The sequence below is a fragment of the Methylobacterium sp. D48H genome (genome assembly GCF_053345715.1).
On the sequence record NZ_JBKFAP010000011.1, the window covers coordinates 1 to 55,193 of the forward strand.

52 protein-coding genes and 1 pseudogene (1 of these 53 running past the window's edge) are annotated in these 55,193 nt (G+C 73.5%); 18 read left to right on the forward strand and 35 right to left on the reverse strand.

Annotation, left to right across the window (positions count from 1 at the left end; all coding sequences use genetic code 11):
* Positions 1–228: pseudogene (locus tag ACLBX8_RS18235) on the forward strand (hypothetical protein); the annotation flags it as partial.
* 42 nt (positions 229–270) lie between these two features.
* Here the strand turns inward: ACLBX8_RS18235 and ACLBX8_RS18240 are convergent.
* Both ACLBX8_RS18240 and ACLBX8_RS18245 read right to left on the reverse strand, forming a co-directional pair.
* Positions 271–519: a hypothetical protein gene (locus ACLBX8_RS18240; protein WP_447682114.1), complete on the reverse strand. Its 249-nt coding sequence runs from the start codon at positions 517–519 to the stop codon at positions 271–273.
* An 89-nt stretch (positions 520–608) separates the two neighbouring features.
* Positions 609–1,082, reverse strand: a complete 474-nt coding sequence (locus ACLBX8_RS18245; RefSeq protein WP_056533583.1) for a CYTH domain-containing protein — start codon at positions 1,080–1,082, stop codon at positions 609–611.
* Positions 1,083–1,327: 245 nt separating this feature from the next.
* Here ACLBX8_RS18245 and ACLBX8_RS18250 point away from each other — a divergent pair, with 245 nt between their 5' ends.
* The 6 genes from ACLBX8_RS18250 to paoC all read left to right on the forward strand — a co-directional run bounded on the left by ACLBX8_RS18250 (position 1,328) and on the right by paoC (position 8,837).
* The gene (locus ACLBX8_RS18250) at positions 1,328–1,798 is read left to right on the forward strand and encodes an NUDIX hydrolase (protein WP_020094084.1); all 471 of its coding nucleotides are present in this window, start codon (positions 1,328–1,330) and stop codon (positions 1,796–1,798) included.
* Between the two features lie 216 nt (positions 1,799–2,014).
* Positions 2,015–4,474: a bifunctional diguanylate cyclase/phosphodiesterase gene (locus ACLBX8_RS18255; RefSeq protein ID WP_056533585.1), complete on the forward strand. Its 2,460-nt coding sequence runs from the start codon at positions 2,015–2,017 to the stop codon at positions 4,472–4,474.
* Between the two features lie 138 nt (positions 4,475–4,612).
* A complete protein-coding gene (locus ACLBX8_RS18260; protein WP_012321181.1) occupies positions 4,613–4,810 on the forward strand; it encodes a hypothetical protein in 198 nt (65 codons plus the stop codon).
* 281 nt (positions 4,811–5,091) lie between these two features.
* Positions 5,092–5,667 carry an aldehyde dehydrogenase iron-sulfur subunit PaoA gene (paoA, locus tag ACLBX8_RS18265; protein WP_020094082.1) on the forward strand — a complete coding sequence of 192 codons (576 nt, stop codon included), beginning with the start codon at positions 5,092–5,094 and terminating at the stop codon, positions 5,665–5,667.
* On the forward strand, positions 5,664–6,614 hold the full coding sequence (locus tag ACLBX8_RS18270; protein WP_447699702.1) for an FAD binding domain-containing protein: 951 nt from the start codon (positions 5,664–5,666) through the stop codon (positions 6,612–6,614). The genes paoA and ACLBX8_RS18270 overlap by 4 nt, the downstream gene beginning before the upstream one ends.
* 3 nt (positions 6,615–6,617) lie before the next feature.
* The gene (paoC, locus tag ACLBX8_RS18275; RefSeq protein ID WP_447699703.1) at positions 6,618–8,837 is read left to right on the forward strand and encodes an aldehyde oxidoreductase molybdenum-binding subunit PaoC; all 2,220 of its coding nucleotides are present in this window, start codon (positions 6,618–6,620) and stop codon (positions 8,835–8,837) included.
* A 32-nt stretch (positions 8,838–8,869) separates the two neighbouring features.
* On the opposite strand, the gene ACLBX8_RS18280 is transcribed toward paoC, so the two are convergent.
* The 8 genes from ACLBX8_RS18280 to ACLBX8_RS18315 form a co-directional block, all read right to left on the reverse strand.
* Positions 8,870–9,100, reverse strand: a complete 231-nt coding sequence (locus ACLBX8_RS18280; RefSeq protein WP_447699704.1) for a DUF6894 family protein — start codon at positions 9,098–9,100, stop codon at positions 8,870–8,872.
* Between the two features lie 206 nt (positions 9,101–9,306).
* Complete coding sequence (locus ACLBX8_RS18285; protein WP_447715597.1) at positions 9,307–11,913, reverse strand: TonB-dependent receptor; 2,607 nt, start codon at positions 11,911–11,913, stop codon at positions 9,307–9,309.
* Positions 11,914–12,204: 291 nt separating this feature from the next.
* Positions 12,205–12,822, reverse strand: a complete 618-nt coding sequence (locus ACLBX8_RS18290) for an SOUL family heme-binding protein (protein ID WP_447682118.1) — start codon at positions 12,820–12,822, stop codon at positions 12,205–12,207.
* Positions 12,823–12,960: 138 nt separating this feature from the next.
* On the reverse strand, positions 12,961–16,200 hold the full coding sequence (locus tag ACLBX8_RS18295; protein ID WP_447699705.1) for a PAS domain-containing protein: 3,240 nt from the start codon (positions 16,198–16,200) through the stop codon (positions 12,961–12,963).
* A 220-nt stretch (positions 16,201–16,420) separates the two neighbouring features.
* A complete protein-coding gene (locus ACLBX8_RS18300; protein WP_447699706.1) occupies positions 16,421–18,148 on the reverse strand; it encodes a response regulator in 1,728 nt (575 codons plus the stop codon).
* Positions 18,145–18,606 carry a response regulator gene (locus ACLBX8_RS18305; RefSeq protein WP_020094074.1) on the reverse strand — a complete coding sequence of 154 codons (462 nt, stop codon included), beginning with the start codon at positions 18,604–18,606 and terminating at the stop codon, positions 18,145–18,147. The genes ACLBX8_RS18300 and ACLBX8_RS18305 overlap by 4 nt, the downstream gene beginning before the upstream one ends.
* A complete protein-coding gene (locus ACLBX8_RS18310) occupies positions 18,606–20,861 on the reverse strand; it encodes an ATP-binding protein (protein WP_447699707.1) in 2,256 nt (751 codons plus the stop codon). Before ACLBX8_RS18310 ends, ACLBX8_RS18305 begins: the two co-directional genes overlap by 1 nt.
* A gap of 294 nt (positions 20,862–21,155) precedes the next feature.
* Complete coding sequence (locus ACLBX8_RS18315) at positions 21,156–21,734, reverse strand: peroxidase-related enzyme (RefSeq protein WP_056533601.1); 579 nt, start codon at positions 21,732–21,734, stop codon at positions 21,156–21,158.
* A 486-nt stretch (positions 21,735–22,220) separates the two neighbouring features.
* Between ACLBX8_RS18315 and ACLBX8_RS18320 the strand changes: the two genes are divergently transcribed.
* A complete protein-coding gene (locus ACLBX8_RS18320; RefSeq protein WP_427508947.1) occupies positions 22,221–23,291 on the forward strand; it encodes a DUF4424 domain-containing protein in 1,071 nt (356 codons plus the stop codon).
* Between the two features lie 100 nt (positions 23,292–23,391).
* Positions 23,392–24,228 (forward strand): lysozyme inhibitor LprI family protein, encoded by an 837-nt coding sequence (locus ACLBX8_RS18325; RefSeq protein ID WP_447715598.1) that lies wholly within the window; start codon positions 23,392–23,394, stop codon positions 24,226–24,228.
* A 31-nt stretch (positions 24,229–24,259) separates the two neighbouring features.
* Here the strand turns inward: ACLBX8_RS18325 and ACLBX8_RS18330 are convergent, their stop codons facing one another.
* Positions 24,260–25,225, reverse strand: a complete 966-nt coding sequence (locus ACLBX8_RS18330; RefSeq protein WP_056533607.1) for a YiiG family protein — start codon at positions 25,223–25,225, stop codon at positions 24,260–24,262.
* Positions 25,226–25,514: 289 nt separating this feature from the next.
* Here ACLBX8_RS18330 and ACLBX8_RS18335 point away from each other — a divergent pair, with 289 nt between their 5' ends.
* A complete protein-coding gene (locus ACLBX8_RS18335) occupies positions 25,515–26,111 on the forward strand; it encodes an HD domain-containing protein (protein WP_447715599.1) in 597 nt (198 codons plus the stop codon).
* Positions 26,112–26,133: 22 nt separating this feature from the next.
* On the opposite strand, the gene ACLBX8_RS18340 is transcribed toward ACLBX8_RS18335, so the two are convergent.
* The 12 genes from ACLBX8_RS18340 to rho form a co-directional block, all read right to left on the reverse strand.
* Positions 26,134–27,294, reverse strand: a complete 1,161-nt coding sequence (locus tag ACLBX8_RS18340) for a glutathionylspermidine synthase family protein (protein WP_447682126.1) — start codon at positions 27,292–27,294, stop codon at positions 26,134–26,136.
* Positions 27,294–28,016, reverse strand: coding sequence for a DUF1190 domain-containing protein (locus tag ACLBX8_RS18345; RefSeq protein ID WP_447715600.1), 723 nt, complete (start codon positions 28,014–28,016; stop codon positions 27,294–27,296). The genes ACLBX8_RS18340 and ACLBX8_RS18345 overlap by 1 nt, the downstream gene beginning before the upstream one ends.
* Before the next feature lie 7 nt (positions 28,017–28,023).
* Positions 28,024–28,422 (reverse strand): DUF350 domain-containing protein, encoded by a 399-nt coding sequence (locus tag ACLBX8_RS18350; protein WP_020094066.1) that lies wholly within the window; start codon positions 28,420–28,422, stop codon positions 28,024–28,026.
* Between the two features lie 230 nt (positions 28,423–28,652).
* Positions 28,653–29,558: a TIGR01459 family HAD-type hydrolase gene (locus ACLBX8_RS18355; protein WP_447715601.1), complete on the reverse strand. Its 906-nt coding sequence runs from the start codon at positions 29,556–29,558 to the stop codon at positions 28,653–28,655.
* A gap of 115 nt (positions 29,559–29,673) precedes the next feature.
* Positions 29,674–30,906 (reverse strand): extracellular catalytic domain type 1 short-chain-length polyhydroxyalkanoate depolymerase, encoded by a 1,233-nt coding sequence (locus ACLBX8_RS18360; protein WP_056533617.1) that lies wholly within the window; start codon positions 30,904–30,906, stop codon positions 29,674–29,676.
* Positions 30,907–31,129: 223 nt separating this feature from the next.
* Entirely contained in the window at positions 31,130–31,855 is a 726-nt protein-coding gene (gene dnaQ, locus ACLBX8_RS18365) for a DNA polymerase III subunit epsilon (RefSeq protein WP_447682129.1), read from the reverse strand.
* A 74-nt stretch (positions 31,856–31,929) separates the two neighbouring features.
* The gene (locus tag ACLBX8_RS18370) at positions 31,930–32,154 is read right to left on the reverse strand and encodes a hypothetical protein (RefSeq protein ID WP_447715602.1); all 225 of its coding nucleotides are present in this window, start codon (positions 32,152–32,154) and stop codon (positions 31,930–31,932) included.
* Positions 32,155–32,211: 57 nt separating this feature from the next.
* Positions 32,212–32,850: a dephospho-CoA kinase gene (gene coaE, locus ACLBX8_RS18375; protein ID WP_447715603.1), complete on the reverse strand. Its 639-nt coding sequence runs from the start codon at positions 32,848–32,850 to the stop codon at positions 32,212–32,214.
* Positions 32,847–33,695 (reverse strand): shikimate dehydrogenase, encoded by an 849-nt coding sequence (locus ACLBX8_RS18380; protein WP_091926951.1) that lies wholly within the window; start codon positions 33,693–33,695, stop codon positions 32,847–32,849. Before ACLBX8_RS18380 ends, coaE begins: the two co-directional genes overlap by 4 nt.
* The gene (locus tag ACLBX8_RS18385; protein ID WP_447715604.1) at positions 33,692–34,687 is read right to left on the reverse strand and encodes a cation diffusion facilitator family transporter; all 996 of its coding nucleotides are present in this window, start codon (positions 34,685–34,687) and stop codon (positions 33,692–33,694) included. The genes ACLBX8_RS18380 and ACLBX8_RS18385 overlap by 4 nt, the downstream gene beginning before the upstream one ends.
* 12 nt (positions 34,688–34,699) lie before the next feature.
* Entirely contained in the window at positions 34,700–35,311 is a 612-nt protein-coding gene (locus ACLBX8_RS18390) for a Maf family protein (RefSeq protein ID WP_100252486.1), read from the reverse strand.
* Positions 35,312–35,658: 347 nt separating this feature from the next.
* On the reverse strand, positions 35,659–37,011 hold the full coding sequence (rho, locus tag ACLBX8_RS18395; protein WP_443192837.1) for a transcription termination factor Rho: 1,353 nt from the start codon (positions 37,009–37,011) through the stop codon (positions 35,659–35,661).
* Between the two features lie 436 nt (positions 37,012–37,447).
* Here rho and ACLBX8_RS18400 point away from each other — a divergent pair, with 436 nt between their 5' ends.
* The 7 genes from ACLBX8_RS18400 to ACLBX8_RS18430 all read left to right on the forward strand — a co-directional run bounded on the left by ACLBX8_RS18400 (position 37,448) and on the right by ACLBX8_RS18430 (position 44,237).
* A complete protein-coding gene (locus ACLBX8_RS18400) occupies positions 37,448–37,951 on the forward strand; it encodes a DUF3429 domain-containing protein (RefSeq protein ID WP_012321210.1) in 504 nt (167 codons plus the stop codon).
* 397 nt (positions 37,952–38,348) lie between these two features.
* Positions 38,349–39,896 carry a histidine--tRNA ligase gene (gene hisS, locus ACLBX8_RS18405; RefSeq protein WP_056533631.1) on the forward strand — a complete coding sequence of 516 codons (1,548 nt, stop codon included), beginning with the start codon at positions 38,349–38,351 and terminating at the stop codon, positions 39,894–39,896.
* 92 nt (positions 39,897–39,988) lie between these two features.
* A complete protein-coding gene (locus tag ACLBX8_RS18410) occupies positions 39,989–40,231 on the forward strand; it encodes a hypothetical protein (protein ID WP_447699719.1) in 243 nt (80 codons plus the stop codon).
* A gap of 174 nt (positions 40,232–40,405) precedes the next feature.
* The gene (locus ACLBX8_RS18415; protein ID WP_020094053.1) at positions 40,406–41,548 is read left to right on the forward strand and encodes an ATP phosphoribosyltransferase regulatory subunit; all 1,143 of its coding nucleotides are present in this window, start codon (positions 40,406–40,408) and stop codon (positions 41,546–41,548) included.
* Positions 41,545–42,537, forward strand: a complete 993-nt coding sequence (hisG, locus tag ACLBX8_RS18420) for an ATP phosphoribosyltransferase (protein ID WP_091680945.1) — start codon at positions 41,545–41,547, stop codon at positions 42,535–42,537. Before ACLBX8_RS18415 ends, hisG begins: the two co-directional genes overlap by 4 nt.
* A gap of 23 nt (positions 42,538–42,560) precedes the next feature.
* Positions 42,561–43,412, forward strand: a complete 852-nt coding sequence (locus tag ACLBX8_RS18425) for a LysR family transcriptional regulator (RefSeq protein ID WP_447699721.1) — start codon at positions 42,561–42,563, stop codon at positions 43,410–43,412.
* Positions 43,413–43,508: 96 nt separating this feature from the next.
* Entirely contained in the window at positions 43,509–44,237 is a 729-nt protein-coding gene (locus ACLBX8_RS18430) for an aspartate/glutamate racemase family protein (RefSeq protein ID WP_447699722.1), read from the forward strand.
* Positions 44,238–44,247: 10 nt separating this feature from the next.
* On the opposite strand, the gene ACLBX8_RS18435 is transcribed toward ACLBX8_RS18430, so the two are convergent.
* The 3 genes from ACLBX8_RS18435 to ACLBX8_RS18445 all read right to left on the reverse strand — a co-directional run bounded on the left by ACLBX8_RS18435 (position 44,248) and on the right by ACLBX8_RS18445 (position 46,297).
* Positions 44,248–44,613 (reverse strand): lysozyme inhibitor LprI family protein, encoded by a 366-nt coding sequence (locus ACLBX8_RS18435; RefSeq protein WP_020094049.1) that lies wholly within the window; start codon positions 44,611–44,613, stop codon positions 44,248–44,250.
* A gap of 65 nt (positions 44,614–44,678) precedes the next feature.
* Complete coding sequence (gene hemJ / locus ACLBX8_RS18440) at positions 44,679–45,110, reverse strand: protoporphyrinogen oxidase HemJ (RefSeq protein ID WP_020094048.1); 432 nt, start codon at positions 45,108–45,110, stop codon at positions 44,679–44,681.
* Between the two features lie 8 nt (positions 45,111–45,118).
* Positions 45,119–46,297 carry a uroporphyrinogen decarboxylase gene (locus ACLBX8_RS18445; protein ID WP_447715605.1) on the reverse strand — a complete coding sequence of 393 codons (1,179 nt, stop codon included), beginning with the start codon at positions 46,295–46,297 and terminating at the stop codon, positions 45,119–45,121.
* Positions 46,298–46,796: 499 nt separating this feature from the next.
* On the opposite strand from ACLBX8_RS18445, the gene ACLBX8_RS18450 reads away from it, so the two are divergent.
* Positions 46,797–47,627 (forward strand): pyruvate, water dikinase regulatory protein, encoded by an 831-nt coding sequence (locus ACLBX8_RS18450; RefSeq protein WP_020094046.1) that lies wholly within the window; start codon positions 46,797–46,799, stop codon positions 47,625–47,627.
* Between the two features lie 113 nt (positions 47,628–47,740).
* On the opposite strand, the gene ACLBX8_RS18455 is transcribed toward ACLBX8_RS18450, so the two are convergent.
* The 9 genes from ACLBX8_RS18455 to ACLBX8_RS18495 form a co-directional block, all read right to left on the reverse strand.
* The gene (locus ACLBX8_RS18455; RefSeq protein ID WP_042672382.1) at positions 47,741–48,250 is read right to left on the reverse strand and encodes a hypothetical protein; all 510 of its coding nucleotides are present in this window, start codon (positions 48,248–48,250) and stop codon (positions 47,741–47,743) included.
* A gap of 179 nt (positions 48,251–48,429) precedes the next feature.
* Positions 48,430–48,900: an EF-hand domain-containing protein gene (locus ACLBX8_RS18460; RefSeq protein WP_447715606.1), complete on the reverse strand. Its 471-nt coding sequence runs from the start codon at positions 48,898–48,900 to the stop codon at positions 48,430–48,432.
* Positions 48,901–48,996: 96 nt separating this feature from the next.
* Positions 48,997–50,298 carry a hypothetical protein gene (locus ACLBX8_RS18465; protein WP_447715607.1) on the reverse strand — a complete coding sequence of 434 codons (1,302 nt, stop codon included), beginning with the start codon at positions 50,296–50,298 and terminating at the stop codon, positions 48,997–48,999.
* Positions 50,292–51,212: a tetratricopeptide repeat protein gene (locus ACLBX8_RS18470; RefSeq protein ID WP_447682141.1), complete on the reverse strand. Its 921-nt coding sequence runs from the start codon at positions 51,210–51,212 to the stop codon at positions 50,292–50,294. The genes ACLBX8_RS18465 and ACLBX8_RS18470 overlap by 7 nt, the downstream gene beginning before the upstream one ends.
* Complete coding sequence (locus tag ACLBX8_RS18475; protein WP_447699725.1) at positions 51,212–52,141, reverse strand: VWA domain-containing protein; 930 nt, start codon at positions 52,139–52,141, stop codon at positions 51,212–51,214. The genes ACLBX8_RS18470 and ACLBX8_RS18475 overlap by 1 nt, the downstream gene beginning before the upstream one ends.
* A 100-nt stretch (positions 52,142–52,241) precedes the next feature.
* Positions 52,242–53,276: a VWA domain-containing protein gene (locus ACLBX8_RS18480; protein ID WP_020094040.1), complete on the reverse strand. Its 1,035-nt coding sequence runs from the start codon at positions 53,274–53,276 to the stop codon at positions 52,242–52,244.
* Positions 53,273–53,770: a DUF4381 family protein gene (locus tag ACLBX8_RS18485; protein WP_447699727.1), complete on the reverse strand. Its 498-nt coding sequence runs from the start codon at positions 53,768–53,770 to the stop codon at positions 53,273–53,275. Before ACLBX8_RS18485 ends, ACLBX8_RS18480 begins: the two co-directional genes overlap by 4 nt.
* A gap of 36 nt (positions 53,771–53,806) precedes the next feature.
* Entirely contained in the window at positions 53,807–54,676 is an 870-nt protein-coding gene (locus ACLBX8_RS18490; protein ID WP_447715608.1) for a DUF58 domain-containing protein, read from the reverse strand.
* 146 nt (positions 54,677–54,822) lie between these two features.
* Positions 54,823–55,193 carry the end of an AAA family ATPase gene (locus ACLBX8_RS18495; RefSeq protein WP_447715609.1) on the reverse strand. Its footprint extends 679 nt past the window's final position, so 371 of the gene's 1,050 nt are visible here — the last part of the coding sequence; its start codon lies off the right edge, out of view; the stop codon is at positions 54,823–54,825.

Below are 55,193 nucleotides of genomic sequence, written 5' to 3' on the forward strand. Positions count from 1 at the left end.
CCGCAGGTGCAGACGGTGCCGCCGCGCCCGGCCGCGCCGACCGCCCCGCCGCCGGCCCCGCCCGTCGACGCGGCGCCCGCCCGCGTCCCGCCGCCGGCCGCGTCCGGTCCCGCGTCGGGTCCCACGTCGGGTCAGGGCCCGGCGCCCCGGTCGACGGCAGGGCGGCGGACGAACGAGCTGCGGCTCGGCGAGCGCTGGAAGCGGCGCCTGCCGCACTTCATGCGCTGATCCAGCGTCGACGGCCCGGCCGCGCCCTCGCGGCCGGCCGCGTCAGGTGAAGAACGGCCTGAAGTTCTCGAGCCATCCGCGCAGCCAGGCCTCGCAGCCCTGCCGGGCGCCCTCGGCGTCCTGGCCGTGCCCCCAGATGTCCTCGGCCAGCGGGCTCCACCAGGTCCAGAACCGGCTCGATCCGTCGTAGGCACAGATCCCCACGACGACCGTCCCGACCCGGCCGACGAAGCGCGGGAGCGGCACGCCGGCGGTCTCGTTCTGCGTCCAGGTGATCAGGGTCCGGGGCATGCCGTGAGAACGGTGGCCGCCCCGGGATGTTCACGGGCCCGGATGTTCGAGATGTTCGACCGGACGGATCCGCCCGGCGCGTCGGGGACCTAGGCCGCCCACCGCTCCGGCACCGGTCCCGCGGCCAGCCGCGAGTTGCGGTAGCGCGCGTCGTCGGTGACCTCGCGCTCGACCCAGGGAGGGAGCACCACCGGCTGGTCCTCGCGCTCCAGTTCGATCTCGGCCAGGATCAGGCCCGCGAGGTTCCCGCCGAACACGTCGACGTCCCAGACCGCCCCGGCATGCGCGACCCGGTAGCGGGTCTTCTCGAGCCGCCGGCCGGGCGGCACGGTGGCGAGGAGCGCCGCGCCGTCCTCCGGCGCGATGGCGAACTCGATCTCGTCCCGGCTGGCGCCGCGGCGCGGGCTCTTCCACGTGATCAGCGCGCGCTCACCGGCCCGGCGGATCCGGATCGTGTTGGCCGCGTCGGTGAAGAGGTATCCCTGAACCAGGGGCGTCCCCGCCCGGCACAGCGCCAGAACCGACGGGTTCGCGATGAACTTGCGCTCGATCTCGACAGCCATGCCGCGCCTCGTGGACGTTTGACGCGTCAGCCTTCGCCGACAAGCCGGCCCGCGACAAGCCGCCTGGAGGGGATGAGCACAGCGTTACAGGCATGGCTCGGTGCCAATGCGCGCGGGCTGCAATGGGATCGTGTTAAACTTATGTAAAAGCGTGAGGAGGCCGTCGATTGCAGAAGCATCATCAGAAATCCCGCCCTTCTCCGTCCGCGAGGTCAGCGCTGAAGACGGCATCCAAGCGGCCGAACTTGAAGAAGCTGCTCCGCAAGGCGCAGGTCAAACCGCTCAAGCAGGTGGCGGCCCTGCCGTTCCGTGTCGGCGCCGACGGCCGGATCGAGGTTCTGCTGATCACCTCGCGCGATACCGGGCGCTGGATCATCCCGAAGGGCTGGCCGATGACCGGCCGCAAGGCCCATCAGGCCGCCGCGCGGGAGGCCTACGAGGAGGCGGGGCTCGAAGGGCAGATCGCCGCGAACCCGGTCGGACGGTACCATTACCAGAAGCGCTTCGACCACGGCCGCGCCTTCCCCTGCATGGTCCGCGTCTACCCGCTGCGGGTCGAGGCCCAGCACGAGCGCTGGCCGGAACAGGCCCAGCGCACCCTGCAATGGTTCGCGCCCGAGGAGGCGGCGCGCCTCGTCCACGAGGACGAGCTCCAGGAACTCCTGACGGATTTCGCGGCGCGGCCGATCGAGATCCGCGGCGACGGGCGTGGCTGACGGGCGTGGCTGACGGGCGCCGCGACGGGCACGGGCGGGCGGACCGCCGCCGCGCCCGAACATACAACTCCTGATCTGCGGCCTGACCGGCGCGCGGCGGCGCCCGGAAGAGTCTCGTCCGCATGGCGGATCGGACCCGTGTCCGGGCGGAATGCAACTTCTGATTAGTACCCGCGGGTTAAGGTTCCCGCCGTCGCAGATGGGCGGGGCACCTCGATGTATCGCGCGTTCGCTTGCCTGACCGAGGAACATACCGGCTGGGTGGTCGCCCTGGCCGCCTGCGTGTGCTGGATCTCCTGTGCGGTCGCCCTCAAGCTGGAGCAGCGCGTCCAGGTCCGCGCCGACGGGCACGGGCCGGTCTGGCTCCTGGCCTCGGGCTTCTCGATCGGGGCCGGGATCTGGAGCACCCACTTCATCGGCATGCTGGGCTACGATCCCGGCGTGGTGCTGGGCTACGAGCCGCGCACGACCCTGCTCTCGCTGATCGTCGCGATCGCGGCCGCCACCGTGGCCTTCCTGTTCGCCCGGGCCACGCCGTCGCGCTGGGCCGGGGCGGGGGCGGGCCTCGTGCTCGGGATCGGCATCGCCTGCATGCACTTCCTCGGCATCGCCGGCGTGCGGCTGCCGGGACACTTCACCTGGGACCCCGCCATGGCCGCCACGGCGATCGCGGCGGGCTGCGGGCTCGCGGCCGCCGGCATGGCCATCCATGTCGGCAGCGCGGGCGCGCGGGCCCGGCTCGCGGCCGCGACCGTCCTGACCCTCGCCATCGCGATCCTGCACTTCCTCGCCATGGCGGCCGCCCGGGTGGTGCCGGACCCGGCCCTGGCGGTCCCGCAACTCGGCCTCGCCCGGGGCGTCCTGGCCGGCGGCATCGCCGGCGTGATGGCGGTGATCCTGGCCTTCGCGGCGCTGACGCTGATGCTGGACCACCTGCGCCGGATCAACGTCGCCCTGGCCCGGCAGGGCCGCATGCTGCGGGAGAAGACCCTGCTGCTCGACGCCACCCTCGACAGCATGGACCAGGGCCTCATCATGGTCGACGCCGGCGGCGTGGTCCGGGTCTGCAACGAGCGGGCTCTGGCGCTCCTCGACCTGCCCCGGGCGATGATGCAGGCGCGGCCGAGCTACCGGGCGGTGCTGCGCCACGAGGCGAGCCGCCGCGAGCGCCGGCGCCCGGACCGCTCGATCCGGACCTGGATCGAGCGCGGCGAGGCCGGGCAGACGCAGGTTCACGAGCGGGCGCGGCCCAACGGCCTCGTGCTCGAGATCCGCACCGTGCCCCTGGCAGATGGCGGCTTCGTGCGGACCTTCACCGACATCACCAAGCGGAAGGCCGCGGAGGCCGAGGTGGCGCGCCTCGCCCGCCACGACGTCCTCACCGGCCTGCCGAACCGGGCGCTGTTCCACGAGACCCTCGCGCGCAGCCTCGTCGACATCGTCCAGCGCGGCGGCGCCTGCGCGGTCCTGTACCTCGACCTCGACGGCTTCAAGAGCGTGAACGACAGCCTCGGCCACCAGGCCGGGGACGAGCTCCTCCGGCGCGTGTCGGCCGGCCTGCGGGGCATCGCGGGGGACGGGGCGGTGGCCCGGCTCGGGGGCGACGAGTTCGCCGTGCTCTCGGCCGGCGGCGCGGCCGAGGCCGAGGTCCTGGCCGAGCGCCTCATCGCGCTGTTCCACAGCCCGTTCAGCGTGGGCGGGCACCGGGTCGGCGTCGGCCTGAGTGTCGGCATCGCGCTGGCCCCCGAGCACGGGACGGATGCCGAGCCGCTGTACCGCCGCGCCGACCTCGCCCTCTACCGGGCCAAGGCCGAGGGCCGCGGCACGTACCGGATCTTCACCCCCGCCATGGACGAGGAGGCCGAGGAGCGGCGGGTGCTCGAGCGCGACCTGCGCCAGGCCCTCGACGACAACACCCTGAGCCTGCACTACCAGCCGCAGGTCGAGGGCCACACGGGGGCGCTCGTCGGGTTCGAGGCGCTCCTGCGCTGGACCCACCCGGTCCGCGGCAGCGTGTCGCCCAACGTGTTCGTGCCCCTGGCCGAGGAGACCGGCCTGATCGTGGCGCTCGGCGACTGGGTGCTGCGCGAGGCCTGCCGCGAGGCGGCCCAGTGGGCGCAGCCCCTGAAGGTCGCCGTCAACCTCTCGCCCCGCCAGTTCCAGAAGCCCGGCCTGCCCGAGACCGTCCTGGCGATCCTGGCCGAGACCGGTCTCTCGCCGGACCGCCTGGAGCTGGAGGTCACCGAGAGCATCATCATCAACGACATGGCGCGGGCCGTGGGCATCCTCCGCCGCCTGAAGAGCTACGGCATCCGGATCAGCATGGACGATTTCGGGACCGGCTACGCGTCGCTCGCGACCCTCCAGGCCTTCCCGTTCGACAAGCTGAAGATCGACCGCTCCTTCGTGGCGCAGCTCGGGACCGGGCCGCAGGCCGCCGTGATCGTCCGGGCCGTGCTCAGCCTCGGCCGCAGCCTCGGCATGGGCGTCGTCGCGGAGGGCGTCGAGACCCACGCGCAGATGAAGTTCCTGACCGAGGAGGCCTGCGGCGAGATGCAGGGCTTCCTGTTCGGCAGGCCGCGCCCGATCACCGACTACGCCGCCGCGGTCGGCGGTCCCGCCGGCCCCGCCGAGGAGTCCGCCCGGGCCGAGCCGGGCCTCGCCGCGGTCGGCTGAGCGGGATCGCCGATCCGCCGCCGGGAACCCGCCCGATCGCTCCGACGTTGGCCCCGCAGATTGGATCACTTCTAAGGTCCAAGCTCTCGTCCCCCGCCGGGACGGCCCCCGGGCCGCCGGCCTCACAGGAGCCCGACCATGAACGCCAAGTGCGAGACCTGCCGGTTCTTCGACGAGCACAAGGGCAACGGCGCCGTCGCGCAGAACGATGCCGGCCTGTGCCGCTTCAACCCGCCGGTCAGCCAGCCCGCGCCCGAGTCCAAGGGCCTCTGGCCGGTGGTCGCCGCCCAGGACTGGTGCGGCCACTACACCGCCGAGATGACCGCGGCCGAGTAGGCGCGTCCGCCACGCGACGATCGGGGCCGGCCTTCGGGTCGGCCCTTTCGTTTGGACGGGTCCCGGCGCGGCCCGCCGCAACTTTCGCGTTCCCGGCCGCGCCGCCCCCCTGACCATCGCGGGAGCGGGCTCTACCTTGGAGCCGATCCAGGGTGCCGCCGCTTTGCGGGATGTCTTGCCGGGATGTCTTGCCGGGATGTTCCGCCGGGATGTTCCGCCCGCGGGCCCCGGCGACCGGGATCCCGTCCGCGCCTTCGTGATCTGAACCGGAGAGAGACTTGATGGTGAGCGCCGAAACCGTGCCCCAGGACCCGGGCGCCAGACCTGCGCGGACCGACGCACCGGTCCTCGCCGCCGTCACGTTCACGGTGAACGGCGAGCGGCGCACGCTCGAACTCGACACCCGCACCAGCCTGCTCGACGCCGCGCGCGAGCACCTGCACCTCACCGGGTCCAAGAAGGGCTGCGATCACGGCCAGTGCGGCGCCTGCACGATGATCGTCGACGGGCGGCGCATCAACGCCTGCCTGACGCTGGCGATCATGCACCAGGGCGCCGAGATCGTGACCGTCGAGGGCCTGGGGCAGCCCGACAGCCTGCACCCGATGCAGGCGGCCTTCGTCAAGCACGACGGCTACCAGTGCGGCTACTGCACGCCGGGCCAGATCTGCTCGGGCGTGGCCGTCCTGGAGGAGATCAGGGCCGGCATCCCGAGCCACGTCACGGCCGATCTCGGCGCCGCGCCGCAGGTGACCGAGACCGAGATCCGCGAGCGGATGAGCGGCAACCTCTGCCGCTGCGGCGCCTATTCCAACATCGTCGAGGCGATCACCGAAGTCGCCGGGAGCCGCGCATGAAGTCCTTCACGTACGAGCGCCCGGGCACGCCCGCCGCGGCCGCCGCCGCCGTCGCCGCCACGCCCGACGCCAAGTTCATCGCCGGCGGCACCAACCTGCTCGACCTGATGAAGCTGCAGATCGAGACCCCGCGCCACCTCGTCGACGTGAACGGGCTCGGCCTCGACGCGGTCGAGCCGACCGAGGAGGGCGGCCTGCGCATCGGCGCCCTGGTGCGCAACACCGATCTCGCGGCCCATCCGCGGGTGCGCGCGGATTACGGGGTCCTCGCCCGCGCGCTGCTCGCCGGCGCCTCCGGCCAGCTGCGCAACAAGGCGACCACCGCCGGCAACCTGCTGCAGCGGACCCGCTGCCCGTACTTCTACGACACCGCCCAGCCCTGCAATAAGCGCCAGCCGGGCTCCGGCTGTTCGGCGCTCGACGGCGTGAGCCGCCAGCTGGCGGTGATCGGCGGCAGCGAGGCCTGCATCGCCACGCATCCGGGCGACATGGCGGTGGCCATGCGCGTCCTCGACGCCACCGTGGAGACGATCGACGCCGGGGGCGCCGCGCGGACGATCCCGATCGCCGAGTTCCACCGCCTGCCGGGCGACGACCCGTCGCGCGACACGAACCTCGAGCCCGGCGAGCTCATCACCGCGGTGACGCTGCCGAAGCCCGTTCCCGGGACGCACATCTACCGCAAGGTCCGCGACCGCGCCTCCTACGCCTACGCGCTGGTCTCGGTGGCGGCGATCCTGGGCAAGGACGGCTCCGGCCACGTCGCCTTCGGCGGCGTCGCCCACAAGCCCTGGCGGGTCGAGGCGGCCGAGGCCGATCTCCCGAAGGGCGCCCGGGCCGTGACCGACCGGGTCTTCGCCGACGCCGCGCCCACCCACGAGAACGCCTACAAGCTGAAGCTCGCCGAGCGGACCCTCGGCGCCGCGCTCAACCAAGCGAGGGCCTGAGCCATGAAGTTCGACACCGCCGCGGGCCCGAACCCGATCGACCGCCTCAAGGTCGTCGGCCTGCCCACCGACCGCATCGACGGCAAGTACAAGACCACCGGCACCGCGCCCTACGCGTACGAGCGCCACGACGCGGCCCCCGACGCCGCCTACGGCTACGTGCTGGGCTCCGCCATCGCCAAGGGCCGGGTGCGCAGCATCGACACGGCCTCGGCCCGGCAGGCGCCCGGCGTCATCGGGATCGTCACCACCCTCGACACGCCGCGGATCGAGCGCGGCGTGATGAACGTCGCCTACCTGTTCGGCGGCGACGTGATCCAGCACTACCATCAGGCGATCGCCGTCGTGGTGGCCGAGACCTTCGAGCAGGCCCGGGCGGCCGCCTTCCTGGTGACGGTCGATTACGCCCCAGAGGCCGGTGCGTTCGACCTCGCCGCCGCGGCGAAGACCGCCGAGCCGGTCCCGGCCGACAGCGGCGAGGGCAGCGGCGGCAACGGCGAGGAGCGGACCGGCGACTTCGAGGGCGCCTTCGCGCAGGCCCCCGTGACGCTCGACGCGACCTACACGACGTCCGACGAGAGCCACGCCATGATGGAGCCGCACGCCACGACGGCGGCCTGGGACGGCGACCGGGTCACGCTCTGGACCGCCAACCAGATGATCGGCTGGGGCCACGGCAGCCTCGCCAAGATGCTCGGCCTGCCGAAGGACAAGGTCCGCCTCGACGCGCCCTATGTTGGCGGCGGCTTCGGCGGCAAGCTGTTCGTGCGCGCCGACGCGGTGCTGGCGGCGCTCGCCGCGAAGGCCGCCGGGCGGCCGGTCAAGGTGGCGCTGACCCGCCCGCTGATCGCCAACAACACCACGCACCGCCCGGCCACGATCCAGCGGGTCCGGATCGGCGCCCAGCGGGACGGCACCATCACGGCGATCGCGCACGAGAGCGTCTCGGGCAACCTGCCGGAGGGCGATCCCGAGACGGCCGTGAACCAGACCAAGTACCTGTACGCGGGGGCGAACCGCCTGACCGCCATGAAGCTCGCCCGGCTCGACCTGCCCGAGGGCAACGCCATGCGCGCCCCCGGCGAGGCCCCGGGCCTCGCGGTGCTGGAGGTCGCCATGGACGAGATGGCCGAGAAGCTCGGCCTCGACCCGGTGGAGTTCCGCATCCGCAACGACACGCAGGTCGTCCCGACCCAGCCGGACCTGCGCTACTCCCACCGCGACCTCGTCGGCTGCCTCAAGCTCGGCGCCGAGCGGTTCGGCTGGGCCCGGCGCAACCCGAAGCCCGGACAGGTCCGGGAGGGGCAGTGGCTCGTCGGGCACGGCATGGCGGCGGCGTTCCGCGACAACATGGTGCTGAAGTCGGGCGCCCGGGTGCGGCTCTCCGCCGACGGCACGGTCACGGTCGAGACCGACATGACCGATATCGGCACCGGCAGCTACACGATCATCGCGCAGACCGCCGCCGAGATGATGGGCGTGCCCCTCGACCGGGTCGTGGCGCGGCTCGGCGATTCGGACTTCCCGGTCTCGTCGGGTTCGGGCGGCCAGTTCGGCGCCAACTCGTCGACCGCGGGCGTCTACGCGGCCTGCGTGAAGCTGCGGGAGGCGGTCGCGCAGAAGCTCGGCTTCAACGCCACCGACGCGGTGTTCGAGGAGGGCGAGGTTCGCGCCGGCAACCGCGCCATCCCGCTCGCCCGGGCCGCCGCCGACGGCGAGCTCGTGGCCGAGGACGCGATCGAGTTCGGTGAGTTCTCGAAGACCCAGCAGGTCTCGACCTTCGGCGCCCACTTCGTCGAGGTCGCGGTGGATGCCTATACGGCGGAGGTCCGGGTGCGGCGGATGCTGGCGGTCTGCGCGGCGGGCCGCATCCTCAACCCGAAATCCGCCCGCAGCCAGGTGATCGGCGGGATGGTCATGGGCACCGGGGCGGCCCTGATGGAGGAACTGGCCGTCGACACCAAGCGCGGCTTCTTCGCCAACCACGACCTCGCCGGCTACGAGGTGCCGGTCCACGCCGACATCCCGCACCAAGAGGTGATCTTCCTCGACGAGGTCGACCCGATGTCCTCGCCCATGAAGGCCAAGGGCGTGGGCGAGCTCGGCATCTCGGGGGTCGGCGCCGCGGTCGCGAACGCGATCTACAACGCCACCGGCATCCGCGTGCGCGACTACCCGATCACCCTCGACAAGCTCCTCGACCGCATGCCGGACGCGGCCTGACCGGGGCGCGGGGACGTCCTGCCGGGCGTCCCCTACGGGTCCACGACGTGGAAGCTGGCCCGGGCCCGCATCACGAGGCGACCGTCCTCGTCGTAGGCGCTGGCGGCGAAGTCGTTCACCCCGGTCTCCTCGCCCTCGTCGTGCAGGAGCGCCGTCAGGGTCCGGCGCAGCAGGTCCCGCAGGGCGGCCCGGTCCGGGAGGACCGTGCCCTCGTCGTCCCGGACGGCGACGTGGTCGGCGGTGTCGATGAAGTAGCGCGGCATGGGTGTCTCCAGGATCGGGGTGACCGGGACGGGAGCGCCCGCAAGCCTCGCCGGCGGCCGATCAGGGATACAGATCGGGTCGACGGCCGCACTCATCTGGGTTTGAAAGACCGGGCCAATTTCTTGGCCGCCAAGGACCGATGACGCGAAACAGAACGGGGACCGCGGATCCCGCGGCCCCTCGCATCATCGTCCCGTGGACGGGATCAGTACTTCCGGATGATCGGCTCCGGCGCCATCGGGACCGGATCCGCCCCGAACCGGTAGGTGAGGCCGGCGTAGATCGAGAGCGGCTGCGCCAGGGTCGTGGTCCGCGGGTCGTTGATCGACAGGTTGCCGGCCACTGCGCCCGTCTCCGCGAAGGTGCCGAACGTGGCGTAGCGGTTGTTGGTCAGGTTGGTGATCAGCCCGAAGATCTCCAGGTTCTTGCTGACCTGATACTTCGTCGTCAGGTTCATCACGTAGTAGGCCGGCAGCTTGCGGTTGAGGTTCGATTCGTCGCCCCGGTAGTAGGACGACGAGAACGCCGAGACGTTGAGGCCGAAGCGCCAGTTCGGGGTGATGCTGTACTCGAAGCCCGCCTTGATCTGGTGATCGGGGATCAGCGGGATCTTGTCGCCCGGCCGGACGCGGATGCCGCCGTTCGGGATCACGTCGCCGCCCACGGCGCCGCCGGCCGCGCCGGTGCTCGCCAGCGGGTTGTTGGGCGACGAGAGGGTCGCGTTGAACTGGAAGGTCGCGTCGACCAGGGCGTAGTTCGCGTAGACCAGCAGGTCGGGCGTGACCGCGTACTCGGCGCCGACCTCGATGCCCTGGCGCCGGGTCGCCGGGACGTTGATGTAGTAGGCGCGGGCGGCGTTGCCCGCGACGGCGACCTGGTAGAGGTCGTTGCTCAGGTCGGTGCGGTAGACGCCGGCCTTGTAGGTGAGGGCGCCGCCCGACAGGAAGGCCGGGATCACGCCGCGGAAACCGGCCTCGTAGGTCCGGCCGGTGACCTGCTTGAGCGGCGGATCGGCCACGAGCGAGTTCGGCAGCAGGCACGGCTGGGTCGGGCTGGAGCAGGACAGCTCCAGCGGGGTCGGGGCGCGGTTCGATTCCGAGTAGCCGCCGTAGAGGTTCAGCGCCGGGTCGAACTGGTAGGTCAGGCCCGCGAGCGGGTTGACCTTGGTGTACTCGTGCACGCCGGTGACGTCCGGCGAGAACCCGGTCTGGTCCCGGGTCTGGATGCGGGCGTAGTTGAGCCGGAAGCCGCCGGTCAGCGACAGCCGGTCGGTCACGTCCAGCGTGTCGGTGGCGTAGAGGCCGAGATACAGGGTCGAGCCGCTGACGTTGCCCGGCGCGAGGCCGATCGCCCCCAGCGTGCGGATGTCCGGCGTGCCGAGGCCCGGGATCGTGCCGTAATACGGGTTGTTCGGATCGACGGTGATCGACAGGTTCGGGTTGATCACGCCCAGCTGGCTCGCCGACTTGAACGAGAAATTCGAGGCGTCGACGCTGCCGCCGACCACGAAGGCGTTGTTCAGGCCGAAGATCCGGTCGCGGTTGGCGGCCTGGAGCGAGCCGCCGTAGGATTCGGCCTCCGTCCGGGTCGTGTCGATCGTGCCGTACGGGATGTTCCGGACGAACGGGATCGTCTGGTTGTTCAGGCCGAGGATCGCGAACTGGTTGGCGTAGGCCCGGCGCGCCGCCACCTGGCTGGTGGGCGGCGCGTTCACGTTGAACGCGTCGTCCTGGTAGCAGAGCGAGCCCCGGAAGCTGCTGCGGCTGCTGCAGTTCTCGAAGTTGCCCTGGTTGCCGTCGACGTAGAACTCGCTGAAGCGCCGGTAATAGGCGTTGCCGGCGAGGTCCCAGGTCGGCGAGAGGTCGACCCGGCCGGTCAGCTGGAGCGTGCCCACCTGCGTCGTCTGGGTCTGCGGGTAGGTGAAGATCGCCCGCGGGTCGAGATGGGTGAAGTCCACCGGCGTGGCGGCGGCGGCGCCGTAGAAGCTGCGGGCGGCGAGCCCGATCAGGTGGAACTCCGAATCCTGCGAGCGGTAGCCGAGATCCGCGTAGAGGCGGCCGATCGTGCTCGGGTTCTGGTAGCGCCAGCCGCGGTCGTTCAGGCCGTCGCCGGTGAAGTAGAAGCTCCAGGGGCCGGAGATCTTGCCGTACTCGAGGTAGCCGGCGGTGCGCGCGTCCGAGCCGCCCCAGGCCGAGATCTCGGTGCCCTGCCAAGTGAAGCCGTTCTTCATCTGGATGTTGACCGCGCCGCCGATGGCGTTGAGGCCGAAGACCGGGTTGCCGGTGACCACGTCGATGCGCTGGATCGCCTGCGGCGGGATCAGGTCGAAATTGACGACGTCGCCGAAGGCCTCGTTGATCCGCACGCCGTTCTGGTAGACGGCGAGCCCCTGCGGCACGCCCTGCACCGACGAGGCCGTGAAGCCGCGGTAGCTGAGATCGACCCGGTTCGAATTGCCCTGCGAGTCGTTGAGGTTCACCCCGGGCGTGCGCCGCGCCAGCGTGGCGATCACGTTGTCGGAGCCCTGATCGACCTCGATCTGCCGGGCCGTGACGGTCTCGACGGTGCTGGGGATCTTGTTGAGCGGCTGCTCGGAGCCGCGCAGCCGCACCCCGCCGGCCGGGGCCGGCAAGGTCGGCGCGGCCTGGGCGAGCGTATCGAGATTCTGGGCGCCGCTGGAATTGCCGCCGCCCGCACCCACCGGCGACGTCGAGATGACGCTGATCTCGCCGAGGGTGACGGATTGTTGAGCCTGCGCGACACCCGGCAACAGAGCCACGGACGCGATCAAGCTGCCTCGCAGGGCCCGCATATCTTCCCCCAACCTGGATTCGAAGGCACGCGCCGCTTCGCGTCGGCTGCGTGCGCCTCACTGATCTCGGGTCGGGTCGCGACCTCAATTCACATTCTGTTTAATCCCTGCCGGGGACGACTTGCGGGCTCGAATGATCGGCCCTGTGGCGCAAAGACAACAAAAGAGGAAGATCGCGGCAAGTCTTCGGGATTATTATGAAGGACATCGCGGGATAATTGCGCAATCGGGCCGGTCCTCCGGGGCGGCGTCCGAGGCCGCGCGCCCGGCCGTCAGGACCGGTCCCGGCTCTCACGGCGGCGGCAGGCGGACGGCGACCTCGTTCCGGCGCAGGAACGGGATCGCGAAGGGCGGGTCGTAGCCCATGACGAAGGGCGCGCCCGCCGGTGCGCGGCCGGCCGCCGCCAGGACGGCGGCGAGGATGCCCGCCTGCGCGGCCCGCGCCTCCGGGGTGAGGCGGCCGGAGAAGCGCAGGGCCGCGACCCGCTCCGCCGGGACCTCGACCAGCCGGACCCCCGGCTCGGTCGGGGCCGGCGCCCCGGCCGCCGCCACCGCGCGGGGCAGGAAGAACCGCATCGTGCCGGTGCCGTCCCGCTCCACCGGGACGGTCATGGCGATGTGCTGGGCGATGCGCTGGCCGCCGCTCTCGACCGGCGCCGTCATGGCGATGCGGTCCCCGGCCCGGTTGGCGCCGGTGATGTAGCGGAACAGCCGCCCGAAGGCGTCGCCGTCGCCCTGGCCGCGCGCGTCGGTCTCGACCGCGAGGCGCGGCGCGTAGGACCGGATCTCGACCCCGCGGTCGAGGCGCTCGACGACCGCGTAGGCGGGCTGCTCGTAGAGCGCCCGCACGCCGAAGATCCCGAGCACCGCCTCCGCCAGGGTGACGAGCGCGTACATGACCCTGTCCATGGGACCTCCGGGGGCGGGCGCGGCGTCTCCCGCGCGGAACCTCCCGCGGGAACATGGCGCCGGGACCGCCCGTCGCCGCCCGGCTGCGGCGTCAGGCCTCTGTCAGGTCTCCGCTGGTCCCGGCAGCGCCCCGCCGCGTCAGGGCTGCCCGCCCTGCTGCCCGCCCCTCGGCCGCCTCCGCCGCGCGCCGACGACCTTGCGCAGCACGCGCGAGACCTGGTCGGCGGAGTAGGGCTTGGGCAGCAGCTCGAACTCGCGGATCCCCTCCTGGGCGAGGGCGTGGCTGTAGCCGGAGGCCAGAACCACCGGCAGGTGCGGCATCCGCTGCCGGAGGAGCCGGGCCAGCGCGATCCCGCCCATGCCGGGCATGACCACGTCGGAGAACACGGCGTCGAAGGCCGCGCCGTCGGCCCCGAGCTGATCCAGCGCCGCCTCGGCGTTGGTCGCCCAGGTCGTCGCGTAGCCGAGATCCTCCAGGATCTGCGTGGCGAAGCGGCCGACCTCGATGTTGTCCTCCACCACCAGAACCCGCTGCCCCGCGCCGCCGGGGTCGAGGGCGGCGGCCTCCGCGGCGGCGGCGCAGGACGCCTCGGGCTCGACCTGCGGCAGGTAGAGCGTGAAGGTGGCGCCGCGGCCGGGCGCGCTCTCGACCGCGACGTCGCCGCCGGACTGCTTGGCGAAGCCGAAGACCTGGGACAGGCCGAGTCCGGTGCCCTTGCCCACCTCCTTGGTGGTGAAGAACGGCTCGAACACCCGCGCCAGCACGTCCGGCGCGATGCCGGTGCCGGTGTCGACGAGGTCGATCGCCGCGAACGGGCCGGGCGCGCCGGCATGGCCGCGGATCGGCGGCAGCGCCGCGCCGCAGCGCAGGCGCAGGGTCAGCGTGCCGGCGCCGTCCATGGCGTCCCGGGCGTTCACCGCCATGTTGACCAGCGCGGTCTCGAACTGGCTGAGATCGACCCGGATGAAGCAGGGCTGCTCCGGCAGCTCGGTCACGACCGCGATGCGGGCGCCCGTGACCGTGTCGAGGAGGTCGGCCACGCCGCGCAGCCGCGCGCCGACGTCGAGGATCTCGGGCTTCAGCGCCTGTCGCCGCGCGAAGGCGAGGAGCTGGCCGGTGAGCTTCGCCGCGCGGTCCACCGTCTCCGAGACGGCGTTGAGGTAGCGGGACCGGCGCTCCTCCGCCAGGTCCGGCCGGCGGAGGAAGTCGACCGACGAGCGGATGATCGTCAGGAGGTTGTTGAAGTCGTGGGCGACGCCGCCGGTGAGCTGGCCCACCGCCTCCAGCTTCTGCGACTGCCGCAGCGCCTCCTCGGCGTGCCGGAGCGCCTCGGCCTGGGCCTTCTCGGCGGTGACGTCGCGGCCGTAGGCGTAGACCTGCGCGCCCTCGACGGAGGTGCGCCACGAGATCAGCCGCAGGGTGCCGTCCCTGTGCCGGTAGCGGTTCTCGAAATCGGTCAGGTCGCGTGCCGCGGCGGCCGCTTCGAGCGCCTCCTGGGTCGCGCCCGCATCCTCGGGCCAGATGAAGTCCAGGAAGCTGCGCCCCACCACCGCGGCGGGCTCGTGCCCCAGGATCGTCTGCCAGGCCGGATTGACCGCGCGGAAGATGCCGTCGGCCCCGACCACGGCCAGCAGGTCGCGCGAGTTGCGCCAGACCCGGTCGTGCTCGGCCGTGCGCTCGGCCACGCGCTGCTCCAGGGTCAGGTTGAAGCGCACGAGCTCGGCCATGAGCCGCTTCTGGTCGTCGATGTCGGTGCTGGTGCCGACCCAGCGGGTGACCGCGCCGTCGGCGCCCAGGACCGGCTGCGCCCGGGCCAGGAACCAGCGATACGCGCCGTCGGCGCGGCGCAGGCGGTACTCGGACTGGTAGTCGGCCCGCGACCGGACGGCCGTCCGCCATTCCTCGTCGACCCGGTCCTGATCGTCGGGATGGATGATCCCCCGCCAGCCCGCACCGTCGAGGGTGCCGGGCTCCCGGCCCGCGTAGGCGTAGACGCGCGCGTTGAACCAGTTCGCCGCCCCGGCCGCGTCGGTCGCCCAGACGAAGTTCGGCAGCACCTGCGACAGGACCCGGAACTGCGCCTCGCTGGCGCGCAGGGCTTCCTCGGCCTGCTTGCGGGCGGTGATGTCGATCGCCGTGCCGATCACCCGCACGCAGCGCGCGCCCTCGAAGATCCCGCGCCCCTTGGCGGCGACCCAGCGCACGACGCCGTCCTCCTTGCCGACGGTGCGGTACTCCACGTCGTAGACGGCGCGCCGCGCGGGATCGAGGGCGGAGGCGTAGGCCGCGCTCGTGGCCGCCCGGTCGTCGGGATGCAGGCCGGCGTAGTAATCGGCCATCGTGACCGGCACGTCGGCCGAGATGCCGAACATCGCCTTGACCCGCGCGGGCCAGAACAGGGTGTCGGCAACGACGTCGACGTCCCAGAGGCCGATCTCGGCCGCCTCGGTCGCGAGCCGCAGGCGCCGCTCGCTCTCCCGCAGCTGCTCCTCGGTCCGGCGGCGCACCGTGTCGTCGAGATGCAGCCCGTCCCAGACCAGCGTGTCGCCGACGCGGCGGGGGGCCGAGATGATGCGCGTCCAGACGTGGGTGCCGTCCGGCCGGCGCATGGGCGCCGCGACGTCGAAATGCGCGAGGTCGCGGATCGCGGCGGCCTCCGCCTCGGCGACCGCGGCGCGGTATTCCGGCAGGATCAGGTCGTAGGCGACCGCCGGGTCGGCGAGCACGTCCCCGGCCGCCAGGCCGGTCATGCGCTCGAAGCCCTGCGACACGTAGAGGAAGCGCCGGTCGGCGCCGTCGGGGGCCATGGCGAGCTGGTAGACGTAGCCGCCCGGGAGGTGGTCGGCGAGGGCCCGGATCCGGGCCTCCGCCTCGCGCAGGCGCGCCTCGGCCTGGACGCGGCCGGTCGTCTCCGTGCAGGCGCAGTGCAGGCCGGCGACCCGGCCCGCCTCGTCGCACACCGGCGCGTACGAGGCGGTGAACCAGGTCGGCTCGTCGTAGCCGTGCCGGTTCATGGTCAGCGGCATGTTCTCGGACCACGTCGCCGCACCGGCGAGCGCCCGGTCGATCAGGGGGCCGATCTCCGGCCAGATCTCCTTCCAGACGTCGCGGAAGCGCGCGCCGAGCGCCGCGGGATGCCTGTCGCCCAGGATCTCCGCGTAGGCGTCGTTGTAGAGGAAGACGAGGTCGGGCCCGAACGCCACGAACATCGGGAACCGCGATCCCAGGATCAGGCTCAGGGTCGCCCGCAGGCAGGGCGCCCAGCTGTCCGGCGGGCCGAGCGGCGAGCCGGACCAGTCGTGGGCGCGGATCCGGGCGCCCATCGCGCCGCCCTCCGCGAGGAAGGCCGGGGGCGCGGTCCCGACGGTCTCAGGCATCGGACCAGGCGCGTGACTCGGACATGGGGCGAGGAACCGGCGGGACAGGACAGCGCCATCGGTGCCCCAGCGGGCGGGTTCGCGCAACCGCGTCGGCGCGCACGCGCCGCCCGGGACGCCGTGCGGGGCCCGCACGCCGTGTGGAGAACGCCCGGGAGAGCCCCAGGAGACGCAAGCGGGACGCAAGCGGGACGCAAGCGGGACGCCAGCGCGACGTCCCTCAGGCGCTCCTGTCGCGGCCCGAGATCAGCCGGAGTTGCGCCGGCGGGCGCGCCGCCAGGGCGGCGGCGACCTTGCCCTCGAGTTCCCCGACGCGGAACGGCTTCAGCACGATCGCGTCGGCGCCGACGGCGCCGGCCTCGGTCAGGGCGGTGGTGTCGGCGAAGCCGGTGACGAACAGGACCGGCAGCGCCGGCCAGCGCTTCCGCACCTCCAGGGCCGTCTCGGCCCCGTTCATGCCCGGCATGGCGAAGTCCATCACGACGAGGTCGACGCCCGGATCCGCCTCCAGGGCGGCCAGGGCCTGGAGGCCCGAGGCCGCCTCGCGCACCGCGTAGCCGGCCTCGATCAGGCGGGTCGTCGTCACCTCGCGCACCTCGGCGTCGTCGTCGACCACGAGGAGCCGGGGGCCGCTCCCGGGCGGGTGCGTCCGCGCGGCCTCGGCCGCGACCGGCAGGCGGGGCACGGCGCCCTCGGGCTCGGCGGCCCGGGGCAGGTAGACCTTGATCGAGGTGCCCTCGCCCGCGACCGTGTCGATCCGGATGCCGCCGCCGGACTGCTTGACGAAGCCGTAGACCTGGGCGAGCCCGAGACCCGACCCCTTGCCGACTTCCTTGGTGGTGAAGAACGGCTCGAACACCCGGGCCAGCACGTCCGGCGTCATCCCGGTGCCGGTGTCGCTCACCGCCACCATGACGTAGGCGCCGGGCGCCGGCTGCTCGGGCCGGGTCGGCGCCCCGGTGACGCTGACATTGGCGGTCTCGATGGCGAGCCGGCCGCCCACCGCCATCGCGTCGCGGGCGTTGATGGCGAGGTTCAGGATCACCAGCTCGATCTGGGTGGCGTCGACCAGGGCGGGCCACAGGTCGGGCTGGAGGGTCGTCTCGATCCGGACCGCGCCGCCGATCGAGCTCTGCAGCAAGTCGCGCATCGAGGCGACCGTCTGGTTGAGGCTGACCGGCGTCGGCTCCAGGCGCTGGCGCCGGGAGAAGGCGAGGAGCTGCGCGGTGAGCCGGGCGCCGCGCTCGGCGGCCCCGCGCATCATGGCGAGGCGGCGCTTCGAGCGCGCGTCGGAGACGGCCTTCTCCAGGAACTCGATGTTGCCGGCGATCACCGTCAGCAGGTTGTTGAAGTCGTGCGCGACGCCGCTCGTGAGCTGGCCGACCGCGTCCAGGCGCTGGGCGAGCCGCAGGGCGTCCTCCGCCCGCTCCCGCTCGACGATCTGGGCCTGGAGGGCCTCGTTCGCCGCGGCGAGTTCGCGGGTCCGCTCGGCGATGCGCACCTCCAGCGTCTCGTTGAGCGCCTGCAGGGCGGCCTCGGCCTCGCGCTTGTCGGCGCGGGCCCGCGCCTCGGCGAGCGCCCGGACGATCGTGCGCGGCATGCGGTCGAGGCGCTGCTTGACGACGTAGTCGGTGGCGCCGTTCTTCAGGGCCTCGACCGCGACGTCCTCGCCGAGCGTGCCCGAGCAGAAGATGAACGGCGTGTCGGGGCACTGCGCCCGGGCGATGCCGAGGGCGCTCACGCCGTCGAAGGTCGGCAGGACGTAGTCCGCCAGGATCAGGTCGTGCCGGCCGGCGACCGCCGCGCGGGCGAAGGCGTCGCGGGTCATCACCCGCTCGATCGCGACCGGGTGCCCGAGGGTCTCCAGCTCGGCCTCGATCAGCTCGGCGTCGAGGTCGCTGTCCTCCAGGTGGAGGATGCGCAGCGGCCCCGCGGAAGGTCCGATCACGCGTTCGATGGCCAGCCTCCCCGGTACGGCGGCGGCTCGTTGAGGAGGGCCCAGAACACGCCGATCTCCTTGATCGCCGCGAAGAACTCCTCGAAGGCGACCGGCTTCACCACGAAGGCGTTCACCCCGAGATCGTAGGAGCGCACGAGGTCGGTCTCCTCGCGGGACGAGGTCAGCATCACCACCGGCACCTGGCGGGTGACCGGGTCGCCCTTGATCTTGGCGAGCACCTCCAGGCCGTCGACCTTCGGCAGCTTCAGGTCGAGCAGGACCACCGCGGGGTCCTGGGCCTGCCGCTTCTCGTGCGCGCCCCGCCGGTAGATGAAGTCGAGGGCCTCGGCGCCGTCGCGGCAGATGACGATCTCGTTGGCGAGCTGGCTCGATTCGAGCGCCGCCAGCGTCAGCTCGATGTCGTTCGGGTTGTCCTCGACCAGGAGGATGGGCTTCAGTCCCGCCATCAGTGGGCCTCCTCCCGGATGGGCAGGGTGAAGTAGAAGGTGGCGCCCGCGCCGAGCTTGCCCTCGGCCCAGGTCCGGCCGCCGTGGCGCTCGACGATGCGCCGGACATTGGCGAGGCCGATCCCCGTGCCCTCGAACTCCTCGACCCGGTGCAGCCGCTGGAACACGCCGAACAGCTTGTCGACGTAGGCCATGTCGAAGCCGGCGCCGTTGTCGCGCACGTAGTAGACCGCCTCGCCCTCCCGGGGCGGGAGGCTGCCCATCGCGATCACCGCCTCCGGGGTGCCGCGGGTGTACTTCACGGCGTTCGACAGCAGGTTCTCGATGACGAGCCGCAGCATCACCGGGTCGGCGTAGGCGCGGCCCAGGGGCGCGATCTCCCAGCGGATTGTCCGGTCGGGGGTGACGTCGCGCAGGACCTTCCGGCGGACCTCCTCGACCAGGGCGTTCATGTCGCCCCAGACCTTGTTGAGGGCGTGCCGGCCCATCTGCGAGAAGCTCAGCAGGCTGTCGACCAGGGTGCCGGCCGAGAAGGCCGCCTCGATGATCGTCTCCACGTAGTGCCGGCCCTTGTCGGAGAGCTGGGCGCCCTCGCGGGTCTTGAGCAGGTTCGCGTAACCGACGATGTGGCGGAACGGCGCGCGCAGGTCGTGGCTGACCGAGTACGAGAACGCCTCCAGCTCCTTATTGGAGCGCTGCAGCTCCTCGCTCATGGCGGCGAGCTCCTCGGCCCGGCGGAGCACGATGCCGAGCACCGAGGCGCGCAGGTCCTTGGCGGCCTCCACCTCCGGGTCGGACCAGGGCAGGGAGCGGCCCTGCACGGTCTCCTTCCAGATCTCGAACGACTTGCGCGGGTGCAGCCGGTCCGGGCCGCCCTCCGGGTCGGGCCGGACGGCCTTCACGGGGTTGCCGCCCCACTTCACCGTCCGCACGACCTCGGGCCTGAACCAGAGGATGTAGCTCGCGTACTTCTTCGAGACCGAGATCGCCAGGAGGCCGCTCGCCCGGTCGGCGAAGGCGGCGGCGGCCGGGAACGCCTCCGACAGGGCCTCGGAGACGAAGACCTCCTCGGCATCCTCGCGCTCGGACAGCCACCGGTAGAGGGCGCGGACCTCGCGCTCGGTCGGCGTCGCCCCGAGCAGCCGGCAGCGGTCCGCCGTGACCACCGCGGCGCCGGTCGCGTCCACCAGGGCCAGGACGTCGTCGGGGTGGTTGAGCAGGCCGTCGACGAAGCTGTCCTCCTCGGCCATGAACGCGAGGAGGCGCGCCTGCACGGCGCCCAGCGCCAGCCGCTTCTCGGACTGGGCGCCGCGCTCGCGGGCCGAGAGCTGCAGGGCGAAGATCTGGGTGAGCACGTCGCAGGCATTGCGCGCCTGGAGGGGCACGCGCCTGGGCGCGCGGTTGTGGCAGGAGATCAGGCCCCAGAGGGCGCCGTCGACGAGGATCGACACCGACATGGACGCCATCGTGCCCATGTTGCGCATGTACTCGACATGGACCGGCGAGACCGAGCGCAGCACCGACTGGCTGAGGTCCAGCGGCTTGCCGGAGGGCGTGGTGGCCGGCCGGATCGGCACGGGGACGTAGCCGGCATCCGGGATGATGCGCAACCGGTTCCGGCGGTAGAGCTCGCGCGCCTGGGCGGGGATGTCGGAGGCGGGGAAGCGCAGGTCGAGGTAGGAGGGCAGGACGCCGTTGCCGGCCTCCGCCAGCACCGTGCCGTGCCAGTCGCGGTCGAACCGGTAGACCAGGGCCCGGTCGAGGCCGGTGATCTGGCGGATGTCCTCGGCGACGAACTGGCAGAGGTCCTCGACGGTGCGGGCGGTCTGCAGGCGCTCGACGAAGGCCCGCAGGCGCGGGGTGAGCACGTCGACGCCGATCTCGGCCGCGGCCGCGTCGATCTCCTCCAGCTCCAGCACGACGAGTTCGTCGACCCGGTGGGCCGCGACCTCGTAGGCCTGGCGCCCGCCGCCGGTCTCCAGCGTCACGGTCCGGAGATAGAGGGCGCCGTCCTGGGGCTCCGCCGCCTCCAGGTGGTGGCGGACGACGGCCGCGAGGTCGGGCAGGGCCGCGTCGAGGACGGTGCCGACGGAGGCCGCCGCGGGGGCGTTGGCACTCGCCTGGACGATGGTGAGGGACCGGGCCTCGAGGCCGAGCAGGAACCCGTGCGGCTGGACGCTGCCGACGATGTGGATGGGCTCGCGATCGCACGCGGTCAGGTCGAGACGCTGGGCCGCGCCGCTTCGAAGGTTCAAGCCGGGATTCGCCCCCTCACCGGGTCGGCCACAAAAATCTAACGCCTGTTAACAGCCGGACCGGGCGGCTCCTATAGGCTTAAAGCACTGGTAAGGACGCCGCGCCCCGTCCCCGCGCGCGGTCGCGACCGGGCTCAGAGGGCCGGAGCCGTTTCATCCGCTCCCCGCGCGCGACGCCAGGTCGCACGGCGGGGCTCCGGCGGTCCCGCGGGGCGCCGAGCCCTCTGAAGGGGTGGTGGACACCCGGAAACCGCCCCGGCGGTCCGCTCGCCGGCGGCGAGGGATGCCGGGCCGTCAGCCGCGCCCCAGCGCGTAGAATTCCGGGTTGGGCCGCATGTTGCTGACGTTGGCCAGCCGGTTCGACAGGCCGAAGAAGGCCGCGATGGCGGCGATGTCCCAGGCATCCGCGTCGTCGAAACCGTGGGCCCTGAGCGCCGCGAACGCGGGCTCCCCGACCTGGTGGGCGGACTGGCTGACCAGCATGGCGAAGTCGAGCATCGCCTTCTGCCGGTCGGTGATGTCGGCCTTGCGGTAGTTGATCGCCACCTGGTCGGCGATCAGCGGATCCTTGGCGCGGATCCGGAGGATCGCCCCGTGGGCGATCACGCAGTACTGGCACTGGTTGATGGCCGAGGTCGCCACCACGATCATCTCGCGCTCGGCCTTGGTCAGGTTGCCCGGCCTGTCCATGAGCGCGTCGTGGTAGGCGAAGAACGCCCGGAACTCGTCCGGACGGTGGGCGAGCACCAGGAACACGTTCGGGATGAAGCCGGACTTCTCCTGCACCGCCTCGATCCGCGCGCGGATGTCGTCCGGCAGCGTCTCCAGGCGGGGGATCGGGAAGCGGCCGATCGGGGCGTCTTCGGCTGGCACGGGGCGCTCCTCGCAGATCGTCGCGGATCGAGCCGGCGCCCGGGGCCGCCGGCCATCCCGGGCAGCCGATAGACCGAACGGTCGCGGCGGCGCAATCGCGCGCGGCCGCCGACGGCGGTGTCTTCTCACAGCCTCGACCTGACGCCTCGACCTGGCGCCTCGACCTGACATGGCCCTCTCGGTCGGCCTCAACTCTGCCCGAAAGCTTCCATTCGGTCCGTCCGAGATTCGGTGGTGCGCGTGCGGGCGCGCCGCGGGGAGGATGGTGTGCCGCGACCGATGACGCCTTCGCCGAAGCGCTCACCGCCCTGGGGCGGCGGATCGAGGCCCGTCTCCCACCGGGACCGACGGTTGCCGAGCCCGCTCCGCGACTGAGCCGGAGGCGTGACCGGATCGTCCGAAACCCGCCCGCCGATCGCTGACCGGCGACGCGCCGGTTCTCACCCCGCCCCGCACCGACGGATCCAACCCGCGAGCCCGACAGCCGTGCGAATCCCATCCACGACCCGCATCCCGCGCCTGACCCTGCTCCTGCCGGTGATCCTGTCGGCGGCCCTGTCGACGGCTCTGTCGTCGGCCCTGCCGCGTCCGGCCAGGGCCGACGACAGCGTCGCGACCCTCGCGACCGGCGGTCTCGTCCTGGAGAAGACGGACCGGATCGCCCTCGTCTCCGAGGACCTCTTCCTGTCCGAGAAGGCGGTGCGGATCGTCTACCGCTTCCGCAACCTGACCGACCGGGACGTCGAGACGACGATCGCGTTCCCGATGCCCGACATCTCCGGGGGTCCCGACGCGATGCTGAGCATCGCCGACCCGAAGCACGACAACTTCCTCCGCTTCACCACCGAGGTCGACGGCCGGCCGGTCGACTCGCAGGTCGAGCAACGCGCCTTCGTCACGCCGGCCGGCAAGCCGGAGGTCGAGGTGACCGGGCGGCTGCGGAGCCTCGGCATCCCCCTCGTCCCGACGGTCGAGGCGACCGAGGCCGCGCTGGCCGCCCTGGGCGCCGATCAGCGCCGCGGCCTCGTGGCGGACGGCCTCCTGGAGCCCCAGGACATGGGCAAGGGCACGACGAGCCTGTTCCCGGTCTGGACCCTGCGGTCGAAGTTCTGGCGCCGGCAGGTCTTCCCGGCGGGCCGCGACGTCGTCGTCCGGCAGAGCTACGTCCCGGGCGTCGGCGGCCTCTCCAGCCTGTCGTTCGGGACCCCGACCGAGGGCGCCGACGAGAAGGCCGAGTACGCGCGGAAATACTGCACGGACGCGGCCTTCCTGAAGGCGGCCCAGGGGCTCGCCCGCAGGATCGCGGCGGCGGGCGGGCAGGGGGTGCAGGCCTTCGAGCAGTACCTGTCCTACGTGATCACCTCCGGCGGCAACTGGGCCGGACCGATCGGCACGTTCAAGCTGACCGTGGACAAGGGCGATCCGACGACGCTCGTGTCGTTCTGCGCCACCGGACTCCGCAAGACCGGCCCGACGACCTTCGAGAGCGTCGTGACGGATTACGTGCCCCGGCGCGACATCGACATCCTGATGCTCAAGACCACGACGGGCCGATGAGCGGCGGCGCGCCATCCTGCCCGGATCCGGAGGGCCCGACGGCCCGGACCGGCCGGGACCGCACGCCCGATCGCGTCCAGACCGCCACAGGAGGATATCCGTGCGTAGCCAAGCCCGTCCGGCGCGCCTGAGCCCGCGATCGTTCCCCCGATCGATCCTCCGAACAGGCCTCGTCGGCGCAGTCTGTGCGCTCGGCACCGTCGGCGCCCGGGCGGCGCCGGATTGCGCCGGGATCCGGGACAGGGTCGAGACGCTGATCTGTGCCGACCCCGCCCTGACGCGGCTGGACGAGGAACTCAGGCGCCTGTTCGACCGGATCGTGGGCGAGACGCGCGGGGTCGACGGCGAGACCGGCCAGGCGATCGACACCTTCGGCGAGGACCACGCGCGCTGGCGCGCGCGGGTCCGCGATGCCTGCCCGGACACGGCCTGCCTGACGCGGGCCTACACCGCGCGGATCGCGCAGGTCCGGCGCGACTGGGGCCGGGCGCTGCCGGACACGCCGACGCTGCGCCACGTGGTCAACGCCCGTTTCGGCTTCTCCGTCGACGTGCCCGCCGACCTCGTCGCGGAGCCGCCGCCGGACAACGGCGACGGGCAGGCCTTCCGCTCGGCCGACGGCCACCTGCACCTGACGGTGTCGGGCCTGAACGACGTGCTCGACCAGGATCTCGACGCCGTCGTGGCCGCGGACCGGAAGACCTGCCTGCGGCAGCCGCCGGAATACGCGGCGCGCAAGCCCGGCTGGATCGTGCTCTCCTGCACGACGGCGGCCGGGATCCTGTATCGGAAGACCCTGCTGGCGGGCGGCCGCGGCGGCGCCTTCGTCACCCTGCGCGTCCGCTACCCCGCGGCCGAGCAGGCGCGCTGGCAGGCGGCCGTCACCGCGGCCGCGACCTCGCTGCGGCTGACGGAACCGGGCCGGAGCGCCCGCTGACGGGGGCCCGGACACCCCAGGACACCCCCGGTCAGCGCGAGAAGGTCGTGGCCGTCTGCGCGGTCGACACCATCATGTTGTAGTCGTTCACGATCCAGGTCACGTCGCGCCCGGCGCCGCGCCGGGCGTCGCCCCTGGCCTTGGCGAGCTTGTCGTCGAACTCGCGCAGCTTGCCCAGGAGCGCGCGGGGCCGGCTCTCGAACACGTGGAAGGAGTTCGGGTTGGCGGCGCTGTACCCGTCCATGTCCTTCACGGCGACGGCGTAGCGCCCGAGCGCGGCGTCGAAGGCCGCCATGTCGACGACCGGCTTGGCGTCGGTGGGCAGCAGGTCCATGACCTTGCGGCAGGCGGTCATCACGTTCGCGACGTGCCAGCGCGCCTTGCGGCCCTCCCGCGCCTCGATGGCGGCGAGTTCCAGCGCGTCGCTCTTCTCCTTCTCGACCCGCAGCGCGGCGTCGACCTTGGCGCGCGCCGCCAGGAAGGCCGGCCCCGCGACGGCGAGCTTGGCGTGGAGCGCCTTGCCCTGCTCCATCTTGTCCGCGCGGTAATCCTGCCGCTCGTAGTAGCCCTCCGCCTCGGTGACCGTCGGGGCGAGCGCCTGATAGGCGGCGATGTAGGTCTTCACGGCGCCGTCGAGGTCCGGCATCGCGGGCGGCTGCGCCGTCGCGGCCTCCGCCTTCGCGATCTCGCCGCGCACGTCGTAGAGCCCGTAGAGGCCGTAGATGATCCGCTCGCGGCCGGTCGGACCGGTCTTCATGTTGACCCAGCTCTGATAGCGGCCGAGCGATTCCTGCGCCCGCAGGGTCCGGTTGAGGAGCCCGACATAGGCGTTGAGCTTGCGGATCGTCTCCTGAGCCGGATCGCTCTCGGGCTTGGTCGCCGGCCCCGCCGGTGCCGGGGCAGGGGCCTGCGCGGGGGCCTGCGCACGGGCCGGGGCGGCGGCGAGCAGCGCCGTCAGCATCAACCAAGTCGTCGTTCTCAGGCTCGTCGCTCTCATGGGCGCTGGGGATCCTCCAGATGGTTCTGCCCCTGTAGCCGGCGTTCCGCGCGAAGACCAGACGCGGGATCGGGTCGATCGCGCCCAATAGATCTCTCGGGATCGACAGCGGCGCGTCTATCGGGGCGTTCGACGATCACATCCCCGATCATCGTCGCGGGGACGATGATCTCGCGGGGCGTCGGAGCGCGAGGCCGGGAAGTCCATCGCGGGTGCCCGGAGCGTCTTCCCGGGCCTGCGGCGCGATCCGCCTCGTCCCGCGGCGGCGGATCGGGTAGAGGATCGGCCGATGCTCGACGGCCATCCCCGCATCCTGGCTGACCTGCGCGCCCGGCTGGCCGAGCCGCACCGGGTCTATCACGGCCAGGCGCATATCGACGCGCTGCTGGAGGCGTTCCGCGCCCGCCGCGGGACGGTCCGGGATCCCGACGCGGTGGAACTGGCGATCTGGTTCCACGACGCCGTCTACCGGCCGGGCGCCGCGGACAACGAGCGCCGCAGCGCCGCGCTCCTGCGGGCGCTGCCGGAGGGCGCGGTCCCGGCGCCCACGCTGGCGGCGGCCGAGACGATGATCCTGGCGACCGAGCGGCACGCCGTCCCGGACGGTCTCCCGGCCGCGCTCGCCGCGGACGTCGCGCTCTTCCTCGACATGGACATGGCGATCCTGGGTGCGGCGCCCGCCGCCTACGACGGCTACGCCGCCGGCGTGGCGCGGGAATTCGTCCCGGTCGTGGGCGCGGCCGCCTACCGGCAGGGGCGCGCGGCCTTCCTGCGGGGGGCCCTCGCATCCGGCCGGCCGCTGTTCGTCACCGCCCGGGCCCGGGCGGCGCTGGAGGGGCCGGCGCGGTCGAACATGCGGCGGGAGCTCGCGGCGCTGGGCCGGTGAGCCGCGGCGGCGCGGGACTGGGTCACGGGTCGATGAGGTGCGGCACGAAGCGGGCCCGGTCGGTGGTGATGAGGCCGTCCGACTCGCGCAGGCACAGGCCGGCGGGCCGGTCGCCGACCATCCAGCTGCCGACCAGCGCGCGGCGGCCCGCGAAATCGGGCAGCTCCGCCAGGGCCTGCCGCACGTAGCCCTCGCCGCCGTAGGGCCCCTCGTCGCGCGCCGCGACGGCGCCGTCGCGCACGATCAGCACGTTGGCGCCCTCGCGCCCGTAGAGGGGCTTCTTCACGAAGCTCCGGCCCAGCGCGGCCTTGGCCGGGTCCGCCTCGAAATAGGTCGGCAGCAGGTTGGGATGGCCCGGCGCCATCGCCCAGAGATGGGCCAGCAGCCCCTTGTTGGAGAGCACCGCCTTCCAGGGCGGCTCCAGGAACCGGGTCGTGGCCGCGCCGACCGCGCGGCCGAACGGGTCGGCGAACATCCACTCCCACGGGTAGAGCTTGAACAGGCAGCCGATCGGGGCGCCGGCCGCGTCCACGAAGCGCCCGTCCGCGTCGAGCCCGATCGCCTCGACCGGCAGGAAGGGGGCGGGGCGGCCGGCCTGGAGCGCGCAGTCCTGGAGATAGGCCAGCGTGCCGCGATCCTCCGGCGCGTCGGGGAAGCCCGCGAAGGCGACGCCCTCCGGGGGCGCCACGGCGGCGAGGCGCGCCACCAGCGCCTCGTGCAGGGTGTTGAACTGGTCGGCGCCGGCGGGGAGGCGCCCCCGCGCCAGCCCGTCCTCCAGCCAGAGCCACTGGAAGACCGCGCTCTCGTAGAGGGCGGTGGGCGTGTCGGCGTTGTACTCGAGGAGCTTGGCCGGCCCGTCGCCCCCGTAGCTGAAGTCGAAGCGCCCGTAGAGGCTGGGATCGCGCCGGTCCCAGCTCGCCCGGATCGCGTCCCAGGCGTGCTCGGGGATCCGCAGCGAGGCGAGGATCACCGCGTCCCGGACCGCCCGGTCCACGAAGGCGAGGCAGAGGTCGTGCAGCGCGGCGCTCGGCGCCTCGATGGCGTCCTCGATCTCCGCGAGGCTGAAGGCGTAGTAGGCGCTCTCGTCCCAGTAGGGGGCGCCGTCGAACGTGTGGAAGGTGAAGCCGGCCCGCGCGGCGTGCTGGCGCCAGTCGGGCCGCTCCGGGACCGGCACGCGGCGCATCAGCCGCCCCCGGATCCGCCCCCGAACCCGCCGGCGCGGCCGCTCGAGCCTCCGGAGAACGCCGTCGCACGCCCGGTGCCGCCGAAGCCGCCGCGGCTGATCGTGCGCGGGGTCGCGCTCGTGGTGCGGGCGACCGAGGCGGGGACGTGGACCCGCGAGGCGCCGCCCGCGTAGGCGACCCGCCCGCCCGCACCGGTGCAGTAGCCGCCGCCGTGCCCGGCCGTCGCGGCCCCGGCCTCGTCGCGCTCCTCCTCGGGCGCGTGCGGGTAGAGCGGCTGGACCGGCAGGTCCTGCGCGTCCGTGCGCCCCATCATGAAGGCGGCCATCACCGGCAGGTAGCGGCCGCGCGCGGCCTCCGTGACCTGCGCGCCCGGGGTGCAGCCGCCGGTCCCGTGGTGGCGCTGGCAATCGGCCTCGGTCTCGTAGCGCGGCGCCGTCGCCGCGTAGGTCTCCTGCGCGGTCTTGTAGGCGGCGATGCAGGCCTCGGCGCCGCGCAGCTGCTGGGCGATGCAGGCGCCGAGCGTCCCGTAGACGAGCGCCTCCTCCTCGCGCTGGGACGGGTCGAGGCCGCCGAGCGTCAGGGCGGCCGCGCCGGCGCCCGCGACCAGGACCAGCGACACGGCGGCCGAGCGCTTGGAGCGGCGGGTGGCGGCGAAGCCGGCCCCGGGCCCGCCGGCGGCGTCGCCGGAGGCTGCGTCGGGACGTGGCGCGGTCTCCGTCACCAGCGCCTCAATAGGTCATCGAGGCGGCGTTCACGACGCCGCCCGCCAGCGAGGCCGCGCCGAGGAGGATCGCGGCGGCGGCGCGGTCCTCCTCGATGCGCCGTGACAGGTCCGGCACCGCGAGGCGCACGAGCCAGTAGATCGCGATCTGGATCACCAGGGCGATCAGCCCCCAGATCAGGCAGTCGAGCAGCGACCGCGCGTTGTAGATCGCCACCGCCAGCGGCAGGGTGAAGCCGACCAGGCTCCCGCCCAGCGCGACGGCGGCCGCCGTCACGTCCCGGCGGATCAGCGCGAGCTCGTTGTGCGCGGTGGCGAGGGTGTAGATCAGCAGGTAGAGGCCGATCAGCCCGGTCGCGGTGCCGAGATAGAGCAGGAAATCGGGCAGTCCGGAGACGAGGGTCACGCAAGACCCGCCGTCTCGCCGGTTCCGATCGTCGCGAGCATCGCGGCCGGACAGGTCTCCCGGTCGAAGCGCCCGACACGCGAAGCGGATGTCGGGGCTGATTGCTGCGCGCGGGACCGATTCACACGCGCGAATCCACGCAATTTCCCGCGCGGTGTCAAGCTTGTCGCGGATTTCAGGGGGTTAGACTGGCGGCAATACGCGCAGGACCCGTCTCGGAGGACCGGCCGCTACCAGACCAGCCGCTCGATCACCGCGTCCGGATGCACCGCCTGCCGGCCGAGCCATTCCGCCACGTCGCCCAGGCGGTGATGCGCGGCCGTGACGCCGAGTTCCTCCGCGTGGATGCCGCGGGCCACCAGCAGGCTGGCGATGCCGACGCCGCGGGCGCCGGCGATATCGGTGCGGATCGCGTCGCCGATCGCCAGGACCCGCGCCGGGTCCACCGGGGCCCCGGTGAGCGCTGCCCCGGTGAGCGCTGCCCCCTTGGCGAGCGCCGCCTCGTAGACCGGGCGGTGCGGCTTGCCGGCGTAGACCACGGGGCCGCCGATCTCCGCGTAGGCCGCCGCGAGCAGGCCCGCGCAGGGGATCAGGCGGTTGCCGCTCTCCACGACGAGGTCGGGATTGGCGCAGATCATCGTCAGCCCGCGGGCGGCGAGGCGCTCCAGCTCCGGCCGGTAATCGTCGGGGGTCTCGCTGCGGTCGTCGAACAGGCCGGTGCAGACGACGAGGTCGGCCTCCGTCTCCGGGACGAGGCTGAGGTCGAGCCCCTGGAAGATGCCGAGGTCGCGCTCCGGCCCGAGATGCCGGATCCGGGCACCCGGGCGCGCGGCGATCAGGTCGTGGGTGAGGTCGCCCGAGGTCAGGATCGCGTCGTAGGCCTCCCGCGGCACGCCGAACCGGTCGAGGATGCGGCCGACGCCGTCGCCGGGCCGGGGCGCGTTCGAGACGAGGACGACCCGGCGCGGCCGCGCGCCCGGGAGGCCGCGGAAGCGGATCAGCGCCTCGCCGGCGGCCGTGTGGGCCGTCTGGCCGTCGTGCAGCACGCCCCAGACGTCGCAGAGGATCAGGTCGTACCGGTCGGCGACCTCGGCGAGGCCCTGGAGGGTCGGGATCGGTCCGGGGGTGGTGCTCATGGAGGGTCCTGGATTCAAAAGGTCCGGGACCTTTTGTGGGGGCAGGGCAGAGCCCTGCGATACATCAGGGCCGCGGCCTGACAACCCGCCGGCGCGCGGCCCCTCCGACAATTCCTCACGGGCGCCCCGCCGGTCCCAGCCGGTGCTCGGCGAAGAAGTCGAGCATCGCCCGGGACGCGTCGGGCCCCTCGGGATCCGTGTAGCTGCCGTCGGGGCGGCCCCCGGACCAGGCGTGGCCGGCGCCGCGCACCCGCCAATCCTCGACCACGACCCGGCCCGCCTCGTCCCGGTAGCGGGTGCGGGTGAAGGGGTGGCCGCGGCCCTCGAAGGTCTCCGACCGCGGCGTCAGCCCGGCGACCTTGGCCTGGGCCAGCACCTGGTCGGCGTTGCGCACGCTCACCGTGCCGTCGTCCTCGCCGTGGAAGATGATCGTCGGGACGCGGGTGGCGGGCGCCGGGGTGCCGAAGGCGGTCGGGGCGCCGAGACCCGGGGCGCCGACCTGCATGGCCATCAGCGCCGAGCCGAGGTCCCGGGCGCAGCCGGCCGCGAGGCCCGAATGCACGCCGACGGCGGCGTAGAGATCCGGGTAGGCGCGGGCGATGTTGAGGGCGGCGGCGCCGCCGGCCGACAGGCCGGCGATGTAGACCCGGGCCGGGTCGATCGGGTGCTCCGCCATGATCGCGCGGGTGAGGCCCGCGATGATCGCCGGCTCGCCCGCGCCGCGGCCCTGGTCCCGGGGCTCGTACCAGTTCCAGCAGCGCTGGGCGTGGGCCTGGCGGCTCTGGGCCGGGTAGGCCACGAACACGCCGGCGCGCTCGGCGAGGGTGTTCATGCCGGTGCCGGCGGCGAAATCGTCCGGGTTCTGCGTGCAGCCGTGCAGCATCACGATCAGCGGCGCCGCCCGGTCCGGGTGGCTCGGGATGAACAGCTTGTACTCGCGGGTGCCGGCGGGCTCGGCATGGGTCAGGGACACGAAGCGGCCCCCGGTCCCGCCCGCCCGGTCGGCGGGCGGCGGGGCCGGCGACCGGAGCGGGTTGCCCAGGCCCTTCAGCACCGGCGCGAGCCCGCGCACGACCTGCCCCACCACCTCGCGCATCCGCGTCCCGGACTCCGCCGCGGGACTGCGCGTCTCGGCGGAAGGCGCGTCGCGGCGCGCGGGAGGCTGCGGCGCGGCCGGCGGATCGGCGGGCGGAGCCTTCTGCCCCCCGAGGCTGCGCTGGATGAGGGCGGTCGCCTCCTCGAGCCGGCCGAGGCCGGTCAGGCGGGTGGCCTCGATCATGTCGGCGAAGGGTGACGGGCCGGTCTTGTCGTCGCGCTGTCCGTCGCGACTGCCGAAATCCTCGGTCATGCGTGCGCGCCTCACTGCCTCAGCATCTCCGTCACGGCCGGATCCGGCGCGCCCGTGCCTCCCCCGAGGGAGCGCACCGGCACCGCGCGGGCCAGCCTCCGTCACCCCGCGAGAGGCTCCGTCGACGGCGTTTTGTGCATTGCAATAAACGCCCCTGTGCGATGCGGCAACAGCCGGCGGCGCGCGGCAGGCGTGCGGATCGGAGAGCGGGACGGACCGGCGATCAGGCCGGATCGTCCGCCCCGATATACTCGGCCCAGATCGCGGCAGGACCGAGGCTCGCGCGGAAGCTGTCGTGCCGGGCGCGCTCTGCATCCGTGAGGCGAGACCGGTAGGGGCGGGGCGCCGCCGGAGCCGCCGACGCCAGGGCCGCCGATCCGGCCACCGGGGCGGCCGTCGCGGCCTCCAGGAGGCCGAGGCTGGTCTGCTTGCCGCCGAGCAGCTCGACGTAGACCTCGGCCAGGATCTGCGCGTCGAGGAGTGCCCCGTGCTTGGTGCGCCGGGTGTTGTCGATGCCGTAGCGGCTGCAGAGGGCGTCGAGGTTGTTGGCCGCGCCCGGGTGCTTGCGCCGGGCCATCGGCAGGGTGTCGACGACGTCCTCCAGCTGGATCGGCGGCGGGGCGTTCGCGCCGAGCCGGGCGTATTCCATGTTGAGGAAGCCGACGTCGAAGGGCGCATTGTGGATCACGAGCCGCCCGTCGGCCAGGAAGGCCAGCAACTCGCCGGCGATCTCGGCGAAGAGCGGCTTGTCGGCGAGGAACGCGTCGGACAGGCCGTGGACGTTGAAGGCGCCCTCGGAGACCGGCCGCTGCGGGTTGCAGTAGCGGTGGAAGGTCCGGCCGGTGGGGATGTGGTTGAGGAGCTCCACCGCGCCGATCTCGATCAGCCGGTCGCCTCCCTTCGCCTCCGTGCCGGTGGTCTCGGTGTCGAGGACGATCTCGCGCAGCATGGGTCTCGCGACTCGCGGGGGGGTGGGGGCGGACCCTAGCGGGATACGGCGGAGGGGTTAAGCTCCCGTGCCCCTCACCGGGACGTGTTGCGGTAGACGCAGACGGGTCCCCGGTCCTCGTAGCCGCCCGGGCAGGCGGTGACGCAGGCGCCGGCCGCGACCTTCTTCGGCGGCGGGCAGCTGGCGGCGTATTGGGCCTGCGCGGGCCCGGCCGCCAGCAGCGCGAGAAGGGTTGCGGCCCGGATGCCGCCCGACCGAATGCGATCAATCCCGCCCCAGCGCCGCGCCATCACGTTCATCCTGCCGTCCGTATTCCCCCCGGAACACAACCGCAGATATTCAATCCTCCGGGCGTTTCATCCGTCGCCGCGGTGCGGCGGCGCACGGTGCGCCGTCAGGCGCGCGACGATCCGCGCGACCGCGGCCTCGGCGGCGGCGAAACCCCGGCCCGTGTCGATGACGAAATCTGCCCGGGCGCGCTTCTCGGCGTCGGGCATCTGCTTGGCCAGGATCGCCGCGAAGGCCGCCTCGGTAATGCCGGGACGCGCGAGCACCCGGTCGCGCTGGATCTCGGGCGGGGCGCTCACCACCGCGACCGCGTCGCAGCGGCCCTCGCCGCCGGTCTCGTAGAGGAGCGGGACGTCGAGGACGACCAGCGGCGCCGCCGCGTGCCGCGCCAGGAAGTTCGTGCTGGCCGCCCGGACCAGGGGATGGACGATGGCCTCCAGCGCCGCCATCCGGTCGGGCGCGTCGAGCACCGCGGCGCGCAGCCGCGCCCGGTCGACGCCGCCGTCGTCGCCGAGCACGCCGGGAAAGGCCGCGCCGATCGCCGCGGCGGCCGCGCCGCCCGGCCCGTAGAGGGCGTGGACGGCGGCGTCGGCGTCGTGGACCGGGACGCCGCGCTCCGCGAACATCCGGGCCGTGGCCGACTTGCCCATGCCGATCGAGCCGGTGAGCCCGAGGATGACGGGTCCGGATCCGGCCTTCGGGGTCATCCGGCGAGGTCCGCCACGATCCGGTCGCGCAGCTCGGGGGTGACGGCGGGGCGCGGGCCGAACCACGCCGCGAAGCCCGGCACCGCCTGGTGCAGCAGCATGCCGAGCCCGTCCACGGCGGCGAGCCCCCGGCGCCGCGCCGCCGCCAGGAGCTCGGTCTCCAGGGGCGCGTAGACGATGTCGGCCACGGCCGCGTCCGCCGGCAGGGTCGACAGGTCGACGGCCAGCGGCGGCTGGCCCTTCATGCCCAGGGACGTGGTGTTGACGAGGAGGCCTGTCCCGGGAAGCGCCGCCGGCAGGTCGTCCCAGGCGAGCGCCGCGCCGACGCCCGGCGCGAGGGCCGCCACCGCCTCGGCCCGGGCCGCGGTGCGGTTGGCGACCCAGACGCGCCGCAGGCCGCGCTCGGCGAGCCCGACCACGATCGCCCGCGCCGCGCCGCCGGCGCCGAGCACCAGGGCGGTGCCGCCCGCCCGGTCCGGCCAGGCCGCGCCCAGGCTGTGGTCGAGATGGGCGCAGAAGCCCGGCGCGTCGGTGTTGTCGCCGCGGATCCGCCCGTCCGGCCCGACCACCAGGGTGTTGACCGCACCGATGGTTTTCGCCCGCGGCGTGAGCGTGTCCACCAGCGCGAAGGCCGCCTCCTTGTGGGGGATGGTGACGTTGCCGCCCCGGTAGCCGGACGCGGGCAGGGCGCGGATGAAGTCCGGAAAGGCCTCCGGGGCCACGTCGAGCCGCTCGTAGGAGCCCGGGATCCCGTGCACGGCGAGCCAGTGGCCGTGGATCAGCGGCGAGCGCGAGTGGGCGATCGGGTGGCCGACCACGAAGGCGCGGGGCTGGGCGCCGCTCACGCCGCGCAATCCTGCGCGAGGCGGCAGGCCGGGCCGCCGGCCTCCTCGACCTGGAGGGTGGCGTGGCAGATGCCGAACCGGTCGCGCAGGCCCTCGGCGGTCTCGGTGAGGAAGCCGTTGCCGGGCTGGCGGTGGGCCTGATGCCCCTCCTGCATCACGAGATGGACCGTCAGGGCGACGCTGGTGGTGCTCATGGGCCAGATATGCAGGTCGTGGAGGCCGGCGACGCCCGGCCGCTCGAGGAGGAAGCCGGTCACCGCGTCCGGGGAGATCTCCGGCGGCACGGCGTCGAGGGACATGGCCACGCTGTCGCGCAGCAGGCCCCAGGTCGCCCAGACCACCAGGGCGGCGATGACGAGGCTGACCGCCGGGTCGAGCCAGGCGAGGCCGGTGAGCTGGATCACGAGGCCCGCCACCACGACCCCGGCCGAGACGGCGGCGTCGGCCACCATGTGGAGGAACGCCCCGCGGACGTTGATGTCGCCCTTGGCGCCGCTGGCGAAGAGCCACGCGGTCAGGCCGTTGACCAGGATTCCCACCGCCGCCACCACCATCACGGTCGTGCCCGCGACGGGCTCCGGGTGGACCAGCCGGACCAGCGCCTCCCAGATCACCGCCCCCATGGCGATGAGCAGGAACACGGCGTTGAACAGGGCGGCCAGGATCGAGGAGCCGCGGTAGCCGTAGGTGAAGCGCGCGCTGGCGCGGCGGCGCACCAGGATCGCGGCGATCCAGGCCGCCGCGAGGCCCAGCACGTCCGAGAGGTTGTGGCCGGCATCGGCCACCAGCGACATGGAGTTGCTGAGGTAGCCGTAGGCCGCCTCGATCACCACGAAGGCGGTGTTGAGCACGATGCCGATGGCGAAGGCCGTGCCGAAATCCTTCGGCGCGTGCGCGTGGCCGCCGAGGCCGCCATGGGCATGACCGCCCTGGGCGTGGCCGCCGTGGGAATGCCCCCCGTGGCCGCCGTGCGAATGGTCGTGTCCCGCCAAGGCGGTACTCCCTCAGAAAGCCAGAAGCCCGGCGGCGCGCAGCCGCGCGAGGAGCTGCAGAAGCGGCAGGCCCAGCACGGTGCTGTGATCGCCCGCGACCGATTCGAACAGGTGGATCCCCGGTCCCTCGAGCTGGTAGCCGCCGACGCTCGCCCGCACGCGCTCCGCGCCGGCGCAGTCCACATAGGCCGCGATCGCCCTTTCATCGAGGGGGCGCAGGGTCAGCCGCGCGGTCTCCACGAAGGCGTCCTCGACCGCCCCGGCCAGGACCACGGCGGAATGAAGGGCGTGGGTGCGGCCGGACAGACGGGCGAGCTGGGCCCGGGCCGACGCGCCGTCGGCCGGCTTGTGGAACACGGTGCCGTCGAGGTCGAGCACCTGGTCGGCGCCGAGGACGATCCGCCCGGGATGGCGCGCCGCCACCGACTCGGCCTTGGCGCGGGCGAGGTGCAGGGCGAGGTCGGGCGGGGACAGGCCGGCGCTCGCCGCCTCGAGGGCGCGCTCGTCGACGTCCGGGGCGGCGGTCTCGACCGGCAGGGCGGCGCTCTCCAGGAGGAGGCGCCGGGTCGGGCTGGTCGAGGCGAGGAGGAGCGGATCCGGACCGGTCCAGGGCGAGCGGGGCATCGCGCCAGTGTCACGGATCCGGGGATCGGTGCAAGCCGGGCTGCGACGAGCCCCGCCGCCGGGATGGACCGGCCGGCGGGGCTGTCGCGGGGCCGATACGCTACCTGGCGCCCGGATGGAACCTTGGCAGAGGCCGGTTAGGAGACGGTCAACGGCCCGATCGGACCGGAATCGCGTTTCGTGCCGCCGCGGGACAGGCGTCCCGCACGGCGGGCGCGACCCCCGTCCCATCCGCTCCCCGATCCTGAGGGACCGGAGCGCAGCGACGTGACCCAGGCCAGCGCGCGGCGCTGCCTGGATCGCTCCGCTCGCGGGGACGGCGGCGATGCCCGCGGCCGGGGCCGGCCTCAGGTGTTCATCGAGTCGAAGAAGTCGCCGTTGCTCTTGGTCTGGCGCAGCTTGTCGAGCAGGAACTCGATCGCGTCGGTGACGCCCATCGGGTTGAGGATGCGGCGCAGCACGTAGGTCTTCTTGAGCGAGTCCGGCGGGACCAGCAGCTCCTCCTTGCGGGTGCCCGAGCGGGTGATGTCGATCGCCGGGAAGATGCGCTTGTCGGAGACCTTGCGGTCGAGGATGATCTCGGAATTGCCGGTGCCCTTGAACTCCTCGAAGATGACCTCGTCCATGCGCGAGCCGGTGTCGATCAGCGCGGTGGCGATGATCGAGAGCGAGCCGCCCTCCTCGATGTTGCGGGCCGCGCCGAAGAAGCGCTTGGGCCGCTGCAGGGCGTTGGCGTCGACGCCGCCGGTCAGCACCTTGCCGGAGGACGGCACCACGGTGTTGTAGGCGCGGCCGAGGCGGGTGATCGAATCCAGCAGGATCACGACGTCGCGCCCGTGCTCCACGAGGCGCTTGGCCTTCTCGATCACCATCTCGGCGACCTGCACGTGGCGGGTGGCCGGCTCGTCGAAGGTCGAGGCGATGACCTCGCCCTTCACCGAGCGCTGCATGTCGGTGACCTCCTCGGGCCGCTCGTCGATGAGCAGCACGATCAGGTAGCACTCGGGGTGGTTCAGGGTGATCGACTGCGCGATGTTCTGCATCAGCACGGTCTTACCCGTGCGCGGCGGCGCCACGATCAGGGCGCGCTGGCCCTTGCCGATCGGCGCCACGATGTCGATGATCCGCGGCGAGAAATCCTTCTTGGTCGGGTTGTCCAGCTCGAGCTTGAACCGCTTCGTCGGGAAGAGCGGCGTCAGGTTGTCAAAATGGACCTTGTGCTTGATCTTCTCCGGGTTCTCGAAGTTGATCGTGTTGACCTTCAGGAGCGCGAAGTAGCGCTCGCCGTCCTTGGGGCCGCGGATCGGGCCCTCGACGGTGTCGCCGGTCCGCAGGCCGAAGCGGCGGATCTGGGTCGGCGAGATGTAGATGTCGTCCGGGCCGGGCAGGTAGTTCGAGTCGGAGGAGCGCAGGAAGCCGAAGCCGTCCTGCAGCACCTCGACGGTGCCCGAGCCGATGATCTCGACCTCCTTGGCAGCGAGCTGCTTCAGGATGGCGAACATCAGCTCCTGCTTGCGCATGGTCGAGGCGTTCTCGACCTCGACCTCCTCGGCGAAGGCCGTCAGGTCGGTCGGCGTCTTCGACTTGAGGTCCTGGAGCTTGACCTCGCGGACGCCCTCGAGGGCGGCGGGCATGGTCGGCACGTCGGCCGGCTCCGCGGTCTCGATATCGTCGGCGAGGGCGTCGGGATTTGGCGTCATGGGGGTATCTTGCAACCGACGGAGGTGGTGGGAGGGCCGGTTCAGTGCCAGGTGCCCGGGGGATGGACACCGGAGAGCGGGCCGCGCTGCGGCGAGGGGCCCGGGGTCAGGTTGGCGAAACCGATGAGGCAGGACCCTCGCGGCTCACGGGCGCGCTGCGGCGCAGACCTTGTGATGAGGGCCCCACACAGATAACGCCTTTCTCGCCCGCACTCAAGGGCCCGGACATTGGCCCGGGACGCCGACGGGGACGCGGGCGACCGGGTGACGCGTTTAGGGACCGGCGGGGCCTCGCCGGAGCGCCGCGGCGGCGCTACACGGGCCGCGTCGAACCGGGCCCGGACCCGGGTTTCGGAACCGGGCCGGTGCGCGGCCGTTCCCTGTCCCGGTGCTGCGGCGCAGCAGACCGTCGAATCGAGAGTTCCCCCAGACCGCCATGCGCGACGACGCCACCGGACGCACCCTCACCACGCACGAGCCGCGCCGGATCCCCTGGCTCGAGATCGTCTTCGGCTTCGGCCCGATGCTGCCGATCGCCGTCGGCACCGCCGTGGCATGGTGGCTGAACGGCAAACCCCTCGACTACCTCGTGGCGCTGTTCACCCTGCTCTACGCCGCCTCGATCCTGCTGTTCCTGGCCGGCGTGCGCCGCGGCGTCAGCTTCCGGACCGAGGGCGGCCCGCAGGTGTCGCAGATCGTCACCATGCTGGTCCTCTACGGCCTCGGGCTGGGCAGCCTGTTCGCGGCGGTGATGGGCAAGGCGGTGCCGGCCCTCGCGATGCTGATCCTCGGCTACGCGGCCATCGGGATCCTCGACCCGATCGCGGCGCGCGCCGGCGAGGTGCCCCTGTCGCATGCCCGCCTGCGCCCGCTGCAGATGCCGATCGCCGTGGTGAGTCTCGCGGCACTGCTCTGGCTCAAGCTGACGGCGCCGTACTGAGGTCGTTAGGTCCGGGTGAACCGCGCCCTGTGCCGGACCAGTGGAGCGAAGCGGAACCCGATCCGGAAAAAGGCGCATCGGCGCGTGCGGAGTTCCGGCAGGGTTCCGCTTCACCGCTCCGGTCGATGCGCTCTTTCCGTCATCACGAGCGCAGCGACGTGACCCAGGGCGGCGCGACCTCGACAAGCGTGGCGCTGCCTGGATCGCTCGCTCCGCCCGCAAGGACGACATTGCTGGATGATCGGGCTGGATGATCGGGCGGCCAGAGCGCCCGCAAACCGAATTCCCCTTTCGCCCGGCATGCTCTAGAGCCCGGCCGCAGGATCTCCGCCCGCCGGAGACGATCGAAGATTCGATGCGGGACCCGGATTCCGGGTCCGCGAGAGCGAATGCGCCCATGTCCAAGCCCGAGACCCCGAAGGCCGAGAAGGCCGAGACCCTGAAGCCCCGCCTGCCGCGCGGCTTCGTCGACCGCCGCGCCGGCGAGATCGCCGCGCAGGGGCGGATGCTGGAGACGATCCGCAGGAGTTTCGAGCTCTACGGGTTCGAGGCCCTGGAGACGCCGTTCGTCGAGTACACCGAGGCCCTGGGCAAGTTCCTGCCCGACCTCGACCGCCCGAACGCCGGCGTGTTCTCGTTCCAGGACGACGACGAGGCGTGGCTGTCGCTCCGCTACGACCTGACGGCGCCGCTGGCCCGGTTCGTGGCCGAGAACTACGACGGGCTGCCCAAGCCCTACCGGAGCTACCGGGCCGGCTACGTCTTCCGCAACGAGAAACCGGGGCCGGGCCGCTTCCGCCAGTTCATGCAGTTCGACGCCGACATCGTCGGGGCCGGCAGCGTCGCGGCCGATGCCGAGACCTGCATGCTGATGGCCGACACGCTGAACCGCCTCGGGCTCGGCGGCCAGTACGTGGTCAAGGTCAACAACCGGAAGGTGCTCGACGGCGTCATGGAGGCGATCGGGCTCGCCGGCCCCGACAAGGCCGGCCAGCGCCTCACGGTCCTGCGGGCGATCGACAAGCTCGACCGGCTCGGCGTCGACGGGGTGCGCGACCTGCTCGGCGGCGGCCGCAAGGACGAGAGCGGCGACTTCACCAAGGGCGCGGGCCTCGACGCCACGGCGATCGGCCGGATCCTCGCCTACGTGTCGTTCCAGGCCGATGCCGGCGACGGCGCCGACAAGGTGGCGTTCTGGGAGAAGTTCTTCGCCGGCTGGCACGAGGCGGTCGGCGATTCGGAGACCGGCCGCGAGGGCATCGCCGAGCTGCACGCGATCATGCGCCTCTGCGCCGCCGCCGGCTACGGCCACGACGTGATCCGGGCCGATCCGAGCGTGGTGCGCGGCCTCGAGTACTATACCGGCCCGGTCTACGAGGCCGAGCTGACCTTCCCGGTCACCAACGAGGACGGCCAGACCGTGCGCTTCGGCTCGGTGGCGGGCGGCGGGCGCTACGACGGCCTCGTCGGGCGGTTCCGGGCCGAGCCGGTCCCGGCCACCGGCTTCTCGATCGGCGTCTCGCGGCTGTTCTCGGCGCTCCAGCTCGTGGGCAGCCCCCTGATCGCCGGCGCCGAGGCCCCCGGGCCGGTGGTGGTGCTGGTCCTCGACCGGGAGAACATGGCCGATTACCAGCGGCTCGTCGCGCTCCTGCGCGCCGACGGCATCCGGGCCGAGCTCTACCTCGGCGCCGCCGGCATGAAGGCGCAGATGAAGTACGCCGACCGCCGCCGCGCGCCCGTGGCGGTGATCCAGGGCTCGAACGAGCGCCTGGCCGGCGAGGTCCAGATCAAGGACCTGATCGAGGGCGCCCGGGCGGCCGAGTCCATCGCCAGCAACGCCGAGTGGAAGGCCGCGCGGCCCGCGCAATTCTCGTGTCCCGAGGCCGACCTGGTGGCGCAGGTCCGCGCCGTGCTGGCCCGGCATTTTCCGTCAACGGAGATCTGAGACACTCGCGCATCGAACCGTAAGTCGAACCGCACGTCGAACGCAGAGGCTCCGGCGGCGTTGTCGTCGGTCGGTGCCGCGGAGATGTCGGGATGCGCGCGAAGATCCTCGTCCTGTCCCTCGGCCTGGTCTGCGCCGGCGCGGGACCCGCCTGGGCCGCCCGGCCGGTCCTCGGCCGGCTGCCCAGCGCCGTCGCGCAGGCCACGCCCGGGACCGGCAGCGCGCCGATCCTGAGCGCCGGGATGGCGGGGGCGCCCGCCCTGACCGTGCTCGCCCGCCGCAAGCCGGTCCGGCGCCCGCGCGGCGCGCGCCTCGGCAGCCTCCGGCCGCTCTGAGCCGCTCTGAGCCGGTCCGGTCACTGACGCCGTAGCGGAATCCGGCCGCGGCGCGGGGTCTGCGCAGTCCTGCGCGGCGCGCCGGCCCCACGCTTCCCGGGTGCGTGTCGCCAAGTCCGGTCGCGGTTGCTACAGAGCGCCCGCGAGGTGGATTGCCCCGCGAGGTGGATCGCGATGACACGACCGGAGGCGGGCGAGACGGGGGCGGGGGACGCGGCACGCGCGCGGCTCTCCGCGCATCTGGCGGCGGCGGGCTACCGGCCCGTGACGCCGCCGGTGCTGCAGCCGCTGGAGCCGTTCCTCGAACTGTCGGGCGAGGATATCCGCCGGCGGATCTTCGTCACCCAGGATGCGGGCGGGGCCGAGCTGTGCCTGCGGCCCGAATTCACCATTCCCGTCTGCCGCCTGCACCGGGCGGAGGCCGACGGGCAGGCGGCCGATTACAGCTATTGCGGCCCGGTCTTCCGGCTCGCCGCCGACGAGCCGGACGAGTTCTTCCAGGCCGGGATCGAGTCGATCGGGCGCACCGACACGCCGGCGGCCGACGCCGAGGTGCTGGGCCTCGCCCTGGAGGGCCTCGCGCTGTTCGGCCGGACCGACCCGGCGGTGCGGCTCGGCGACATGGGCCTGACCGTGGCGCTCCTCGACGGGCTCGCGGTCCCGCCCGCCGCCAAGCGCCGGACGCTCCGGGCGCTGGCCGCCGGGCGCTCGCTGGACGCCGTCACCAACGGCGCCGAGGGCACCCGTCCCGAGGATCCCCACGCGGGCCTGCTCGCGGCGATCCAGGGCCAGGACCCGCGGGGCGTGCGCGCCTTCGTGGAGGACGTGCTGGCGATCGCCGGGATCTCGGCGGTGGGCGGGCGCAGCGCCGGCGAGATCGCCGAGCGCTTCCTCGCCAAGGCCGCCGCGCAGGCCCATGGCGGCGCCGGGCTCAACACCGAGAACCGCGCGCTCCTCGACCGCTACCGGGCGATCGCCGGCCATCCGGACGCCGCCGCCCGCGACCTGCGGGCGCTCGTCGCCGACGCGGGCCTGCGGCACGACGCCCTCGCGGCCGCCCTCGACCTGTTCGAGGAGCGCACCGGCTTCATCGCGGCCCGCGGCCTGCCGATCGAGCGCTTCCGCTTCCAGGGCGGCTTCGCCCGCAACCTCGACTACTACACCGGCTTCATCTTCGAGGTGACCGAGCGGGACGGCCCGACCCTGGTCGGCGGCGGCCGCTACGACGGCCTGCTCGGCCATCTCGGCAGCCCGGCGCCGTTGCCGGCGGTGGGATGCACCTTCTGGATCGAGCGCGTGGCGGGAGCCGGCCGATGAGTGCCTCGGACGCGGCCGCCATGCCGCTGATCCTCGCCGTCCCGTCCAAGGGCCGCCTGCAGGAGAATGCCAGCGCGTTCTTCGGCCGGGCCGGGCTGAAGCTCGCGCAGGGCGCGGGCGCCCGCGACTACCGGGGCAAGCTCATCGGCGTGCCCGACGTCGAGGTGCGCTACCTCTCGGCCTCCGAGATCGCCGCGCAGCTCGCCTCGGGCGCCGCCCATCTCGGCGTCACCGGCGAGGACCTGATCCGCGAGACCCTGCCGGACGTGCGCGACCAGGTCGAGCTGCTGACGCCGCTCGGCTTCGGCAACGCCACCGTGGTGGTGGCCGTGCCCCAGGCCTGGATCGACGTGCGCGACATGTCCGACCTCGACGAGGTCGCGGCCGGCATGCGGACCCGCCACGGCCGGCGCCTGCGGGTCGCCACCAAGTACGTGAACCTGACCCGCCGGTTCTTCGCCGAGAAGGGCGTCGCTGATTACCGGATCGTCGAGAGCCTGGGCGCCACCGAGGGGGCGCCGGCGGCGGGCTCGGCCGAGATCGTGGTCGACATCACCACCACGGGGGCGACGCTCTCGGCCAACGCCCTGAAGGTGCTGGACGACGGCATCATCCTGCGCTCGGAGGCGAACCTCGTCGCCTCGCTGAAGGCCCCCTGGGGCGAGGGCCAGCGAGCCGCGCTCCGCACGGTGCTCGGCCGCATCGCCGCCGAGGAGCGCGCCCGGACCACCCGCGAGGTGCGCGCCGCCCTGCCGGAGAGCGGCACGATCGACCTCGCCACGATCGCGGGCCTGCACGAGGCCGAATTGCCCTACGGCGCGCCGCGGGGGCCGGAGGGCGAGATCGTCCTGCGCTGCCGGGAGGCCGCGGTGTTCGAGCTCGCCGGCGCCCTGGTCGAGGCCGGCGCGCGGGCCGTCACGGTGCGGCGGGTCGACTACGCCTTCGCGGCCGAGAACCCGCTGGCGGAGCGGCTCCTGGCGCGGCTCTGAGACCGCCGCGCGATGGAGCCGAGATGGAGCTGAAATGGCTCGAGGACTTCCTGAGCCTCGCGCGCACCGGCAGCTTCTCGCGCTCGGCGGTCGAGCGCCACGTCACCCAGCCGGCCTTCGGCCGCCGCATCCGGGCGCTCGAGGGCTGGCTCGGCGTCGCGCTGGTCGACCGCAGCACCTACCCGACGGCCCTGACGCCGGAGGGCCGGCTGTTCCTGGAGACCGCCGAGGAGACCGTGCGGCGGCTCCACGGCAGCCGCGACGCGCTCCGCGCCCGGATCCGGCCGCCGCCGCGGACCGTTTCGGTGGCGGCGCTCCACACCCTGGCGCTGACCGTCTTCCCGGGCTGGTTCCGCGACGTCGAGGCCCGCACCGGGCCGCTCGGCAGCCGGCTCCTGCCGGACGATTTCCACGCCTGCGTGCAGGCGCTGGCCGAGGGCGGCTACGACCTGCTGCTGACCTACCACCATCCCCTGGTGCCGATCCCCCTCAACCCGGCCGCCTTCCCGCACTTGACCATCGGCCGGGACAGCCTCGTGCCGGTGCACCGGCCGGGGCCGGCCGCGGACCGGCCCGGACTCGGCTACCCCCGGGACTCGTTCCTGGGCCGGGTCGCGGCGCTCGCCGGTGACGGGGCGGCGGCCGCCCACGTCAACGAGAACGCCATGGCAGAGGCCCTGAAGTTCATGGTCCTCGCGGGCCACGGCCGCGCGTGGCTGCCCGAGAGCCTCGTCGCCCGCGAGCTCGCCGACGGCAGCCTCGTGGCGGCCGGGCCGGGCACGCCGCTGGAGATCCGGCTCTACCGCAGGGCCGGGCGCGGCGGCGCGGTCACGGCGGTCTGGGCCGCGGCCGCCGCCCTGGCGGCCGAACTCTAGGAATCGGTGCCAGATCGGCATGGCCGGTGCTGACACGGCATTGGATTCCCGCCCCGCCGCGGCCCATCACGGCGGCCGCGACGGTCGGAGGCGGCGATGCTCGGTGTACTCGGCGGGATGGGCCCGATGGCCACGGTGGATTTCCTGGCCAAGCTCGTGCGGGCGACGCCCGCGGGGCGCGATCAGGACCACATCCCGACCCTGGTCTGCTCGGCCGTCGACATCCCCGACCGCGCCGACGCGATCCTGGGCACCGGCCCGGACCCGCTGCCGGCGCTCCGCGCCGCCCTGGCGCGGCTCGAGGCCGGCGGCGCCACCCGGATCGCGATCCCCTGCAACACCGCTCATCACTGGCACGCGGCGCTGCAGGCCGCGACCGCCCTGCCGATCCTCCACATCGTCGACGCGGTGGCCGAGACCCTGGCCGAGACCCTGGCGCGGACCGGGAGCGGCGGCCGGATCGGCCTGCTCGCCACCGACGGCACCCTGCGGTCCGGGCTCTACCCGGAGCGGCTGGCGCGGCACGGGCTCGCGTGCCGCGCGCCCGATGAGGCGGGTCAGGCCGCGGTGTCGGCGGCGATCCGGCTGGTGAAGGCGGACCGGGTGGCCGAGGCGACGCCGCTCCTGGAGGCGCAGGTCCGGGCGCTGGCCGAGGCCGGCTGCGACCGGGTGGTGATGGCCTGCACGGAGATCCCGCTCGCGCTCGCCGGGAGCGACCCGTCGGGCCTGCTGGTCGACGCCACCGAGGCGCTGGCGCGCGCCTGCGTGGCGGCGTGCCGGCCGGATTGCCGCGTCGACGCCGCGGCCCTGCCGCGCGCGGCCTGAGCGCGGGACCTCACGGGCCCTGCTTGGCGAATTCCGCCAGGACCCCGCGCAGGACCTTCAGCCGGGCGTCGTAGGCGGCCGTCAGGCAGCCGACGTCGCCGCCGCAGGCGCGACGCTCCGTCAGCCACGCCTCCTGGTCGTCGCGCAGCTTGGCCTGACCGCCCATCGGCAGCACGCTCTTCAGGATCTCGAACCGGGTCGCCATCTCGACGTCCCGGTCGTTGAGGGGGAGATGGGCGCAGATCGCCTTCTCGTCGGGGGCCTCGGCCCTGTCGCACGGGAAGCTCGCGGCCCGGGCGGGGGACGCGGTGATCGCGCCGGCGACCGGGCCCGCGAGGGCGGCCAGCGCGAGGGCGAGGACGAGAGGCTTCGACATGGCCTCCCAACGGGCCGGCCGCGGAAAGGCTCCGGCCGGGATCACAGGATCGCGGGATCGCGGGATCAGAGGCCCGGCTTGACGATCGCCAGAATGACGATGCCGATCATCAGCAGCGTCGGCACCTCGTTGAGCACCCGGTAGAACTTGTGCCCACGGGTGTTCCGGTCGGCGGCGAAATCCTTGACCATCCGGGCGAGCCAGCCGTGGATGCCCGACATCGCGAGCACCAGCGCGAACTTCGCCTGCAGCCAGACGCTCGCGTAGAAGCCGCTCATCCAGGCGAGCGCCAGCCCGAACACCCAGGTGGCGATCATGGCGGGGTTCATGATCGCCTTGAGCAGGCGGCGCTCCATCACCTTGAAGGTCGCGGACTGCGCCTCCGCGCCGGGCGGAAGGCTCGCGTGGTAGACGAACAGCCGGGGCAGGTAGAGCATCCCGGCCATCCAGGCGATCAGGCTGATGACGTGGAGGGCCTTGATCCAGTCGTACAGCACGCGCGGCCTCAGCCCTGGCCGCGCAGCCGCGCGAGCATCCGCTCGACATGGGCCACCGGCGTCTGCGGCGTGATGCCGTGGCCGAGGTTGAAGATGTGCGGCAGGCCGGCGGTCGCCGCGAGCACCGCGTCCACCGCCGCGTCGAGGGCCGCGCCGCCCGCGATCAGCGTGTCGGGATGCAGGTTGCCCTGCGTCACCGTCGTGGCCGGCACCGTCTGCCGCAGGGCCTTCAGGTCCACGCCCCAGTCGACGCCGACGGCGTCGGCGCCGGTCTCCGGCACCACCCGGGCGTGGCCGTCGAGGCCCGAGCCGCGGGCGAACACGATGATCTTCGCCCCCGGCACCCGGGCGCGGACGCCCGCCACCATGCGGGCGATCGGCCGCAGCGACCAGCGGGTGAGGGCATCGGAGGCAGGTGCGCCCGGCAAGGCGCTCTCGGCGACGTCGCCGACGGGCTCGACGGTGCCGCCCGAGGCCGGAACGGCAGAGGGCACGGCGCGCGGCAGGGTGCCGGCGTGGGACTCGAAGATCTGCACCGCGTCGGCGCCGGCCTCGAGCTGGCGCACGAGGTACTCGGTCTGCACGGCGACGAGGCGGTCGATCAGGGTGTCGACCAGGGCGGTGTCGCCTTCGGCCAGGGCCCGCGCGGGGGCGAGGTCCGGCGTGCCGCGGCCGCCGATCATGTAGCTCGCCACCGTCCAGGGCGCGCCGCAGAAGCCGAGCAGCGTCGTCTCGCCCGGCAATTCGGCCCGCAGCCGCGTCACCGTCTCGAAGACCGGCGCGAGGTGGGTCATGATCGCCGGGTCGCCGGCCTCCCGCAGGCGCGCGAACGCGTCCCGACCGTCGAGCGGGTCGAGGCGCGGTCCCTCGCCCTCCACGAAGCGCACGTCCTGGCCGAGCGCGTGGGGGACGACCAGGATGTCGGAGAACAGGATCGCCGCGTCGAAGCCGAAGCGCCGGATCGGCTGGAGCGTCACCTCGACGGCGAAGTCCGGGCTGTAGCAGAGGTCGAGGAACGAGCCGGCCTCGGCCCGGGTCGCCCGGTATTCCGGCAGGTAGCGCCCGGCCTGGCGCATCATCCAGGCGGGGGGCGGCCCGATCGCCTCGCCCTCGAGGACCCGCAGCACCTTGCGCTCGGACGTCGTCCCCGACGTCGTCTGCCCGGGCTCGCGCTCCGTCCCCGTCATGGTCGCTCCCATCCCGTGTCCCTCACCCCGCATGCCCGTCGGCGGGCGTCCTGTCGAGTCGAGGCGCGCCGATCCCCACACAGGCCCCTTCGAAAAGATAAGAGAGAATCTTGGAGTCTGTTTTTTCTTCTGGGGGGCCGAATCTCGGGGGCACAAAAGCGTCCACAGGCGGTCCCCGCCGCCGCGCCGTTAACGGGGCTTTAAAGGATTTCCGCCAACTTGCGAGAACCGGATGGTCCGACAGCGCCTTGGCAACGCCGAGTCGTGTACGGGCGCCGGATTCGCGGCCGATTCGTCCAGAGAGCCGGATTCGGCGCGTCCCGATCATCTGCCTGTGAACGGCGGAGTCGACAGCGCGCACCGGGATCGCCCTGGACCGGCCCGGCGGGGCATCCTATCCACACTCATCGACTCCCCTGGCGGCCGGCGGTGGACAACGTGGGCGCCGCGCGAGGCGACCGCACAGTCGGCCGAGAGGTCGACCGCAGAGGCGATCGGAATGGGCCGCAGCTACTTCCACCTCCACCTCGTCTCCGACTCCACCGGCGAGACGCTGATCAATGTCGGGCGCGCGGCCGCCGCCCAGTACGAGGGCGTGTCGGCGATCGAGCACGTCTACCCGCTGGTGCGCTCGGCCGCGCAGCTCGACCGGGTGATCTCGGAGATCCGGGCCGCGCCGGGCCTCGTCCTCTACACGCTGGTGGGGGGCGACCTCGGCGAGCGGCTGGAGGAGGTCGCCCGGGAGACCGGCTCGCCGTGCCTGTCGGTGCTGCGGCCGGTCCACGACCTGCTGCGCGCGTATCTCGGCGCCGAGACCACGGCGCGGCCCGGCGCCCAGCACATGCTGAACGCCGAGTACTTCAAGCGCATCGACGCGATGAACTTCACGCTGGCCCACGACGACGGCAACCTGCCGGACAATCTGGAGGAGGCCGACGTGATCCTGCTCGGCGTCAGCCGGACGTCGAAGACGCCGACCTCGATCTACCTCGCCAATCGCGGGCTCAAGACCACCAACCTGCCGCTGGTGCCGGGCATGCCGCTGCCGCCGGCGATCGAGCGGGCCCGCAAGCCCCTCGTGGTCGGCCTGTTCGCGTCGCCGGAGCGCATCGTGCAGATCCGGCAGAACCGGCTGTCGAGCCTCAACGCCGACGAATCGTCCCTCTACGTCGACCGCTCGGCGGTGGCGGACGAGATCACCATGTCCCGCCGGCTGTTCACCAAGAACCGCTGGCCGACGATCGACGTCACCCGCCGGTCCATCGAGGAGACCGCCGCGGCGATCGTCGACCTCTACCGCGACCACCGGCTGAAGTTCATCGCCGACTGAGGCGAGGCCTCCGAAGGACCGAGCCCTTCGGCGGGGTCCGGCCGTCCCCCCGAGGACGGGGGCGGGCCGGCGGATGCCGGCGGCGCGCGGATCGGTTCGCGGCGCCGCTGGCGTCAGCGCGCGTAGGCGAAGTGGCTGCGCTGCTCGATCTGGGCCGCGTAGAAGTCCTCGACGACCTCGCGGACCACTTCGGCCAGCTCGTCGCCCCGGTGCTCGTCGAGCTGGATGTCGCTGCCGACCGTCCGGCCGATGGAGCAGCTCGCCGCCCCCGGCACGAGGCGCTCGTTGTAGCGCTGGTTCAGGCCCGAGACCGAGATGTAGTTGCTGCCGCCGAGTTCCGGACCGTACTTGATCTTGATCTTCTGCTCGGACTCGGTGCCGCGCAGCTGCGCGCACAGGCTGATGAAGTTGTCCTGATCGATCTTCGCCTCGAGGCCGGTGATGCTGCCGTGGACGTTGTCCTCCTCGTTGAGGACCTCGGCCATCAGGTTCAGCACGCCCATGACGGGCTGGAGCGCCCGGGACCCGTCCTCGAGCAGCTTCCGCCGGAAGTCGTTGCTGCGCTCGTCGGCCGCCTGCAGCCGCGCGCGAAACCTGTCCTTGACCTCGTTGGCGCGTGCCATCGCGCTCCTCCCTGGTGGTTCACCCGATGCTTTACCGCTCGGATAACCGAAACCTACGAGGCCAATTCAGATGACGCAAGATAGTGCAAAATATTGATGCCTGCTCAGAACGTGAGCCGTTGCACAGGAATAATACTTGCTCATGAACTGTGCAACGGCGGCAGGTCCGGGAGGCGCGCTTACTTCAGGAGCTGCAGCAGGCTGCGCCCCGCCGGGGACTTGAGTTCCCTGGCGTCGAGGGTGCCGTCGTTGTCGGGATCGGCCGCCTTGAAGCGCTGCGCGACCAGGGCGAGGTATTCCTTGCGGTCAAGGGTGCCGTCGGAATCGGTGTCGGCGGCCTTCAGGTCCTTCTTGCTGAGCCGGCCCTTCAGCTCCCTGGCGTCGACGGTGCCGTCCTTGTCGGTCTCGGCGGCGTCGAAGACCTTGCCGGCGGCGGCCTGGGCCTCGGCCAGGTCGATCGTGCCGTCGTGGTCGGTGTCGACCATCTTCAGCGTGCGCTCGGTGCCGGAGGACCGGGCGAGGGCCGCCGACGGCAGCGCGGCCGGCAGGACCAGGAGGGTCACGAGGGCGGTGGCGAGGGCGACGGTCGGGGCGCCCATGGTCGGACGGCGCGTGGCGGCGCGGACGGATCGGTGCGGGGTCGCGGGCATGGGGATCTCCGGTGCCGGGCGGTTGCGGCAGCCCAAATCCCGGTCCCGGCTTGCGTTCCCGCGCCCGCCTTCACGAGATGCGGAGCCGCGCCGCGCTCAGCGGACCGGGCCGTCGAGCGGTGCGAGCCGGTCCGCCGTGGGGGCCGCGGCTTCTCCCGGCGCGGCATGCGACAGGGTCCGGGCCAGGGCCCTGAGATCCGGGACCGGGGCGCCCGCCGCGCCGAAGACCGCCCGGTCGAGGGCCGCGAAGGTGGCCGCGAGATCGGGCCGCGCCCGCCAGGTCCGGGCGAGGTCGGGGACTTCGCGCTCGGCGGCGTCGAGGGCCGCGCGGAACCCGGCCGGGTCGCCGGCCCGGGCCGCCGCGCGCAGGGCCCGGCGCACCGCGCCGGAGAGGCGCAGGCGCGGCCGCCCGAGGCCGAAGCCGATCAGCGCGAGGCCCAGCCCGAAGGCGGCGAGCGCCGAGGCGGCGACGACGAGGGGCGAGGGGATCGCGGGGGGCGCCCGCTCGGTCTCGCGGTCGGGCAGGCCGCCGCCGATCTGCCGGGCCGGGATCTCGGTCTCGCGCATCGTGCGGGTGTTGGTGTCGAACCACGGGATCGCGATGGCGTCGAGGGGGATGATCTCCGGCACGCCGGGCTTCACGTCCCACTGGTAGGTGGCCCGCGCCACGGGTCCCGAGGGCGTCAGCAGCGTCTCGCGGGTGACGGGACCCGCGAAGGTGATGATGCCGCGGGTGCGCATGACCGGCCGGGGCGGCAGGCCTTCGGCGACCATGCCCTGGGCCTCCAGGGTGACGATCCGGCGGGTGGTCTCGCCGACCTTGATGGTCTCCGGGTCCGGGCTCCAGGAATCGGTGATCGCCACGTCCTTGGCGGGCAGCCACCAGGGCTCCTTGGCGTCGGGGCCGCCGGTGGGCTCGGTCCAGGGTGCGACCGGGAAGGGGATCGGCTTCGAGCGGACTTCGACGACCCGCCGCTCGCCGACATCGTTGACGGTGAGCTTGTGGACGAACGGCTCGATGGTGAACTGGCCGGCATGGTGCGGGAAGACCGCCACGGTGCGGTCGAACGCGATGGCGCTCTGGCCGTCGGGGAGCTTGGTCCGGCTCCAGTGGTCGCGGCCGAGCTGCGTCCACGAGAAGTTCGCGAGGGAGGGCTGCACCACCTCCTCGAGCAGGATCGGCTGCTTGTAGACCCCGTGGATCTTCAGCAGCACCATCTCGCGGGGGAAGGGGGCACTGTTGCCGTTGAGCTCCGCGGTCACCGTCAGCGTGAGGTCGCCCGGCTCGATCTCGGCCCGGGCGGGCAGGGGGGCGAGGAAGGGCGCGAGGAGGATGAGGGCGCAGGTCAGGGCGCGGGTCAGGGCGCGCCGCTCGGAAACGCCGAAAACACTTACCACGGGTTGCTCCCGGCGGGGATCGCGGTGCCGGCCTCGACCCGGCGGGTCTGCTCGGCGCGCAGGCGCAGCTTGAGATAGCGGCCGGGATCGTCCGGCAGGGTCTGGAGCCAGAGCCGGTCCGGGCGGATCTCGTGGGCCTCGAAGCTCTTGGTCACCCGGCGGACCTCGCGCTCGGGCGCCTCGGCCACCATGGCGGAGCCGCCGCCGGTCCGGCCGCGGCCGGCCGCGTCGCCGGCCGAGCCCCGGGCCTGGCCCTTGCCGGCGTCGATCGACTGCTGCTCGGCCTTGCCGCGGCGGGCGACCTTGCTGTTGCCGGGCAGCGACGCGCTGGCGTTCGATTCCTTGTTGCCGGCGAGACCCTCGCCGCTGGAGGCGGCGTTGATGTCGTTGTTCTGGTCCTGGTTGGCGGTGTTGTTGTAGCGGGCGCCGTACTGGGCGGTGCCGTTGGCGATGCCGCCGCCGGGCCCGCGGTCGATCACCTCGGCCCGCATCCGGGCGATCAGCGAGCGGTTGGCCTGGGCGTCGGCGTCGCGGGGGTTGAAGCGCAGGGCCTCGTCGTAGGCCGCGAGCGCCCCGTCGAGGTCGCCGGCCCTGGCCAGAGCGTTGCCGAGATTGTAGCTCGCCCGCCGCCCGCCGGCACGGAACAGCGCGACCGCCTCCTCGTAGCGGCCGGCCTCGTAGAGCGCGGCGGCGCGCCAGGCCGGATCGACGAACACGTCCGCGGCGAGGCCCGGCAGGCCGAGACCCATCAGCAGCCGCCCGAAGCCGGTGCGGGGCTGCGAGACCCCGAGCAGCGCCAGGAGGCCGATCCCGGCGAGGGCGAGGCCGGCGATCCGGGCGAGCCGCCGCCAGCGCGGCGGCAGGCCGGCCCGGAGCGGGGCGGCGAGGCCGGTCTCGGGAAGGGTCAGCCGCATCACGCGCTCCTGCGGAACAGCAGCAGCGCCGGCAGCGCCGCCAGCAGCAGCAGCCAGCGCCCGAGATCCGCGTAGGCCAGGACGCCGTAGCCGCCCGCCGCGAGGTGCTGGGCGAGGCCGGCCCCGACCGCGTCGAGCACCGGGCCCGGGGTCGCGATGTCGGCGGCCGTGCCGCCGCCGGCCCGGGCGAGGGCGTCGAGGGCGGTCCGGTCGGGCTTCGGCGCGCCGGGCGGCAGCGGCTTGTCGGCCGGGACGTAGAGGGCCTGGAGCCGCCAGCCGTGCTCGGCGATGGCGCGAGCCTCGCGGGTGGCGGCCTCGCCGATGCCGTCGCCGTCGCTGATCAGCACCACGTCGGCCGCCACCACGTTGGCCTCCGCGAGGGTGCGGCGGGCCAGCGCCAGCCCGCGCTCGGGGTGCGAGCCGCGGTCCGGCACCGTGTCGGCGTCGAGGGCGAACAGGGTGGTGCCGAGGCTGTCGCGGTCCGTGGTCGGGGAGGCGGCGAGGTAGGCGTCGCCCGCGTAGACCACGAGGGCGACCGCCCGGGTGCCGGCGGCCTCCGCCACGGCGGCGGCGGCCTGCCGGACGCCCTGGAGGTTGCCGCCCTCGGTGACCGACCGCGACAGGTCGACGACGAGCACGGTCTCGTCGAGGTTGCGGTAGGTCCGCCCGTCCGCCCGCTCCACCGCGGGGCCGGTCAGCGCCAGGGCGATCAGCCCGGCCGCCAGCGCGGCGGCGAGGTTCGCCTGCCGCCGGCCGCCGAGGATCGCGCCGGCCCGGGCGAGATGGGCCATCAGCGCCGGGTCGACCGCCCGGGCCCAGTCGCCCAGCGGCGCCGAGCGCCACGCGGCGCGAAGGGCCAGCAGGACCACGACCGGGATCGCCAGGAACCACCAGGGGCGCAGGAGGGCGACGGCGTCGAGGGCGCTCATCGGGCGGACCCTCCGACCCGCATTCCCGCCCCCGAGGCCGGCGCCGCGCCCCGGCACCGCGGGACGCGGGGGAGGGTCGGGGACGCGGGGTATCGTACCATCACGCGCCCCTCCGGCTGGCCAGCAGGAGCGCGGCGCTGAGGAAAGCCAGGGCGGCCGGCCAGGGCCAGAGGTCCCGGCGGAGCGGCAGGGGCGGGGCGAGGGCGCGGCCGCCCTCCAGCCGGTCGATGGCGTCGGCGACCCGGACCAGATCCTCGGTGGTGCGCACCCGGAACGCCTCGCCGCCGCTCGCCCGCGCCATGTCGCGCAGGGTCTCGGTGTCGACCACGTCCTGCTCGCCGTCGGCGTCGGCCATGTCGCGGGGCCCCAGGGCGATCGTGTAGACCTTGATGCCGAGTTCCTTGGCGAGCTCGGCCACGTCCTTGGGGGCGGTCTGGCCGGCATTGTTGGCGCCGTCCGACAGCAGGATCACGGCCTTCGCGGCCTTCTCGCCCGGCCTGGCCCCGGCGGCGTCGCCCCCGGCGTCCCGCGGGTCCAGCCGGCGCAGGGCGAGCCCGAGGCCGTCGCCGATCCCGGTGGAGCGGCCGCTGATGCCGATCGTGGCCTCGTCCAGCGCCCGGGCGACCGCCGCGGTGTCGAAGCTCGGCGCCGCCGCCACGTAGGCTTGGTCGGCGAAGATCACGAGGCCGATCCGGTCTCCGGCCCGGCGCCGGATGAAATCGGTGCCGACACGCTTGACCGCGGTGAGCCGGTTCACGGTCTCGCCGTCGAGGGCGAAGTCGCGCCGCTCCATCGAGCCCGACAGGTCCATGGCGATCATGATCTCGCGGCCCGAGGCCGGGAGCGCGGCCGCCGGCATGACGAGGCGCGGGCCCGACAGCGCTGCCACCAGGGCGATCCACAGCGTCCAGGTGAGCAGCGCCCGCCGCCGGCCCCGGGCCGCGCGGTCGGCGCCGGCGCGCGCGCCGGCCACCAGGGTGGCGGGCACGCGCAGGGCGCCGCTGCCGCCCTCCGGCTCCGCCGGGATCAGGCGCGCGGCCAGCAGCGGCAGGGGCAGCGCCAGCAGCGCCCAGGGCGCGGCGAGGTCGAAGGCCGACAGGAGCGCGCTGAGCCACGCGGGCAGGAATCCGCTCATGCCCGCAGCCGCCCGATCAGGCGGGCGAGCTCGGCGTCCAGGGCGTCGAGGTCGGGATCCTGTCGCCGGTACAGCCCGTCGGCGAGCACCCGGCCGGCGCCCCGGGTGAAGAACTCGGTCCGGAACAGCCCGTCCAGCCGGGCCGCCCAGTCCGGGCCCGTCGCCCGGGTCCCGGTCCCTGCCTCGCCGGACTGGTCGAGGGACCGGTCGAGGGATCGGTCGAGTCGGCGCAGCAGCCGGGCCTGTGCGACGAGGCGCGCCTCCGGGTCGAGGCCACGGCTCCGGGCGAGCTCGGCGAGCGCCGCCCGGCGCAGGGTGGCCCGCGCCCGGCCGCGCGCGTAGCGCACGAGCCCGACCAGCAGGGCGGCGAGGAAGCCCAGGGCGGCCGCCGCCACGACCTCGCCCTGCACGGCGCCGGCGGCGCCCCCGGGCAGGTGCAGGCCCCGGAGCTGGTCGAGGGATAGGGGGATCTCGGCGGGCGCGACGGGATTCATCGGATCGCGCCGCGGGTCGGGTCGCCGGGTTCGGCCTCACAGCACCGCATCGAGGCGCTCCATGAGCGGCGCGTAGGCCTCTGGGCCGGTCTCGACGTCAAGGCGCACGCCCGCGATGCCCCGGCGGGCGTAGTCGGCGAGCCGGGCCTCGGCGGACGCGTCCGCCTGTCCTCCCGCGGTCGGCAGCGCGGTCCCGCGGCGGCAGTCCGCGAGGGCGAAGGGGTAGTAGCCCGGCGGCCGGGCGCGCTCGAAGGCGTCGCTCACCAGGATCAGCCGGATGGCGATCCGCTCGGCGAGCAGCGTCAGGAGTTCGTCGAAGCCCGGGCCGGGATCGTCCAGGGCGCTGGCGATGACGAGGTGGCCGCCGGCCGGCAGCAGGCTGCGGGCGAGGGCGAGCGTCGCCTCCAGCGGCGGCTCCGCGCGGGCCGGCGCGCCGGATTCGGCCCCCAAGGCGTCGGCGTGGGCCTGGGCGAGGGCACCGGTGACCGCGATCATGGCGCGCTCGCCGCCCGCCGGCCGCAGCACGGTCGGCATCCCGGCGGAGGCGACCGCGAGGCCGACCCGGCCGCCGTCGGCCGCGACCCGCCAGCCGAGCAGCGCCAGGGCCTCGGCGGCCGCCACCGAGCGCAGGGCCCTCCGGGTGCCGAACAGCATCGCGGGCCGGAAATCGGCGAGCAGCACCACCGCGCGGTCGCGCTCGTCGTGGTGGGTGCGGACGTGCAGCTGCCCGGTGCGGGCCGTGGCGTTGCGGTCGATGAAGCGGCGGTCGTCGCCCTCGGACCAGAGGCGGACGTCCTCCGGCTCCGACCCGCGCCCGCGGCGCCGGGTGACGATGCCGCCCGGCAGGCCCGCCAGCGTCCGGGTGGCGGGCGCGGAGCCCCGCCGGGCGAGGTGGCGCAGGCCCATCAGGGCCTCGCCCGAGAGGTGGATGCCGTGCTCGGCGCGGTCTCGCCCCGCCTCTCGGGCGGGGAAGGGGCCCCCGGCGGTCGGGCCGACCGCCCCCGCGGCGGGGGGAGGGGATCTGCGGCGCGCCTGCCCGAACCCGAACACCGTCAGAGCGCCCGCACCCGCTGCACCAGCTCGCCGACGAGGCTGCGCGCCGTCCGGCCCTCGGCGGCCGCCCGCCAAGTCAGGCCGATCCGGTGGGAGAGGGCGTCGCGGGCCAGCTCCGCGACGTCCTCGGGCGTGACGTGGTCGCGCCCCCGCAGCCAGGCCCGGGCCTTGCAGGCCATCATCAGCGCCAGGGTGCCGCGCGGGGAGGCCGGGTGCTCGATCATGGCGCGCAGGTCCGGGGCGGCCGCGTCGGTGCGGGTCGCCGCCACCAGCCGGACGAGGTAGTCCTTGAGGGCCGGCGACACGTAGGTGGCGAGCGCCGCCTCCCGGGCGGCGCGCACGTCCGCCAGCGACAGCCGCACGGTCATCG

What these genes read in the sequence shown, in the direction of transcription:
- ACLBX8_RS18240 (WP_447682114.1), bottom strand. Translation starts at nt 519, where the DNA reads ATGCCCCGGACCCTGATCACCTGGACGCAGAACGAGACCGCCGGCGTG.
- ACLBX8_RS18245 (WP_056533583.1), bottom strand. Translation starts at nt 1,082, where the DNA reads ATGGCTGTCGAGATCGAGCGCAAGTTCATCGCGAACCCGTCGGTTCTG.
- ACLBX8_RS18255 (WP_056533585.1), top strand. Translation starts at nt 2,015, where the DNA reads ATGTATCGCGCGTTCGCTTGCCTGACCGAGGAACATACCGGCTGGGTG.
- ACLBX8_RS18260 (WP_012321181.1), top strand. Translation starts at nt 4,613, where the DNA reads ATGAACGCCAAGTGCGAGACCTGCCGGTTCTTCGACGAGCACAAGGGC.
- paoA (WP_020094082.1), top strand. Translation starts at nt 5,092, where the DNA reads ATGGTGAGCGCCGAAACCGTGCCCCAGGACCCGGGCGCCAGACCTGCG.
- ACLBX8_RS18270 (WP_447699702.1), top strand. Translation starts at nt 5,664, where the DNA reads ATGAAGTCCTTCACGTACGAGCGCCCGGGCACGCCCGCCGCGGCCGCC.
- paoC (WP_447699703.1), top strand. Translation starts at nt 6,618, where the DNA reads ATGAAGTTCGACACCGCCGCGGGCCCGAACCCGATCGACCGCCTCAAG.
- ACLBX8_RS18280 (WP_447699704.1), bottom strand. Translation starts at nt 9,100, where the DNA reads ATGCCGCGCTACTTCATCGACACCGCCGACCACGTCGCCGTCCGGGAC.
- ACLBX8_RS18285 (WP_447715597.1), bottom strand. Translation starts at nt 11,913, where the DNA reads ATGCGGGCCCTGCGAGGCAGCTTGATCGCGTCCGTGGCTCTGTTGCCG.
- ACLBX8_RS18290 (WP_447682118.1), bottom strand. Translation starts at nt 12,822, where the DNA reads ATGGACAGGGTCATGTACGCGCTCGTCACCCTGGCGGAGGCGGTGCTC.
- ACLBX8_RS18295 (WP_447699705.1), bottom strand. Translation starts at nt 16,200, where the DNA reads ATGCCTGAGACCGTCGGGACCGCGCCCCCGGCCTTCCTCGCGGAGGGC.
- ACLBX8_RS18305 (WP_020094074.1), bottom strand. Translation starts at nt 18,606, where the DNA reads ATGGCGGGACTGAAGCCCATCCTCCTGGTCGAGGACAACCCGAACGAC.
- ACLBX8_RS18330 (WP_056533607.1), bottom strand. Translation starts at nt 25,225, where the DNA reads ATGAGAGCGACGAGCCTGAGAACGACGACTTGGTTGATGCTGACGGCG.
- ACLBX8_RS18335 (WP_447715599.1), top strand. Translation starts at nt 25,515, where the DNA reads ATGCTCGACGGCCATCCCCGCATCCTGGCTGACCTGCGCGCCCGGCTG.
- ACLBX8_RS18340 (WP_447682126.1), bottom strand. Translation starts at nt 27,294, where the DNA reads ATGCGCCGCGTGCCGGTCCCGGAGCGGCCCGACTGGCGCCAGCACGCC.
- ACLBX8_RS18355 (WP_447715601.1), bottom strand. Translation starts at nt 29,558, where the DNA reads ATGAGCACCACCCCCGGACCGATCCCGACCCTCCAGGGCCTCGCCGAG.
- ACLBX8_RS18360 (WP_056533617.1), bottom strand. Translation starts at nt 30,906, where the DNA reads ATGACCGAGGATTTCGGCAGTCGCGACGGACAGCGCGACGACAAGACC.
- dnaQ (WP_447682129.1), bottom strand. Translation starts at nt 31,855, where the DNA reads ATGCTGCGCGAGATCGTCCTCGACACCGAGACCACCGGCACGGAGGCG.
- ACLBX8_RS18370 (WP_447715602.1), bottom strand. Translation starts at nt 32,154, where the DNA reads ATGAACGTGATGGCGCGGCGCTGGGGCGGGATTGATCGCATTCGGTCG.
- coaE (WP_447715603.1), bottom strand. Translation starts at nt 32,850, where the DNA reads ATGACCCCGAAGGCCGGATCCGGACCCGTCATCCTCGGGCTCACCGGC.
- ACLBX8_RS18390 (WP_100252486.1), bottom strand. Translation starts at nt 35,311, where the DNA reads ATGCCCCGCTCGCCCTGGACCGGTCCGGATCCGCTCCTCCTCGCCTCG.
- rho (WP_443192837.1), bottom strand. Translation starts at nt 37,011, where the DNA reads ATGACGCCAAATCCCGACGCCCTCGCCGACGATATCGAGACCGCGGAG.
- ACLBX8_RS18400 (WP_012321210.1), top strand. Translation starts at nt 37,448, where the DNA reads ATGCGCGACGACGCCACCGGACGCACCCTCACCACGCACGAGCCGCGC.
- hisS (WP_056533631.1), top strand. Translation starts at nt 38,349, where the DNA reads ATGTCCAAGCCCGAGACCCCGAAGGCCGAGAAGGCCGAGACCCTGAAG.
- ACLBX8_RS18410 (WP_447699719.1), top strand. Translation starts at nt 39,989, where the DNA reads ATGCGCGCGAAGATCCTCGTCCTGTCCCTCGGCCTGGTCTGCGCCGGC.
- ACLBX8_RS18415 (WP_020094053.1), top strand. Translation starts at nt 40,406, where the DNA reads ATGACACGACCGGAGGCGGGCGAGACGGGGGCGGGGGACGCGGCACGC.
- hisG (WP_091680945.1), top strand. Translation starts at nt 41,545, where the DNA reads ATGAGTGCCTCGGACGCGGCCGCCATGCCGCTGATCCTCGCCGTCCCG.
- ACLBX8_RS18425 (WP_447699721.1), top strand. Translation starts at nt 42,561, where the DNA reads ATGGAGCTGAAATGGCTCGAGGACTTCCTGAGCCTCGCGCGCACCGGC.
- ACLBX8_RS18430 (WP_447699722.1), top strand. Translation starts at nt 43,509, where the DNA reads ATGCTCGGTGTACTCGGCGGGATGGGCCCGATGGCCACGGTGGATTTC.
- ACLBX8_RS18435 (WP_020094049.1), bottom strand. Translation starts at nt 44,613, where the DNA reads ATGTCGAAGCCTCTCGTCCTCGCCCTCGCGCTGGCCGCCCTCGCGGGC.
- ACLBX8_RS18445 (WP_447715605.1), bottom strand. Translation starts at nt 46,297, where the DNA reads ATGACGGGGACGGAGCGCGAGCCCGGGCAGACGACGTCGGGGACGACG.
- ACLBX8_RS18450 (WP_020094046.1), top strand. Translation starts at nt 46,797, where the DNA reads ATGGGCCGCAGCTACTTCCACCTCCACCTCGTCTCCGACTCCACCGGC.
- ACLBX8_RS18455 (WP_042672382.1), bottom strand. Translation starts at nt 48,250, where the DNA reads ATGGCACGCGCCAACGAGGTCAAGGACAGGTTTCGCGCGCGGCTGCAG.
- ACLBX8_RS18460 (WP_447715606.1), bottom strand. Translation starts at nt 48,900, where the DNA reads ATGCCCGCGACCCCGCACCGATCCGTCCGCGCCGCCACGCGCCGTCCG.
- ACLBX8_RS18470 (WP_447682141.1), bottom strand. Translation starts at nt 51,212, where the DNA reads ATGCGGCTGACCCTTCCCGAGACCGGCCTCGCCGCCCCGCTCCGGGCC.
- ACLBX8_RS18475 (WP_447699725.1), bottom strand. Translation starts at nt 52,141, where the DNA reads ATGAGCGCCCTCGACGCCGTCGCCCTCCTGCGCCCCTGGTGGTTCCTG.
- ACLBX8_RS18480 (WP_020094040.1), bottom strand. Translation starts at nt 53,276, where the DNA reads ATGAGCGGATTCCTGCCCGCGTGGCTCAGCGCGCTCCTGTCGGCCTTC.
- ACLBX8_RS18485 (WP_447699727.1), bottom strand. Translation starts at nt 53,770, where the DNA reads ATGAATCCCGTCGCGCCCGCCGAGATCCCCCTATCCCTCGACCAGCTC.
- ACLBX8_RS18490 (WP_447715608.1), bottom strand. Translation starts at nt 54,676, where the DNA reads ATGGGCCTGCGCCACCTCGCCCGGCGGGGCTCCGCGCCCGCCACCCGG.